Source organism: Flectobacillus roseus (genome assembly GCF_030056595.1).
GTDB lineage: Bacteria > Bacteroidota > Bacteroidia > Cytophagales > Spirosomataceae > Flectobacillus > Flectobacillus roseus.
Genome location: NZ_JASHIF010000002.1, coordinates 922,741 through 980,411, shown reverse-complemented (window position 1 = coordinate 980,411; position 57,671 = coordinate 922,741). Strand labels below are relative to the sequence as shown.

Annotated in this window: 58 protein-coding genes and 1 pseudogene (1 of these 59 running past the window's edge); 22 read left to right on the top strand and 37 right to left on the bottom strand. The window is 36.6% G+C overall.

Annotated elements, in window-relative coordinates; genetic code table 11:
- Positions 1-61 precede the first annotated feature (61 nt).
- From QM524_RS04215 to QM524_RS04205, 3 genes are all read right to left on the bottom strand, one after another.
- Positions 62-286: a transposase gene (locus QM524_RS04215; RefSeq protein WP_283343631.1), complete on the bottom strand. Its 225-nt coding sequence runs from the start codon at positions 284-286 to the stop codon at positions 62-64.
- 165 nt (positions 287-451) lie between these two features.
- Positions 452-691 carry a hypothetical protein gene (locus tag QM524_RS04210; protein ID WP_283343630.1) on the bottom strand — a complete coding sequence of 80 codons (240 nt, stop codon included), beginning with the start codon at positions 689-691 and terminating at the stop codon, positions 452-454.
- 232 nt (positions 692-923) lie between these two features.
- Positions 924-1,538, bottom strand: a complete 615-nt coding sequence (locus QM524_RS04205) for a deoxynucleoside kinase (protein WP_095166056.1) — start codon at positions 1,536-1,538, stop codon at positions 924-926.
- A gap of 214 nt (positions 1,539-1,752) precedes the next feature.
- On the opposite strand from QM524_RS04205, the gene trhO reads away from it, so the two are divergent.
- Entirely contained in the window at positions 1,753-2,745 is a 993-nt protein-coding gene (gene trhO / locus QM524_RS04200) for an oxygen-dependent tRNA uridine(34) hydroxylase TrhO (RefSeq protein ID WP_283343629.1), read from the top strand.
- Positions 2,746-2,846: 101 nt separating this feature from the next.
- On the top strand, positions 2,847-3,713 hold the full coding sequence (locus tag QM524_RS04195; protein WP_283343628.1) for a nucleoside phosphorylase: 867 nt from the start codon (positions 2,847-2,849) through the stop codon (positions 3,711-3,713).
- A 134-nt stretch (positions 3,714-3,847) separates the two neighbouring features.
- On the opposite strand, the gene QM524_RS04190 is transcribed toward QM524_RS04195, so the two are convergent.
- From QM524_RS04190 to QM524_RS04170, 5 genes are all read right to left on the bottom strand, one after another.
- Positions 3,848-4,165 (bottom strand): hypothetical protein, encoded by a 318-nt coding sequence (locus tag QM524_RS04190; protein ID WP_283343627.1) that lies wholly within the window; start codon positions 4,163-4,165, stop codon positions 3,848-3,850.
- A gap of 77 nt (positions 4,166-4,242) precedes the next feature.
- On the bottom strand, positions 4,243-5,154 hold the full coding sequence (locus QM524_RS04185; RefSeq protein WP_283343626.1) for a hypothetical protein: 912 nt from the start codon (positions 5,152-5,154) through the stop codon (positions 4,243-4,245).
- A gap of 100 nt (positions 5,155-5,254) precedes the next feature.
- On the bottom strand, positions 5,255-5,578 hold the full coding sequence (locus tag QM524_RS04180) for a DUF3106 domain-containing protein (RefSeq protein WP_283343625.1): 324 nt from the start codon (positions 5,576-5,578) through the stop codon (positions 5,255-5,257).
- Between the two features lie 107 nt (positions 5,579-5,685).
- Entirely contained in the window at positions 5,686-6,180 is a 495-nt protein-coding gene (locus tag QM524_RS04175; protein WP_283343624.1) for a GNAT family N-acetyltransferase, read from the bottom strand.
- Positions 6,164-6,736 (bottom strand): 1-acyl-sn-glycerol-3-phosphate acyltransferase, encoded by a 573-nt coding sequence (locus QM524_RS04170; protein ID WP_283343623.1) that lies wholly within the window; start codon positions 6,734-6,736, stop codon positions 6,164-6,166. Before QM524_RS04170 ends, QM524_RS04175 begins: the two co-directional genes overlap by 17 nt.
- A 232-nt stretch (positions 6,737-6,968) precedes the next feature.
- Here QM524_RS04170 and surE point away from each other — a divergent pair, with 232 nt between their 5' ends.
- Positions 6,969-7,745: a 5'/3'-nucleotidase SurE gene (surE, locus tag QM524_RS04165; RefSeq protein ID WP_283343642.1), complete on the top strand. Its 777-nt coding sequence runs from the start codon at positions 6,969-6,971 to the stop codon at positions 7,743-7,745.
- A gap of 169 nt (positions 7,746-7,914) precedes the next feature.
- Positions 7,915-9,456, top strand: coding sequence for a GH3 family domain-containing protein (locus QM524_RS04160; RefSeq protein WP_283343622.1), 1,542 nt, complete (start codon positions 7,915-7,917; stop codon positions 9,454-9,456).
- 91 nt (positions 9,457-9,547) lie between these two features.
- Here the strand turns inward: QM524_RS04160 and QM524_RS04155 are convergent, their stop codons facing one another.
- The 5 genes from QM524_RS04155 to QM524_RS04135 all read right to left on the bottom strand — a co-directional run bounded on the left by QM524_RS04155 (position 9,548) and on the right by QM524_RS04135 (position 13,142).
- On the bottom strand, positions 9,548-10,114 hold the full coding sequence (locus QM524_RS04155; protein WP_283343621.1) for a DinB family protein: 567 nt from the start codon (positions 10,112-10,114) through the stop codon (positions 9,548-9,550).
- A gap of 70 nt (positions 10,115-10,184) precedes the next feature.
- Complete coding sequence (locus QM524_RS04150) at positions 10,185-10,778, bottom strand: Crp/Fnr family transcriptional regulator (protein ID WP_283343620.1); 594 nt, start codon at positions 10,776-10,778, stop codon at positions 10,185-10,187.
- Positions 10,771-11,910: a glycerate kinase gene (locus QM524_RS04145; protein WP_283343619.1), complete on the bottom strand. Its 1,140-nt coding sequence runs from the start codon at positions 11,908-11,910 to the stop codon at positions 10,771-10,773. Before QM524_RS04145 ends, QM524_RS04150 begins: the two co-directional genes overlap by 8 nt.
- A 2-nt stretch (positions 11,911-11,912) precedes the next feature.
- On the bottom strand, positions 11,913-12,527 hold the full coding sequence (locus QM524_RS04140) for a LysE family translocator (RefSeq protein ID WP_095166037.1): 615 nt from the start codon (positions 12,525-12,527) through the stop codon (positions 11,913-11,915).
- A gap of 66 nt (positions 12,528-12,593) precedes the next feature.
- Positions 12,594-13,142, bottom strand: coding sequence for an NUDIX domain-containing protein (locus tag QM524_RS04135; RefSeq protein ID WP_283343618.1), 549 nt, complete (start codon positions 13,140-13,142; stop codon positions 12,594-12,596).
- 237 nt (positions 13,143-13,379) lie between these two features.
- Here QM524_RS04135 and QM524_RS04130 point away from each other — a divergent pair, with 237 nt between their 5' ends.
- Positions 13,380-14,363 (top strand): cation diffusion facilitator family transporter, encoded by a 984-nt coding sequence (locus QM524_RS04130; RefSeq protein WP_166577764.1) that lies wholly within the window; start codon positions 13,380-13,382, stop codon positions 14,361-14,363.
- On the top strand, positions 14,314-15,180 hold the full coding sequence (locus QM524_RS04125) for an alpha/beta fold hydrolase (RefSeq protein ID WP_283343617.1): 867 nt from the start codon (positions 14,314-14,316) through the stop codon (positions 15,178-15,180). Before QM524_RS04130 ends, QM524_RS04125 begins: the two co-directional genes overlap by 50 nt.
- A gap of 32 nt (positions 15,181-15,212) precedes the next feature.
- Here the strand turns inward: QM524_RS04125 and QM524_RS04120 are convergent, their stop codons facing one another.
- The 5 genes from QM524_RS04120 to QM524_RS04100 all read right to left on the bottom strand — a co-directional run bounded on the left by QM524_RS04120 (position 15,213) and on the right by QM524_RS04100 (position 19,327).
- Positions 15,213-16,133 carry an SPFH domain-containing protein gene (locus tag QM524_RS04120; protein WP_095166100.1) on the bottom strand — a complete coding sequence of 307 codons (921 nt, stop codon included), beginning with the start codon at positions 16,131-16,133 and terminating at the stop codon, positions 15,213-15,215.
- A 99-nt stretch (positions 16,134-16,232) separates the two neighbouring features.
- Positions 16,233-16,934 carry an SDR family NAD(P)-dependent oxidoreductase gene (locus tag QM524_RS04115; protein WP_283343616.1) on the bottom strand — a complete coding sequence of 234 codons (702 nt, stop codon included), beginning with the start codon at positions 16,932-16,934 and terminating at the stop codon, positions 16,233-16,235.
- 270 nt (positions 16,935-17,204) lie between these two features.
- Positions 17,205-17,906, bottom strand: a complete 702-nt coding sequence (folE, locus tag QM524_RS04110) for a GTP cyclohydrolase I FolE (protein ID WP_095166025.1) — start codon at positions 17,904-17,906, stop codon at positions 17,205-17,207.
- A complete protein-coding gene (locus QM524_RS04105; RefSeq protein WP_095166024.1) occupies positions 17,866-18,285 on the bottom strand; it encodes a 6-pyruvoyl trahydropterin synthase family protein in 420 nt (139 codons plus the stop codon). Before QM524_RS04105 ends, folE begins: the two co-directional genes overlap by 41 nt.
- A gap of 391 nt (positions 18,286-18,676) precedes the next feature.
- The gene (locus QM524_RS04100; protein ID WP_283343615.1) at positions 18,677-19,327 is read right to left on the bottom strand and encodes a uracil-DNA glycosylase family protein; all 651 of its coding nucleotides are present in this window, start codon (positions 19,325-19,327) and stop codon (positions 18,677-18,679) included.
- 503 nt (positions 19,328-19,830) lie between these two features.
- Here QM524_RS04100 and QM524_RS04095 point away from each other — a divergent pair.
- The 5 genes and pseudogenes from QM524_RS04095 to QM524_RS04075 all read left to right on the top strand — a co-directional run bounded on the left by QM524_RS04095 (position 19,831) and on the right by QM524_RS04075 (position 24,090).
- On the top strand, positions 19,831-20,691 hold the full coding sequence (locus tag QM524_RS04095; RefSeq protein ID WP_283343614.1) for a sugar phosphate nucleotidyltransferase: 861 nt from the start codon (positions 19,831-19,833) through the stop codon (positions 20,689-20,691).
- 145 nt (positions 20,692-20,836) lie between these two features.
- Positions 20,837-22,885 carry a (E)-4-hydroxy-3-methylbut-2-enyl-diphosphate synthase gene (ispG, locus tag QM524_RS04090; RefSeq protein ID WP_283343613.1) on the top strand — a complete coding sequence of 683 codons (2,049 nt, stop codon included), beginning with the start codon at positions 20,837-20,839 and terminating at the stop codon, positions 22,883-22,885.
- A 79-nt stretch (positions 22,886-22,964) separates the two neighbouring features.
- Complete coding sequence (locus tag QM524_RS04085; protein WP_095166017.1) at positions 22,965-23,153, top strand: DUF6728 family protein; 189 nt, start codon at positions 22,965-22,967, stop codon at positions 23,151-23,153.
- Positions 23,154-23,208: 55 nt separating this feature from the next.
- Positions 23,209-23,517 (top strand): annotated as a pseudogene (locus QM524_RS04080) (MmcQ/YjbR family DNA-binding protein); the annotation flags it as partial.
- A 24-nt stretch (positions 23,518-23,541) separates the two neighbouring features.
- Positions 23,542-24,090: a tetratricopeptide repeat protein gene (locus QM524_RS04075; protein ID WP_283343612.1), complete on the top strand. Its 549-nt coding sequence runs from the start codon at positions 23,542-23,544 to the stop codon at positions 24,088-24,090.
- Positions 24,091-24,144: 54 nt separating this feature from the next.
- Here QM524_RS04075 and QM524_RS04070 read toward each other — a convergent pair whose 3' ends face one another.
- The 3 genes from QM524_RS04070 to QM524_RS04060 all read right to left on the bottom strand — a co-directional run bounded on the left by QM524_RS04070 (position 24,145) and on the right by QM524_RS04060 (position 26,499).
- Positions 24,145-25,176, bottom strand: coding sequence for a thioredoxin domain-containing protein (locus tag QM524_RS04070; protein WP_283343611.1), 1,032 nt, complete (start codon positions 25,174-25,176; stop codon positions 24,145-24,147).
- Between the two features lie 105 nt (positions 25,177-25,281).
- Positions 25,282-25,635, bottom strand: a complete 354-nt coding sequence (gene gldC / locus QM524_RS04065) for a gliding motility protein GldC (RefSeq protein ID WP_095166009.1) — start codon at positions 25,633-25,635, stop codon at positions 25,282-25,284.
- 135 nt (positions 25,636-25,770) lie between these two features.
- Complete coding sequence (locus tag QM524_RS04060; RefSeq protein WP_283343610.1) at positions 25,771-26,499, bottom strand: DUF4197 domain-containing protein; 729 nt, start codon at positions 26,497-26,499, stop codon at positions 25,771-25,773.
- 278 nt (positions 26,500-26,777) lie between these two features.
- Here QM524_RS04060 and QM524_RS04055 point away from each other — a divergent pair, with 278 nt between their 5' ends.
- Together QM524_RS04055 and QM524_RS04050 are read left to right on the top strand one after the other, a co-directional pair.
- Positions 26,778-28,016 (top strand): competence/damage-inducible protein A, encoded by a 1,239-nt coding sequence (locus QM524_RS04055; protein WP_283343609.1) that lies wholly within the window; start codon positions 26,778-26,780, stop codon positions 28,014-28,016.
- Positions 28,017-28,117: 101 nt separating this feature from the next.
- The gene (locus QM524_RS04050; RefSeq protein ID WP_283343608.1) at positions 28,118-29,419 is read left to right on the top strand and encodes a dihydrolipoamide acetyltransferase family protein; all 1,302 of its coding nucleotides are present in this window, start codon (positions 28,118-28,120) and stop codon (positions 29,417-29,419) included.
- A gap of 25 nt (positions 29,420-29,444) precedes the next feature.
- Here QM524_RS04050 and QM524_RS04045 read toward each other — a convergent pair whose 3' ends face one another.
- The 7 genes from QM524_RS04045 to QM524_RS04015 form a co-directional block, all read right to left on the bottom strand.
- On the bottom strand, positions 29,445-30,125 hold the full coding sequence (locus QM524_RS04045; protein ID WP_283343607.1) for an ATP-binding cassette domain-containing protein: 681 nt from the start codon (positions 30,123-30,125) through the stop codon (positions 29,445-29,447).
- Positions 30,118-30,711, bottom strand: a complete 594-nt coding sequence (locus tag QM524_RS04040; RefSeq protein WP_283343606.1) for a hypothetical protein — start codon at positions 30,709-30,711, stop codon at positions 30,118-30,120. Before QM524_RS04040 ends, QM524_RS04045 begins: the two co-directional genes overlap by 8 nt.
- 470 nt (positions 30,712-31,181) lie before the next feature.
- Positions 31,182-31,943, bottom strand: coding sequence for an acyl-CoA desaturase (locus tag QM524_RS04035; RefSeq protein WP_095165994.1), 762 nt, complete (start codon positions 31,941-31,943; stop codon positions 31,182-31,184).
- Between the two features lie 181 nt (positions 31,944-32,124).
- Entirely contained in the window at positions 32,125-32,796 is a 672-nt protein-coding gene (locus tag QM524_RS04030) for a DUF4159 domain-containing protein (RefSeq protein WP_283343641.1), read from the bottom strand.
- 43 nt (positions 32,797-32,839) lie between these two features.
- The gene (locus tag QM524_RS04025; protein ID WP_283343605.1) at positions 32,840-33,541 is read right to left on the bottom strand and encodes a 16S rRNA (uracil(1498)-N(3))-methyltransferase; all 702 of its coding nucleotides are present in this window, start codon (positions 33,539-33,541) and stop codon (positions 32,840-32,842) included.
- A gap of 111 nt (positions 33,542-33,652) precedes the next feature.
- Positions 33,653-34,216 (bottom strand): hypothetical protein, encoded by a 564-nt coding sequence (locus QM524_RS04020; protein ID WP_095165987.1) that lies wholly within the window; start codon positions 34,214-34,216, stop codon positions 33,653-33,655.
- A gap of 82 nt (positions 34,217-34,298) precedes the next feature.
- Positions 34,299-36,503, bottom strand: a complete 2,205-nt coding sequence (locus QM524_RS04015) for a glutamine synthetase III family protein (RefSeq protein ID WP_095165985.1) — start codon at positions 36,501-36,503, stop codon at positions 34,299-34,301.
- 573 nt (positions 36,504-37,076) lie between these two features.
- On the opposite strand from QM524_RS04015, the gene QM524_RS04010 reads away from it, so the two are divergent.
- The 3 genes from QM524_RS04010 (at position 37,077) to mtaB (ending at position 41,426) form a co-directional block, all read left to right on the top strand.
- Positions 37,077-38,090, top strand: coding sequence for a glutamine synthetase beta-grasp domain-containing protein (locus QM524_RS04010; RefSeq protein ID WP_166577780.1), 1,014 nt, complete (start codon positions 37,077-37,079; stop codon positions 38,088-38,090).
- A gap of 110 nt (positions 38,091-38,200) precedes the next feature.
- Positions 38,201-40,036, top strand: coding sequence for an LTA synthase family protein (locus tag QM524_RS04005; RefSeq protein WP_283343604.1), 1,836 nt, complete (start codon positions 38,201-38,203; stop codon positions 40,034-40,036).
- 34 nt (positions 40,037-40,070) lie between these two features.
- Entirely contained in the window at positions 40,071-41,426 is a 1,356-nt protein-coding gene (gene mtaB / locus QM524_RS04000) for a tRNA (N(6)-L-threonylcarbamoyladenosine(37)-C(2))-methylthiotransferase MtaB (protein WP_283343603.1), read from the top strand.
- Positions 41,427-41,468: 42 nt separating this feature from the next.
- Here mtaB and QM524_RS03995 read toward each other — a convergent pair whose 3' ends face one another.
- Positions 41,469-42,647: a hypothetical protein gene (locus QM524_RS03995; protein ID WP_283343602.1), complete on the bottom strand. Its 1,179-nt coding sequence runs from the start codon at positions 42,645-42,647 to the stop codon at positions 41,469-41,471.
- 235 nt (positions 42,648-42,882) lie between these two features.
- Positions 42,883-43,476 (bottom strand): 3'-5' exonuclease, encoded by a 594-nt coding sequence (locus QM524_RS03990; RefSeq protein WP_166577782.1) that lies wholly within the window; start codon positions 43,474-43,476, stop codon positions 42,883-42,885.
- A 383-nt stretch (positions 43,477-43,859) separates the two neighbouring features.
- Here QM524_RS03990 and QM524_RS03985 point away from each other — a divergent pair, with 383 nt between their 5' ends.
- From QM524_RS03985 to QM524_RS03975, 3 genes are all read left to right on the top strand, one after another.
- Entirely contained in the window at positions 43,860-44,603 is a 744-nt protein-coding gene (locus QM524_RS03985; RefSeq protein ID WP_283343601.1) for a DUF2971 domain-containing protein, read from the top strand.
- Positions 44,604-44,819: 216 nt separating this feature from the next.
- Positions 44,820-45,233 carry a HEPN domain-containing protein gene (locus tag QM524_RS03980; RefSeq protein WP_283343600.1) on the top strand — a complete coding sequence of 138 codons (414 nt, stop codon included), beginning with the start codon at positions 44,820-44,822 and terminating at the stop codon, positions 45,231-45,233.
- Positions 45,212-45,619, top strand: coding sequence for a hypothetical protein (locus QM524_RS03975; protein WP_283343599.1), 408 nt, complete (start codon positions 45,212-45,214; stop codon positions 45,617-45,619). Before QM524_RS03980 ends, QM524_RS03975 begins: the two co-directional genes overlap by 22 nt.
- A 161-nt stretch (positions 45,620-45,780) precedes the next feature.
- Here QM524_RS03975 and QM524_RS03970 read toward each other — a convergent pair whose 3' ends face one another.
- The 3 genes from QM524_RS03970 to QM524_RS03960 all read right to left on the bottom strand — a co-directional run bounded on the left by QM524_RS03970 (position 45,781) and on the right by QM524_RS03960 (position 49,044).
- On the bottom strand, positions 45,781-47,118 hold the full coding sequence (locus QM524_RS03970; protein WP_283343598.1) for an ammonium transporter: 1,338 nt from the start codon (positions 47,116-47,118) through the stop codon (positions 45,781-45,783).
- A 129-nt stretch (positions 47,119-47,247) separates the two neighbouring features.
- On the bottom strand, positions 47,248-48,354 hold the full coding sequence (locus QM524_RS03965; RefSeq protein ID WP_283343597.1) for a porin: 1,107 nt from the start codon (positions 48,352-48,354) through the stop codon (positions 47,248-47,250).
- A gap of 342 nt (positions 48,355-48,696) precedes the next feature.
- Positions 48,697-49,044, bottom strand: coding sequence for a 4Fe-4S dicluster domain-containing protein (locus QM524_RS03960; RefSeq protein ID WP_095165955.1), 348 nt, complete (start codon positions 49,042-49,044; stop codon positions 48,697-48,699).
- A 220-nt stretch (positions 49,045-49,264) separates the two neighbouring features.
- Here QM524_RS03960 and QM524_RS03955 point away from each other — a divergent pair, with 220 nt between their 5' ends.
- The gene (locus QM524_RS03955; protein ID WP_283343596.1) at positions 49,265-50,281 is read left to right on the top strand and encodes an aldehyde dehydrogenase family protein; all 1,017 of its coding nucleotides are present in this window, start codon (positions 49,265-49,267) and stop codon (positions 50,279-50,281) included.
- A 176-nt stretch (positions 50,282-50,457) separates the two neighbouring features.
- Here the strand turns inward: QM524_RS03955 and QM524_RS03950 are convergent, their stop codons facing one another.
- The 3 genes from QM524_RS03950 to trpS form a co-directional block, all read right to left on the bottom strand.
- The gene (locus tag QM524_RS03950; protein WP_283343595.1) at positions 50,458-50,892 is read right to left on the bottom strand and encodes a DUF2147 domain-containing protein; all 435 of its coding nucleotides are present in this window, start codon (positions 50,890-50,892) and stop codon (positions 50,458-50,460) included.
- A gap of 35 nt (positions 50,893-50,927) precedes the next feature.
- Complete coding sequence (locus tag QM524_RS03945) at positions 50,928-51,485, bottom strand: phosphatase PAP2 family protein (protein WP_283343594.1); 558 nt, start codon at positions 51,483-51,485, stop codon at positions 50,928-50,930.
- A gap of 299 nt (positions 51,486-51,784) precedes the next feature.
- The gene (trpS, locus tag QM524_RS03940) at positions 51,785-52,759 is read right to left on the bottom strand and encodes a tryptophan--tRNA ligase (RefSeq protein ID WP_283343593.1); all 975 of its coding nucleotides are present in this window, start codon (positions 52,757-52,759) and stop codon (positions 51,785-51,787) included.
- 164 nt (positions 52,760-52,923) lie between these two features.
- Here trpS and QM524_RS03935 point away from each other — a divergent pair, with 164 nt between their 5' ends.
- On the top strand, positions 52,924-53,610 hold the full coding sequence (locus QM524_RS03935) for a DUF2461 domain-containing protein (protein ID WP_205749592.1): 687 nt from the start codon (positions 52,924-52,926) through the stop codon (positions 53,608-53,610).
- 66 nt (positions 53,611-53,676) lie between these two features.
- Positions 53,677-57,249 (top strand): DNA polymerase III subunit alpha, encoded by a 3,573-nt coding sequence (gene dnaE, locus QM524_RS03930; protein ID WP_283343592.1) that lies wholly within the window; start codon positions 53,677-53,679, stop codon positions 57,247-57,249.
- A 268-nt stretch (positions 57,250-57,517) separates the two neighbouring features.
- Here dnaE and hmpA read toward each other — a convergent pair whose 3' ends face one another.
- Positions 57,518-57,671: the end of an NO-inducible flavohemoprotein gene (gene hmpA / locus QM524_RS03925; protein ID WP_283343591.1), read on the bottom strand. It continues 1,034 nt past the right edge of the window; 154 of the gene's 1,188 nt are visible here — the last part of the coding sequence; its start codon lies beyond the right edge, outside the window; the stop codon is at positions 57,518-57,520.

Genomic DNA, 57,671 nt, shown 5'->3' with positions numbered 1-57,671 from the left:
TTTATGGCGAAAGTACAAAAAAACCTCTCAAATTTGAGAGGCTAAATCAACATCCATTTTGTTACTTTACTTTATTCTTTTTGACGTCTGCTTTTTGGTAATTTTCTTTTAATCTTCTAAACTTCTCTTTTTGGTCTTCTATCTTGGTATAGTATTCTATATGTTGTTGTTTCCAACTGAAAATGGTAGATATTGGAATACCTTTTTCACGTGCAATGGCATTCATACTTTTGCCTGAGAGCATTTCGTTTAGAATTTCAAAAATTAGCTCGCTTGAATACTTCATTCTCATCTTTCTTTAGTGGATTGTAATTGACAAACAAATATCTTTGGTTAGTAAATTATAACTCATAACCCAAAAGATTTTTATATGACGATTCAGACAGAATACAAGTATCACGACGCCAAAATAGAAAAAGGTACCCACAAGTGAGTACCTTTTTCTATTTTATTATTTTTTTAATTCCCCTTCAGTCTTGGCTTTATAATACATCTCTTTAAGGCGTTTGAATTTTGCCTTAGTTTGCTCCTCACTGCCTTGTGGTTCCTCCGCAATCTGTTGTTTTAAGACATTGATATATGATGATGAATTACGAAGTTTCTCGGCCAACTCAGTAAAATTATATTGATCATACGCTGAGCTTGACTCATTTTCATCTTGTTCGGGTTCGTAAAAATTTTCTATCGACATTAGTTTAGGCTTAACGATTATTGTCTTAATTATTTAAAGGTATTTTATGCGCTTGAATGCTTGACTTTCTATTAGCCGAATTATTAAAATCAGCAATATATTTAAAAAGTGATTGAAAAATCATTTAATCTGGAATACATTGCTGAAATATAATATATTTCAAAAGTAAAAGCAATAAGAAATGTCAAATGTCACTTCTTATGTTTTGGTAATCCTTTATACTGGATCAATCTTACTTTTGATACAAAAGTGCTTTGTCAACTTCTTTTATGACTTGTTCAAAATGCTCCGTATTATTTACATAATCCAAATCGTTGACATCTATTACTAAGAGCTTTCCTTCAGTATACCCATTGACAAACTCCTCATAATGATTGTTCAAATCAGCAAGATATTGATGAGAGATGTTTGCCTCAAAATCACGACCGCGTTTTTCTATTTGGCGAACCAGTTTAGGCAAATCAGCTTTCAGATAAATTGTCAAATCTGGAGCTTTTACAGTTTGCATCATCAAATCAAAAATCCCGCGATACGTTGCATAATCATTTTCGCTCATAATACCTGTTTTGTATAGGTTCATAGCAAAAATAAAAGCATCTTCATATATGGTACGATCCTGAATAATACGACGATTTGAACGCTGGATTTGCATTACTTGCTCGTAACGACTTTTCAAAAAATACATTTGTAAATGAAATGCCCAACGAGGCATATCTGAATAAAATTCTGCTAAATAAGGATTACCCTCAACCGCTTCGAAAAGCACTTCCCAACCAAAATGATCTGCTAATTTGCTGGCTAAAGTGGTTTTTCCCGCGCCAATATTTCCTGTAACTGCTATATGCATAAAATGAAGATGATGATGAGATATGAATTTGCTTGAGAAGTCTATTTCGCTCAAGACAAATAACATTTTTCTTTAAAACGTTGCAAAGGTCTATTTTTTTACCTCAAAATCCAAACCTAAGACCTCTGGCAAGATTCAATCATTTTGTGACATTCACATAACTTAATTATCTTTGTAACTTAAATCAATTTTTAATCTGTAACTCATGTTGAAGATGAAGCCATACAGAGTGCTTTTATATTACAATTATACTCCAATTCCCAATCCTGAGGAATATAGAGAAATTCATCACTTATATTGTATCGAAAACAACCTTCTAGGTCGTATCATTGTAGCGGCTGAAGGGCTGAACGGAACAGTTTCTGGTTTAGCAGAAGATTGTGAAAAGTATATGCAATGGTTGCAAAACGATCCAATTTTTGCAGGAAGTGACTTTGATTTCAAAGTAGAAGAACACGATACTCATGCTTTTGCAAAATTGCATGTACGTGTCAAAGAAGAAATCGTTAATTCTGATTTGCCAGTTAATCCTCGTGTGCGCACAGGAAAACACCTCGAGCCAGCTGATTTTAAAGAGTTATTGAAAAATGACCCAGATGTTGTCTTGGTAGATATGCGCTCTAATTACGAACATTCGGTAGGGAAATTTAAAGGTGCTATCACCTTCGACATGGAAACCTTGCGCGAGTTGCCAGACCATGTTCATGAAATTGAGCATTTGAAAGATAAGAAAATCATTACTTACTGTACTGGTGGCATCAAATGCGAAAAGGCCTCCGCTTATTTGATTGAAAAAGGGTTTGAAAATGTGTACCAGTTACATGGTGGTATTATCAAATATGGTTTGGAAGAAGGTGGAGAAGATTTTGAAGGCAAATGCTATGTATTTGACAACCGTGTTACTACTTCAGTAAATACAGTGAATCCAGAGGTTATTTCAAAATGCCATATTTGCGAAACAATTAGCGACCATATGGTAAACTGTGCCAATCCAGAATGTAATGAGCATGTACCTATTTGTCCAAGTTGTTTAGAAAAAATGGAAGGTGCTTGTTCTGACGAATGTAAAAATCATCCGCGCAAACGTCCATATAATCCTTCTGGTTATTACAGCAAACAGTCTGACAACTATTCACCAGAATTTGGATTCAAAAGTCGTCAAAAAACAAACGTAGATTATTCAAGCTTCCAACTTAGTGCAGAATAATTAACATTTGATACAAAATAAAAAACCTCTCATTTCGGTGGGAGGTTTTTTATTTTTAACTTAGGAAATACGAAAAATCAACAATCTTAAAAAAATAACCTATGAACTCGATTTCTGAAACAGACTTAATCATCAATCCTGATGGAAGCATTTATCATTTGAACTTACGCCCAGAAGATATTGCCAATACCATTATTACGGTAGGCGACCCCGACCGCGTAGAGGTAGTATCTAAATATTTTGACAAAATAGACAAAAAGGTCTCGAAACGTGAGTTTGTTACACATACAGGATATATCGGAAACACCCGACTGTCTGTTATTTCGAGTGGAATTGGTACCGACAACGTCGAAATTTTGATGAATGAACTAGATGCTCTTGTCAATGTTGACTTACCCACCCGAACTATCAAACAAGAACATACTAGCCTCAATATCGTACGGATAGGCACCTCAGGAAGTCTCCAAGAAAGTATTCCAGTGGATAGCTACGTTGTATCAAAAAGAGGAATTGGGTTTGATGCTTTGGGTCATTTTTATCCAACTCCGACCTCCTCCTTTTCAGAGGCAATTCAATCACAATTGAACTTGGATTTTCTGTCGTACACTTCGTTTGGTTCAGAGAAACTTTATGATTTGCTATTTGATGATAAGAATCCATTGTATTTTGAAGGCAACACAGTGACATGTCCAGGGTTTTATGCACCGCAAGGTAGGATTTTGAGATATACTCCTAAACAAGAGAATTTACTTCAAAAATTTAATCAATTTTCCTTTCAAGGGAGTGTGTTGACAAATTTGGAGATGGAAACTGCTGGATATTATTTATTTGGAGAATTATTGGGACACGAGGTACTGTCCATGAGTGCAATTGTGGCCTCAAGAATGACTCATCAATTTTCGAAAAATCCAGAAAAACATACCGAAAGTTTGATTCAACAGGTACTTGAGAAAATCACTGGGCTATAAACTTTTAGTGAATTGAGATTGAGTGAATGAGTGATTAATTGTAGAGACACCATGTTTGCGTCTAAAGAAGTAAAATACCTATTAAAATAATCACTCATGCACTCAATCGCTAAAATCGGAATGAGTCGTGCTTTCTAATTTCCAGCTTTTTTAGCTTTCCATTCTTCTTTGAGGGCTTTTCGTTCTTCTGGACTTAAGCTTCTCCATTTTTCTAAAAGCTCTTTTCTCTTACCTTTCAATGCTGCTTTTTCTTCAGGGGATAAAGAATCCATCATTGCTTTACGGGCAGCAGCTTTTTCTTCTAATTTGGCTTTCTGCTCGGGTGTCAAATTGGCAAGTCTTGCCTCCACTCTTTCTCTTTTTCTCTGTTTAGTACTTTCTTGACTTGTTTGGCCATTGGCAGATATTACTCCTGTCAGCAATATCATACTTAAAAACACGATTTTTTTCATGAGTAACTAAAGTAAAAGGTTTATTTTTCCTCTTTGACTTTGCTCTCAGGCAAAAGGTTTAATGGAATGAAAAGCTTCTAGTATTTGATACTGTAATACAATCCCATCGAGACAAAAAACTTCAGACCCGTACTAACAGTTTCACCCGGATAAAGCTTGAAGGGCTTTAACAAATGAGGGACAATATCGAGTCTATACCTTTTGTAATTTCCTGTAAATCTACAAGAAAAGTCTAAAGCCATTAGCCCAAAGATAGTTGAATTGAGATTTTTCAATAAAACCTTTTTACCCTGTTTGTTGACCACATAATACACATTCGAAGTACCAGTTGAATCAGTATTCATACTAACGGAGCTATCCCAATACTGTGAGTAGGTAACTGCTTGAGTTCCTAAACTTGACAAAACCTTCGGAGTAATAGATAGCTTAAGACCACTTGAAGATTTGTGATACAATAAACCATAACTCAAGCCGAGTCGTAGTCTACTTGTATTGTCGCTTCCCCATAGCAAGGTGTAATCGAGCGTAGAATAAAACTTATCTAACGAATAACCTACAGATAAACCACTCCAGTTGGCTAAGGGATTGGAAAAACCTATTTCTGGTTTGGTTTCTATCATCCTGCCTTGTTCGAGTCCTATTGATAGATTCTCTCCAAAGTCTCTTGAGTAACCAATAGAGGTATAAAGCATTTGAACCATGGGGTCACTCTTACTGTAAGCAAAAGCGCCTGCATCAAAACTCAATCCAGATTTATGAGTATAAGAAATCCCAAGTGTTGAATTCCATTGCTTAACTCCCAAATCTCTACCCGAAAAATAGGTTCTGTTTTGATATTGAAGAAATACCGATAGTTCAGATTGTGGTTGGTTGTATAATAAACTATCTATGACTTTATCCATTTCTTCATCCGTCATGGATACTTGTGCGTACGATGAGAAAGATAGTGCTGAAATACAGAAAAATATTACGTAAAAAAGTGGTTTCATAAATGAGTGATTAAGAAAAAAGGGTAAAAACCCAAACAGTTTCCAATAATGATTGGGATACTGCATTGGTTTTTACCCTAAATTAGCGTACAATGTTTAATCAACCTCCCTTTTTACCGTGCATTTTCCCTTCTCCTTTTGCAGCTTTTCTCTCTTCTGGGGTCATGGCTTTACGTTTTTCTCTTTCTTCTTTCATTTTTTCTTTGGCAGCTTCCTTCTGTTCAGGCGTCATATTGGCCCATTGCGCTTGTCTTTCAGCCATTTTTGCTTCAAACTTAGCTTTCTCTTCGGGAGTCATATTAGCTGTTTTAGCTTCGATTTTAGCTTTTTTCTTGTCCTCGCCTTTTGAGCCTTTAGGTTCTTGAGCATTTGCAGTAATTGCTACCAATGCACACATAATTGTTGAAAAGAGATATTTCTTCATGAGAAAATATGTTAGTAGTTATTAAATGGAAATAGAATTTTAATGGATACAAAATTAGAAAAAAAACGAAAACAAAATTTAATTTATTACATTTTGTATTAAAAAAATTATACATCCAGCTGCATCACATAATCATTCATCCAGTAATCATTACCGATATTAATATCCTCTTCTTTAATGATTTTAAAACCCTGTTTCTCATAAAAACCAATCGCTTTATTATTCCGATTTACATTCAAATAAACATATTTTAATCCTTGTTGCTCGGCATATTTGGCTACTTCCTGAATCAATAATTTTCCAATGCCTTTACCTTGGGCAGCTGGGAGCATATAGAGTTTATGAAGTTTCATCACCCCATCATCTTTCGGTTCGAAACCAGCAAATCCGAGTGGGGTATCACCTTCATAGGCAACAATAAAAGTGTTTTTTTCAAACTGACGAGTCAACGACTCTGAAGAATACATCATATCCAACATAAAAAGCGTCTGCTCTTCTGTAAGAATATCCCCGTAGGTTGGTCGCCAAGTTTGTTCGGCAATAGATTGTATCAGAGGAATATCCTCAATCGTGGCAATTTTTAAATTAATCGAGTTTTGCATCCTTTAAAGAAAAGTATTCGGGGTGTTTAGGAGTAATATTTTTATAAAATGATTGAATTTTTGGTAAATCCTCCTCATAGTTGCCAGAAGGCTGAAATACGCCTAAAAAGCCTGCTTCTTTTTTCCCAAAATCTAAAAAACCAAGCACAATAGGCACACCAGCATTCTTGGCAATATGATAAAAACCAGATTTCCATTCGCTTGTGTATGAGCGCGTTCCTTCAGCAGGAACAAGTAACTGCATTTCAGGAGCATTTACTAACAAATCTGTCATCATCTGCACTAAATTATTTTTTTGGGAGCGATTCACAGGGATTCCTCCCAAGCCACGAATGATAATACCCAAAGGGAATTTAAAAAGTGAGTCCTTTGCCAAATAGCGAATCTTGCATCCCATGGCATAAAGAGTGGCCATAGCGTACGGATAATCCCAATTTGAAGTATGTGGCACGGCAATAATTACCGCTTTGGGATATTTATTGATTCCTAAGGGAGTCTTATCTACAATCTTCCAGCCACTTAGCTGTAAAATCAGTTTACCAATAATTTTCAACATGGTATAATTGAGGTCAAAACTAATTTTAATCTCTAAAAGCCTATTATCTTTGAGCCAAAATATATGAACTGACCAAGAATGAGCTTCTGAGGAGATAAAAATTTGAGGTTGTTTTCGTTCATTGTCATTCAAATGTAATCAATTTTCCTGTGGGAGAAAACGTTATTCGTGATTAGGAGATCGAAATCACCAATAAGTGCAAACTAAAACAATCCCTAAAATCAACTTTGCAATGCAAAAGCCATTAATTCTTATTTCAAACGACGACTCAATCGCCTCCAAAGGTATCAAAACACTCGCAGCTATCATGTCACAATTGGGCGAAGTTGTCGTGGTTGCGCCAGACTCTCATCAATCAGGTATGGGACATGCTATAACCCTTGACCGTCCATTGCGCGTGAGCGAAGTGCATAATTTTTTACCAGGTGTAAAAGCATATCAGTGTAGCGGTACTCCAGCGGATTGTGTAAAATTTGGAAAACATTATGTTCTTAAAGGTCGTAAAATTGATTTGGTGGTAAGTGGTATAAATCATGGTTCCAACTCATCAATTGCGGTAATATATAGTGGAACGATGTCAGCCGCGATCGAAGCAGCAATTGAGGGTATTCCTGCAATTGGTTTTTCTTTATGTGAATTTGGCGCAGACATTGAATTTGGTCATGGCGAGCCTTACATCAAGCAAATTGCTCAAACTATTTTAGATAACGGTCTTCCTCACGGCGTAGCATTGAATGTAAATATTCCAGCAAAAAAAGAAGAAGCGATCAAAGGAATCAAAATATGTCGTCAAACAGATGCACTTTTCCGCGAATCATTCGAAGAAAGAAAAGATCCATACGGAAGAGCTTATTATTGGATGGATGGTTATCTACAAAATGATGATAAAGGTGGAAATACTGATGAGGACGCATTAAAAGAAAATTATATTGCCATTGTACCAGTGAAATTCGATTTGACTGATTATAAAGCAATTGACGTTTTAAAATCCCTTAAATTGGGAGAGTAAATGCTAAAACTCAGTTAAGAATTTAACATTTACATTATTTTAACCTCAAAATTTAACAATAACTTTGAAAATCATTTTTCATCATTCAGAGATTAAGTAGCAAGGTTGCTCTATCATTCAGCATCAAAATCGTTAGGTTCTTTTTCTCTTTCAAAATTTTAATCATCATATGGCAATAGTCGGTAATCTACTTAAGAAAGGAATTGGTTTAACAACTGTGATTCAGCGTAAAAAAACGAATCATGCTAAACTACAGAAAAAGACACTGATTAAATTGTTGAATAAAGCCCGTTTTACGCAATTTGGTGACAAATATAATTTTGAAGATATCATGAATGCGGCTTTGTTCTCAGACGACAAAGAGTACTATACCAAATTCAAAAATCAAGTACCTGTTTATGATTACAATAAAATGTATAGTGAATGGTGGTACAAAGCGCATGCAGGCGAGAAAAATGTAGCTTGGCCGGGGCGAGTAAAATATTTTGCCTTGAGTTCGGGTACTTCTGAAGCTGCCTCTAAGCATATTCCTGTGACCAAGGATATGGTAAAGGCTATTCACAGAACATCTATTCGTCAGATTTTGTCGTTGGGTTCCTATAAAAACTTACCTCCTCAGCTATACGAAAAGGGCTATTTGATGCTTGGTGGTAGTACTGAACTTCAACAGATGGGCTCGCATTATGAAGGTGATTTAAGTGGTATTACAGCTGGAAAAATTCCTTTTTGGTTCGAAAGATTTTATAAGCCTGGCAAAAAAATAGCCGCCACACGTGACTGGAGTGAGAAACTTGATAAAATTACCAAGCAAGCTAAAAACTGGGATATTGGCTTTATCGTTGGCGTTCCTGCGTGGATTCAGCTATTGATGGAAAAAATCATCAAGGAATATGGTGTCAACAATATCCATGATATTTGGCCGAACCTAGAGATATTCTGTCATGGTGGTGTGAGTTTCGAGCCTTACAAACAAGGTTTTGAAAAACTACTTGGTCGTCCGATTACCTACATAGAAACCTATCTGGCTTCAGAAGGCTTTCTGGCATATCAAACGCACCCGAACAGCGATATGCGTTTGGTGCTTAATAATGGTATTTTCTTCGAATTTGTACCTTTCAACGAGAACAACTTTGATGCTGATGGCACCATGGTAGATCGTCCTGAAACCTTGATGATTGATGAGGTAGAAGAAGGTAAAGAATATGCTTTGCTCATTTCAACAGTATCTGGAACTTGGAGATATTTGATTGGCGATACCATCAAGTTTACTAATAAGAAAAATGCAGAAATTGTCATTACGGGTCGTACCAAGCACTTTTTAAGTCTTTGTGGCGAACACCTCTCTGTAGACAACATGAATAAAGCCATTGAATTGGCATCCAAACATTTCAATATTGATATCCGTGAGTTTACTGTAGTAGGGAAAAAAGTTGAAACTACTTTTGCGCACCATTGGTATGTTGGTACTGATGACAAAATAGAGTCAGAAGAACTAGCACAGTTTATTGACAAAACACTTTGTGAAATCAACGATGACTATCCTGTAGAAAGAAAGCATGCACTTCGTGAAATGAAAGTTCGTGTTCTGCCTGCCAAAACTTTCTATGATTTTATGGCGTCCAAAGGAAAAACAGGTGGTCAAAATAAATTCCCAAGGGTGATTAAGAAAAAAGCGCAAATTGAAGATTGGGAAAATTTCTTATCGAAATAAATATAAAAGTTGAGTGAATTCTTTCATTCCTCTTTAAGCATGAAAAAAGGCGATCAAAATTAGATTTTCGGTCGCCTTTTTAGATGAATTGCTATTTTCCCTTAATATTCCGCTCTGCTTGAAGGATATGTCTCTCTTGATGGATTATTAAAAAATAAAGTGCATCAGCTAATCTTAATGTCAAAAATTTCGCAATTGAGATAGGAATCGTAATCTGATTGAGTTGATAATTTCTGGCAACCTTAAGGATTTCCAGTAAATTCTTTTGATGTGATATAAAAGTATCTAGCACTTCAAAAGCTGGAAGCTTAGAAGAAGGGATATAGCCTTTCATTGCCTTAAACTTGCTTTTTCCTGTATCTGGATGCATACTTTTAATCGCCAATTTTCCCAACCAAGTAGATTTTATCGGGTGGTTTTGGGAAAATTGCCCCTGAGACAAAATTCTTTCTCGAAAATTTGGCAAATAATAATCACTGTAGGCATTTAGATGTGACAAACATTGCGCAACACTCCAACCTCCTGTCTCACTAGGCTGTAATAGCGTTTTTGCATCTATGGACTGTCGCCATTTGATGACCTTATTCAATTGTTTTTCAGCGAGTTCTGTTAAAAAATGAAGTAAATCTTCCTTTGTATCAAAATACGTTAATGCCATAATTAAAAATATTGATTTCGGAACAAAGGTAAAAGCGTCAACCTTGAATAATCTTGGTATTTTCTAAGATTTACAATTTTACAGAATTTAGCAGCTTACTGAAATTGGTAGCGTCGATACCGATATAATTGGCCAAATATTTATGGGGTACAAGTTGGAGAATATGCGGGCTTCGAATTAGCAAAATTCGAAATTTTTCGTCTGCTGAATAACATTGTATTTCGACTAATCTTTCGAGCAACCCACTGAAAGCGAATAGTAGACCTTCAAATAATAATTGATTAATGGCAGGATAGATTTTGCCTAAATCCCGCACTTCCTTGATATTGGCACGAAGTAAAGTAGATTTTGTCAGAGTCTCGTACGTGTATTTGGTCTTTCGACCTGTCAGCATGGAATCCAAAACACCTCCAAAGTTACCTTGATAGGTAAAAAGAAAAGTAGCTTCATGTCCTATATCATCCTGAAAAACAATACGTTGAACACCCTCTAACACAAAATACAAATATTTTTCGGTAGAACCAGCCTCAGTCAAAACCGATTTTCGAGTATAACTTATTGGCTTGAATAGGGCATAAAATTGATCTAGCTCTTCAGAATTAAGAATCCCAAAAGCATTTACGGTTCTTTCGAACGAACGATATGATTCCTCTGGATTATCCATGATGAATCGTTTTAAGCACTTTTCCGATTACTTTTCCTTTTTGAAAAAGCAATTCTCTACAATTTTGCAAGGAAATTTCGAGAGATTGTGGTCCCGTCTGAATTGCACTTACATACACCACTTCTGGAATTTCTAGTAACTTATCAAGCTCTTGAATTTGTCCAGCTATTCCAAAAATAGGTTTCTGGTATGTTTTGGCATATTTCAAAACCTCAGAAAGTACTTTACCTTGAAAGGATTGGCTATCGATACGCCCCTCACCTGTGATAACAATATCAGCTTCTTCCACGGCCGTTGACAAACCAATCGTTTCGAAAACCCATTGTGCAGCCGAAATGATTTTTCCGCCCAAAAAACAAATACCTCCTGCCCCTATTCCTCCACCTGCGCCAGCACCAGCTATCTCTTGCGTGTCAATGGAAAAGGTATCTTTAAATATCCTATGAATTTGCTCAAGACCATGATTCAATTGTTCGACTTCTTCCGAATTTGCCCCTTTTTGTGGAGCATAAACAAAGGCTGCACCATTCTTTCCAAATAGTGGATTGGTCACGTCTGTCGCAATATAAAATTCGGTGGTGTAAATTCGTGTATCTATATCTTGTGTAAGGATGGAAGCGATTTTCCCTACATTTTCCCCTGAGGCTTCTAAAGTCTTTCCCTTTTCATCCAAAAATTGGTATCCTAATGTCTTAGCCATACCCATGCCCGCATCGTTGGTAGCACTTCCTCCAACCGTCAAAAAGATCTTTTTTGCTCCTCTATCCAAAGCATGCTTGATAAGTACGCCCGTCCCGAAGGTGGAAGTCTTCATCACATTTCTTTCCTCTGGTCGAAGCAATTCTAATCCCGAAGCCTTTGCCATTTCGATAATGGCTGTTTCTTGTTGAGCTATCCAAAGATAACTTGCCTCGATAGAACGATGAAGGGCATCGAAAGTAGGTACAAACTCATACTTTCCATCCAATGCCAATTGCAAGGCTTCGAGCGTACCTTCTCCCCCATCAGCCAGTGGTTTTTGCATTATATGAGCTTCTGGAAATGTATAAAAAATTCCTTCAGAAATAGACTCACAGACTTTCTTGGCAGAAAGAGCATCTTTAAATGAATCACATGCAATGAGGATTTTCATGTTTAAATCATAAACTGTTTATACAAAATAGCCATTGCCGAACCTATAAAAACCAAACCAGCTACCTGATTGATACGCGTAATTATTTTAGGGGTAAGTATTCTTTTCATCTTATTCGCGTAATAAGAAATAAGCGATTCAGCCAGCATAGTGGCCAGCAAACTCAAACAAAAGAAAACTATAATTTGCCCTAAATCGAAATGCTGCGCCCCCTTTAGGTAGGTAGATGTACCAAAAACTGCGATATAATTAGAAGGATTAAGTAGGTTAAGGAAAAGTCCGGAGGTAAAATAATACAGTACTGTACCAAATTTGGTTTTGGGGTATACCAGTTGTGGTTGTTGCTTAAAAATACTAATTAAACCCAACCCCATCAATAAGACCGCTCCACCAACAGACAAATACATATCAAAATTGTCGATTTGTGGTAAGAATGCTGTGCCAAACACTGCCAAAAACATCAATATCGCATCTGCGGCAGTCACACCCAATGCTATCAACATACCACTTTTGTAGCCATTATCAATACTCGTTTGTATCAATCTAAAAAAGGCTGGTCCAAATGTAAAACACAGAATAAAGCCATACAAAAAACCAAAAAATGCTGCTGTTATCATACAAAATATCTTAAATTTGATTGGAAAAATGTTAATCTACAGTCCCAATCAAAATGTTCTTTCTTATTAAATTCCTTTCAACCTAGCTACTTTCAACAAGGCTGCGATACTCAACGAGTCTGTGATTTCTGAATTCATCACCATTTCGATGGCTTTTGACAAGCTTACTTTTTGTATCCTCAAAATTTCGGTATCGTCTGGTTCTGATTCACCAAAAGTTAAATTTTCGGCTAAATACATATAACCGACCTCGTCAGTCACCGAATTTGAGGTATGAATTCGTCCCAACTCTGTCCAGCTTTCGGCAGAGATACCCGTTTCTTCTTTCAATTCTCGTTTAGCTGAATCAAGACTCTCTACGTCTAAGGCTCCTCCGCCCATCGGAATTTCCCAAGAATACTCTTCTAAAGGATATCGATATTGTCCTACTAGCCAAGTATTTAACTCGCTATCAACAGGAACAATTGCAATTGCTTTGTTTTTAAAATGAGCTACCCCATAAATACCCGGTTCGCCATTAGGTTTAATTACTTCCTCGTGTCTTATGCTTACCCAAGGATTATCGTATACTTGGGTAGAAGAGGTTTTGGTCCAAGGATTTTTTTCTTTTGTCATACCACAAAGGTAGAGCATCAAGCTGAGATACAAAACAGGAAATATTACGTTTTATATGAACTATTCCGAAATTGATTCGGTTTTTATAATCATTCCCTATAATTTTCGTTCGACAAATTGAAGGCTATCAGGAATTATGGAGTGGTATTTTTTTTCAAAATGGTAAAGTATAAATAAAACTTTCCAAATTAGTAATCAGCTCCCTTTCAGTACCTTTGTGCAAATTCTAATAATACCATGACCCCTAAATATCGGATTATCCTAGCTTCGTTTGTAGTTAGTACTTTATTGATGATTGTCAAATTTGTGGCCTATTACATGACCTATTCAAGTGCTATTTTAACAGATGCTCTCGAATCAATTATCAATGTAGTCGCTAGTGGATTTGCGTTCTACGCTATTTATCTCGCTTCGCAGCCCAAAGACCTAAACCACCCATATGGTCATGGTAAAATTGAATTTTTTTCTGCTGGTTTGGAAGGCGTCTTAATTGTACTTGCAAGTATCTTTATTATATTTCATGCGGTTCAAAACTTCTTTAATCCTCAACCTCTTTCAGATCTTCCTTTGGGTTTAGGAATTATCATTTCTGGGGTTATTATCAACTGGTTTCTAGGATATTATATCGAAAAAGAAGGGATAAAATATCAGTCACCTACTTTAATTGCTGATGGAAAGCACCTCAAATTAGACGCACAAAGCGGTATTATTTTGATTGCAGCCGTGGCATTGGTGGTATTCACTGAATCTGCTTGGGTAGACGGTGTAGCATCTGTAATTTTTGCAGTGTACATGGGTTGGAGTGGCATAAAAATCATGCGAAAATCTATCGGGGGATTAATGGACGAAACTGACCAAGAAACGCTTGAGAAGGTAGTGCAAATATTGAAAAACAATAAAAAATCCGAGTGGATAGATATTCATAATTTGCGTATCCAACACTACGGAGCCGATCTGCACATCGACTGTCATATTACATTGCCTCGTTATTATAATCTCGAAGTGGTACATGCCAATGTTCACGAATTTGAAGATATCTTAGGCGCTGAATTTCAAGGCAATGTAGAAATATTCATACACGCCGATCCATGTCTCGACGATTGCTGTTATTATTGTAAAGTACAGGATTGTCCTATTAGAAAATTCCCTGTTTCCAAAACTATTGAATGGAATGAAGTCAATTTATCGCTTAATCAAAAACACTTCATTGAAAGCATATAGTCTTATTGCTCTGGCCTTTGTATGTTGTGTTTTAGGTCTAAGTGCATGTCTTCAAGGTTTTACAATGAGCGCCAGTCAAGTAGATGAATACTACGCTGCCTTACCGCCCAAGCCCGATTTCAGTTATGCAGAATACGAGCATAAGAAAATTTATTTTGCTCAATCAACCAATGTTCGTCATAAATTACTGTTCCTCATACATGGCGCACCCGGTGCATGGTTTGGCTATAAAGATTATCTAAATGACTCTTTGTTGTTGCAGAAGTTTAAAATCGTTGCTGCCGACCGATTCGGGTATAACCGATCTGACAGAAAGTTAGCGACCATTGATGAACAGGCAAAAGCATTTTATGAATTGCTAAAAAAATATCCTGACTACGAAATAACGGTGGTGGGACGTTCGTATGGCGCTGCAATTGCTGCCAAACTAGCAATGGATTATCCAGCTTTAGTCAAAAAACTATTTCTGATTTCTCCTGCTTGTGCGCCAAAACTAGAAAAATACTGGTGGTTCTCTAAGCCCGTAAATACTGGATTAGTAAAGTTCTTTTTGCCGTCGTATGTAAATAGAGCGAGTGAAGAGAAATTTTCTCATCAAAAAGACTTAGCAAATTTAGAAAAGGATTGGCGTAAAATTCACTGCCCAGTGGTGATTTTACAAGGAGGACGAGATTGGATTATTGATACGCGAAATGGAGCTTATTTGGACTCTATGATAACTGAAGCACCAAAACAGTTTATCTTTTTACCCGAAAACGGTCATTTGTTGACTGAAGAAAGGAAAGATTTGATAAAAGATTTGTTATTAAAACCGTAGACCTTAATTAGTAAGGTCTACGATTTTGGAGACTATTTCACTTCTTTCAATTGTTGTAAAGCTGAAAGCTGTTTCATCGTTTTTTCCATTCCTTCAGTTGAACCGTCTAAGAAAATAACATTTCCTTTTCCTTGTTCAGCGAAATGCTTAATGGCTTCAGTCCACATTGAGAATAAAATGAGTGAAGCATCTAATTGGTTATCTTTCATTACTTTAGCAGACTCTGCCATCCCTTTAGCTACTTCCTCACGGAACAACGCAACCCCTTGTCCACGCAATTGTGCTGCCACTTTTTCGGCTTCAGCTGCAATACGAATGGCATTTCCTTCTGCCTCAGCGGCTTTTGTTTTGGTAATTAACAAAGCCTGACCTTCATTTTCAGCAGCAGCTTTTAAGTTATTTGAAGCCACAATTTGTGCCATCGAGCGCATAATTGCTTCATCAAAAGCAATGTCATTCAGTTGTAAGTCAATCAAATGATATCCCCAAGTCTCGAGGGTATTATCGATGTGCTCCTTTACCTGAATCACAATTTCGCTTCTCAGACCAAGCACCTCAGCTTGGCGCTTAGTTGCCACCAATGCACGAATAGTACCTTCAATCGTACGAATCAAAGCTTGCATAAATGAGCGCTCGTCCATAAACTTAAAGGCTACATTTTTGATAGTTTCCTCCTCTTGGTTCATTACAGCATAAACCAACATGGCTTTGAAGTTCACATTGGCTTGATCGGCAGTAATAGCTTGAAATTCGAGTTCGATCGAACGACTTTGAATAGAGATTTTCTTGAAAATTGCTTCAATAAACGGAATTTTAAAGTTTAGCCCTGGTGTCATGATTCGCTGGTATTTACCAAAAATAGTCACCACTGCAACAGTTCCCTGATTGACCACCGCAAACGAAAGTGCCAAAAGAGGAAAGGCAATCACTAATAAAACAAGTAAAAACGACATAGTTGTAAAGTTATAGGTTAAAAAAAACAGCATACTCGGACGAATATGCTGTTTCAATTTTACAGAAAAAATACCAAAGTCGATAATAATATTTCAAATTTATGCGCCTTTTATGCTTCCCATACCTCCATCGACCCCGATTATTTGACCAGTAGTCCATGACGAAAGTTCACTTAATAAAAAGGTAGAGATACGTGCTATGTCATCTGCGGTACCAACACGTCCAAGCGGATGACGTTTGTTTGAAGCTTCTTTTTTCTCTTCAGTTGATAGTAAGTTTTTGGCTAAAGGTGTATCTGTCAACGATGGAGCCACACAGTTGACACGAATTTTCAAAGGAGATAGCTCTGCAGCTAACGATTTTGTTAATCCTTCCACAGCTCCTTTCGATGCCGCTACCGAGGCATGAAAACCCATTCCAATTTTGGCTGCCACTGTACTAAACAATACGATTGAAGCGCCATCTGCTTTCTTGAGTTTTGGCAATACCGCTTGAATCACAGCAACTGCACCAACCACATTTATTTGAAAGTCATTTTTAAAATCGTCTGTAGACAACCTGTTTATAGGTTTCAAATTAATCGTACCGGGGCAATATACCAATCCATCCAATGATTCAGGCAATTGACTAAATACCGAAGCATCCGGAGCACTTGCATCCCAAGTCAAATGAATAACTCCTTCAACTTTTGGGGTATTTCTAGAGGCAGAAAAAACTTGGTGTCCTTCTCTCTGCAATTGCGAAGCGATTGCCTCACCTATTCCTGAACTAGCACCAATCACTAAATAATTCTTTGTCATATTTTGTGGAGTATTTTTGTAAATATCTTAAACAAAAAAAGGCATTTAAAGTATAAACTTCAAATGCCTTTTTTTGTTTTAATTTCAATTAATAAGCGCGTTTCTTATTAAGTACTAACGCAAAATAAGATCTATTTTATGTGATTTAGACACGAGGCAATCGGCAAAAAAACATATCTATAGTTACTAAAAACATTTTAACACTCTTTGCCTTGTGCCTGTTGCCTGTTCCCTAAAACAAATAACTTCAATCAAATTTTGCACGGATACTTATATTCCTATGTACTTCAAAAACTCCTGACGTACGCTTTCTTCCTGAAATTTACCGCCATAATAACTAGTTACAGTCGATGAAGTATCATCTTTTACGCCACGAGAGGCAACGCAAAGGTGTTTTGCATCTATCATAACAGCGACATTTTCAGTTCCTAAAATCTCCTGTAAATCTTTGGCAATTTGCACTGTCAAACGCTCTTGTACTTGTGGGCGCTTAGCATAATGCTGAACAATACGGTTAAGCTTAGACAAGCCAACTACTTTACCTTCAGCAATATAAGCCACATGAGCCTTACCAAAAATTGGCACAAAATGATGCTCACAGTTTGAGTAGAAGGAAATATTTTTTTCCACCAACATTTCATTGTATTGATATTTGTTCTCAAACAATGCAATAGAAGGTTTATTTTTAGGGTCTAAACCACTGAATATCTCCTTAACATACATTTTAGCTACACGTTTTGGCGTACCTTTCAATGAATCATCCGTCAAATCTAGTCCTAAAGTTTCCATGATTTGTCTGAAATGATATTCGATTTGAGCTATCTTTTCATCGTCGCTCAACTCAAAGGCATCAGCACGCATAGGTGTATCCACAGAAGTCGAAATATGATCATCGCCAATTTCTTCATCTGTTAGCAATAATTTTCCATTATTATCCAACAGGGTATTCAACAAAGTTTCGTTCTGTCTCATATAATCTGATTTTAATATCCAAGTTTGGGTTTAGTTTGTTTCTGAGAATGTCATAAATAACAATAGCAATATTCTCTGCAGATGGATTAAGATCTTTAAACTCCTCAGTATCAAGGTTTAAGTTTCGATGATCAAATCGATCCAAGATTTCAACCTTTATAATATCGCTCAACACCTTCATATCAATCACATAGCCAGTTTCAGGATCTAATTCTCCAATCACTTGTACAATCAATTCGTAATTATGACCATGAAAGGTTGGATTATTACATTTACCGTAAACTCGCTCGTTCTTCTCATCCGTCCAATTAGGATTATGAAGGCGATGTGCGGCATTAAAGTGTTCTTTGCGGAACACCGCCACTCGCTTTGTACTCATTGTAATTTTGCTAATTTAAAAGTGAATTTAGAGACAAATGGACATATCGGGCAGGACACATCCCGAGCTTTCGCTCTCTTTGAAACAAACTATATTTTATCGGGGATTTAGTCATCAAGTTTAAAAGTCGTCTGAAAGGTTGTCAGCAACACTCTTAAACTAAATCGGCGAGTAGTTCTTTCATTAAGTCAAACTTTATGTTTGAAGAAAAGGTTTCGATTTTGTTTAAAATATTTTAAAAAACATTAAACAAAAAGATTTTAATCCTGAAACATAAAATGGTTTTGTTTGACCCTATAAATACCAAACACATAAATGATTGAGATTGTTCAGTAAGATACAATTCTGTGTTTGATTATACAAATATATAAAGATTTACTAATATAATAGATTACTGAGATGGTTGCGACAAGAACCATTCAAGTGCCTTCTGCCAGTCTTCACACTTATTTCCGTTATAGTATTTTGTATTGCTAGCAGAAGGATTGGGAATAAAGCAAATTGGATTCCCATTAAATTCAGAATATTTTAAAGCAATACTTCCAAACTGCTTTACCTTTTCAGGTTTATTTTTCAAAGCATAAAATGGATCTATTCCTAATGCAATGATACACTTAGGTTTAATTATTTCCCTCACTAACTCTCTAATGAAATCTGGACTTTTTAATTCTTTAGGTATTTGACCAGAATTACCTGTATTAATAAAGGTAATATTGGATCCAACGCAGTTTTCAAGTTTATCCTTCAAAAGGCTATTTTTTGGATAACCAAAAATTCTTCTTAATGTAACAAACCATTGATGCGTTCCATCTATATATCCGCTCTCCCCTTTTGGAGCACACAACCATTTTTGATTTCTTGTACAATTTCCTCCTGGATTTATTCCAACTATCATGACTTCTGGATTTTCGCGATATTCCGTTTGAAATACATAATAATCTTGACGCTCATTTTCTGCAAACTGTTCTAGATATAAGTCATAGCGCTGTATAACTTTATTCCAGAAAGCGTTAATTTTTGTCTCAAAATTTGTGTTTTGCATAATATTTGAAATCTAAAGTTTATATGAAGGTAGAAACTGTTTAAACTTTTCTAAAATTGCTGGAGTCAGCAATGAATTCATATTGTTTGGGTGCATCGAGTTCATAAATTCTTGATTTAACTATTACTTTTTGTTTTAACACGAGAATGCCTATTTAAAAAGTAAGACGCAGAACTAAACAAAATAATCCATTTTGAGAAAAATTTAAGGAGATTCAATTGGAATGTTATTAAAACTCAAGTTAAATATGATTTCTTGAAGAATAGATAAATTAGGATTAATATTTTAATATACAAAAATACAAACTCCTGTTTATGAATTAGTTTACTTTTAAGTCAAAACTTACACGGAAACCGAAATTTGGGGATATTAGAGTTTTTTAATTAGTTTAGTTAAAAAATCAAAACTATTCCTAAATTTGCGGTAATATATTACCTCGCTTTTGAGGCTTAAGCAACACTATTTTTAAAAATATATTGCTACTTTCATCGAGCATTATTTATATGGCAAAACTATTAATCATGGCAGGCGGGATGTCTTCTCGCATGAAAAAAACAGACGGCAATTCAAATTTGGATGAAAAGCTAATCGAACAAGCAAATACGCTTCCGAAAGGAATGATTGGCGTGGGAAAAGACGGTCGTCCGTTTATGGATTATCTTTTATACAATGCTCATCGTGCTGGATACAATGAAGTTTTGATTTTGAAAAATCCTAAAGATACTGTTACACAACCTTATTATGACCAATTGGTGGCAGATGGAAAAGCTTGGGGATTTACTTTTAAATTCGCTACTCAGCAAATTGCCCCAGATCGTGAAAAACCAGCGGGTACTGCTGATGCAATTCAGCAAGCATTAGAGCAAACACCCGAATGGAAAGGCGAACGCTTCACTGTTTGTAATTCAGATAATCTTTATTCTGTTTCTGTACTTACACTATTGAAAGATGCGGAAATCCCGAATGCGGTAGTTTCTTACAACGCCGATGCCTTAGGTGTGGAGCCAGAACGTGTGAAAGCTTTTGCTATTATCAAAACTAACGAAGATGGTAGTTTGGTAGAAATCTTGGAGAAGCCAAACGATGAACAAATTGCTGAAGCAAAGCGTGTTGCTGGTCAAATTGGGGTAAATATGAATGTATTTCACTTCAAATATGATGATATTTTGAAATATGTACAGTCTGAGCCTTTCAACCCGATTCGTAACGAACGTGAGTTGCCAAGTGCAGTTACTCGAATGGCAAAAGAAAACCCAGGTTTAGTAACCACTGTTCCTGTAGCCGAAAATGTGCCTGACTTGACGTCTAAAGGTGACATTTCCTTGGTTCAAAAATATTTAGTTGATGAATTTGGTGATTTCTAAAATATTCAGCCTGAATTCATAACCTTCCTACCCCGACTGTTGTTATAGAAACAGTCGGGGTATTTTATTGTCAATCTACCAATAAGCCCTAAATTTGTGCAGTCAATAGTATTGGCAAAAACTCAAATTTATATTTTAGCTCGTTATGTCGAATAACTCTCAAATAGTAAACCTTATCGAAAAAGGAACCAAATATTGTACTTCTCTTACCGAATATAAACGTCGCGAAACAATCTCTGTGAACATTGGGGATTTGTGGATGGGCTCGCAATATCCAATTCGTATTCAATCTATGACTACTATCGACACCATGGATACCATCGGTTCGGTTGAGCAGACACTCAGAATGGTAGAGTCTGGTTGTGAATTGGTACGTATTACAGCACCTTCTGTAAAGGAAGCGCAAAACTTAGAGAATATTCGCAAAGAACTTCGTAATCGTGGTTGCAATGTTCCATTGGTCGCAGATATACACTTTACACCTAATGCAGCTGAATTAGCAGCGAGATTAGTGGAAAAGGTACGTATCAATCCAGGAAACTATGCTGACAAGAAGCGTTTTGAAACCATTGATTATACCGAATCTTCTTACCAAGCAGAACTCGAACGTATCAGAGATAAGTTTGTTCCCTTGATTAAAATCTGCAAAGAGTACGGAACTGCCATGCGTATTGGCACCAATCATGGTTCTTTGAGTGATAGAATTTTGAGTAGATATGGTGATACTCCACTCGGAATGGTTGAGTCCGCCTTAGAATTCTTGAGGATATGTGAAGACGAGAACTACTTCAATATTGTTCTTTCCATGAAAGCTTCGAATACACAAGTAATGGTAGAAGCTTATCGCTTGCTTTGCAAAAAGTTGAATGAAGAAGGGCTAAAACCTTACCCACTACATTTGGGTGTAACTGAGGCTGGAGAGGGTGAAGATGGTCGTATCAAGTCGGCTGTAGGAATCGGAACTTTGTTGGAAGATGGTCTTGGAGATACCGTTCGTGTTTCGTTGACGGAAGACCCAGAATTTGAAGCACCTGTTGCCAAAAGTCTTATCGACAGATACACTAATCGTGCTGAAACTACTACTTTGATACCTGCTTGGAAACCCGCAGACGCACAACTTTCTGAGGCTTTTGACTCTCCTATCAACCCATTCCAACACTTCCGAAGAGCAACGACTGAGGTATCCGTATTCGGTGGACATAATGTTCCAAGAGTAATTGCAGACTACTCGCATGTAGGTATCAATGAACATGATGATTTGAAACCAATTGGGCATTTTTACTTACCAGCTACGGATAAATGGGCAATGAATGACTTGGGGGCTGATTTTGTTTATACTGGACAGCGTCCTGCTACATTTATGTTGCCGATGGGGCTAAAAGAGATAGTTGACCACAAAATTTGGCTAGAAAAAAATTGTCCAGAAAATTTATTCCCCATGATTTCTCTTGAGGCAATATCGGGCGAAATCAAAACACATAACTCACTGAATTTCATTACTATTAACATAGACAATCTCAAGCCAGAGTTGATTCAGAGCTTGTCTTCTCTGAGAGATGCTGTTTTGGTGATTTCTACAAATAATACGCACGGAATGCCTGCATTGAGACGTTTCTTCTTTGAACTCATTAGTCAAGGCATTAAACTTCCTGTAGTTATTTGGCGCCAATACGAAACTATGTCTACTAGTGATTTCCAACTATTCTCTGCTACTGATTTGGGCGGGTTGTTAGTAGATGGTTTAGGGGATGGAACGATACTCTCTGTTCCTCAAGACACCCCAGCTTCAGCGTTTAAAAGTTTGGCCAAAATCTACAATGCAACAGCATTTGGGATTTTGCAAGCTGCCAGAACTCGTATGAGTAAAACTGAGTATATCTCATGTCCTTCTTGTGGTCGAACCTTGTTTGATTTGCAAGAAACTACTGCTATGATTCGCAAAAGAACTGACCATTTAAAAGGTGTAAAAATTGGAATTATGGGTTGCATTGTAAATGGACCTGGTGAGATGGCAGATGCAGATTATGGTTATGTAGGTATCGGAAAAGATAAAATCGCTTTGTATCGCGGACAGCAGGTTGTTAAAAAATCTGTGCATGCAGACCGAGCAGTAGACGAACTTATCGAGCTAATTAAGGAAGACGGCGTGTGGTTTGAGCCTGTTCAAAATCCTGAATTAGCGGATATTCTTTAATGTTAAAATCCCATTCTTTATATAAGCCATAAAGAATCACACTCAAATAAATATTGTTTCACAATAGATTTCAAAAGCCATGAGTCGTCTCAAAGATCAATTCAAATTAGGTGAAGCCTTTGGTTATTTTCTAAGAGTTTTCTCAAAACCAGATCCTTCAAAACCAACAAGTTTCAACTTGCGTACGATGCACTTCATCAACAAAATTTCGATTTTGATGTTTTTGGTTTGTTTAGTCGTTATGATTTATCGCGCTTTTATTCGCTAGTGATAATTTTATGGATATCGAACAGTTCAGGGAATATTGTTGATCAAAAAAAGGCGTTACAGAAGAACTTCCTTTCGGACCAGAGACCTTGGTGTATAAAGTCATGGGAAAAATATTTGCCCTTACAGGATTGGATAGTGAGGTTTTTACAGTAAACCTAAAATGTGAGCCTGAAAAAGCAATTTCTCTTCGGGAGGAATTTTCTTTTATTATTCCTGGGTACCACATGAACAAAAAACATTGGAATACCGTTAATTTTGAAAGAACTCCTACGAAGATGGCGACTGAACTCATAGACCACTCTTATGAAATTGTAGCGTCGGGTTTAACCAAAAAACTTCAAGCAGAGTTAGCACAATTATAAACCAATAGCAATTGTTCGTGTACTATGGAATGGTTAGTCCTCTTTTTCTTTTTGCCTTATGTTCTAACATTGATGTTTTTCAATTGGATAGAAGAGAAGTTTATTACCATCAAAAATAAAGAAAAGCTTGAAGATGGTGAACATCTTATTCAGCACAGAAAATACAAAGAGGCGCTTTCTTTTTTTTCTGAAAAACTAAAGCGCTTTCCAAAATCAGCCAAAGCGCATTATTTTCGCTCAATCTGTAATTTACAGTTGGGAAACTTATACTCGGCCTTGTACGATATCGAACAATCGTTGAGTTTTGATAATACGGTTGGAGAGTCTTATGTTACCAAAGGAAAGATTCTTTACAAGCTGGAAGATTATGATGGCGCTTTTTTGGAGTTTGACAAAGCCGATTGGCATTTTAGAAGTGAAAATCCGATTGCCCTTCGATGGCGAGGTATTGCGAGATACCAATTGGGTCAACGGAAAAACGCTATTGAAGATTTTCAACAAGCCGTACAATTGGGAGATGAAGATTCGGCCTATATTTTGAGAACCAGCTTTGAATACATAGACAAAATCTAAAAAAAGGTGAATGATATAGAGTCATTCACCTTTTTTATTTTAGTATCTTACAGATTAACGCCCTTTTGCAGCCCAGATAGTAGCCTTTGCTAAGGCAGCTTTATCTGAAGTTCTAGATTTCACAAAATTGCTTAGATAAGTATAGCTTGCTTTATCTGTTTTCGCATCTATAATAGATTCTAGTATTTTAATCGCCTCCGCAGATTTGCCTTCTCTAAACAATGCAGTGGCCTCCTCGCGGAAGATACGCACGCCTATAGCTTTTTGAGTTACACCTAGTTTAGCCAAATTTGCTTTTACTTGGGCGATTTTAGCAGATGAATACTTATTTCCTCTACTCGAATAGAGCGAGTACATAATGATATTCTCCGCTGTTTGCTTGACTAAATTTTTATCAAACTTGGCATTAAATTCTGCAAGGTGGTTAATCATGTACACAAAAAGTGGATTCTCATCATCCATAATGGCTTTTTGAAGTACTGCAAAATTTACATTACTTGTGTACTGAGACGTTGGAATAGATTTGGCATAGGTTTTCAAAACAGTAATATTCATCAGTGTATCTTTCAAGATACGAGCCATGTATCCATAGTCAATTAAGAAATTGGTAGTTCTGTTGCCACTCTGATAAATAGCTTTGTAGGCAGTTGCCCGTTTTTGTGGGTTCATTGCAATCATTGCCGAAGAAATAAGTGCTTCAGGTGAGTTGGTATTTTCTCCCATAATAGCAATGTGCATTAATTTTACATCCTTATCAAAAAACAACAAAGTTGGCGTTGATGGAATCCAAATATTTTGTTTTTGTAAAAAACCAGCTGCCTCTGGAGAAGTCATATCCAATTTATAGGAGATATAGTTTTTATTGTAAATATCTCCAACTTGTTGATTCTCGAATGTAGGTTTAAATGCCATACAAACATGGCAAGTGGGAGCATAAGCTTCCAAAAAAACCGCTTTATTTTGGACTTTTGCCAAGTCAAATACGGTTCTTAAATTTCCACCAGAAATAAAACTAACGCCTCTTTGGGCGATTGATGAAAGACTCAGTAGCAACAAAACAGCGATACTTGGAAAAACTCTTTTCATAGTGCAAGTATTAGGGATATAGTTGAAAACAACGACTGTATTTACCATAAAAAAGCTGATTATGCTGGAGGTTTCCAACATAATCAGCTTTCTAATCTTGGAGAATTAAGCTTGTTGCTGTTGAGCTGCTTTCATTTCCTCCTTCAAAGTTTGACTCAAATCTTTACATAGTGCGTCGATTTTGATAGCCATGGCTTCATCGCCCGTAGCACGGATAGCGGCTTCTGCGATACTTCCCATCATCTCGATATAGAAACGTTTCATTTCAAGTACATCCATATCTTTAGTCCATAAAGGCAAAGCAAGTGTTCCTTTGTGGTAGTGATCCCAAACACCAATAAAGATAGATTTTGTTTCCTCAATTCCTTCGTTAGGGTTTTCGGTAGCAGTCCACTGAATTTGTTCTGGAATACTTTGGTCGTCTAATGTTACTTGAAAATTGATTTCTGATTTTTTCATGATAAATTCTTCACTTGCTCACATTTTAGGCAAGTCTGTATATTGGAAAATTAAAGCTTTCAGATGAAACAGCGTTTTCCGCCGAAAAGTTTGTTTTGTGCAAACAAAAGCTTACAACGAATTTAGCACAAAAAACTAGTTCGAACCAAATACTTTTTTGAGAAGGTCTGTCACACGGGCAGCAGGATTCTCACGAATCTTTTGTTCCTCCTGAGCCACCAATACAAATAAACCATCAATTGCTTTTTGTGTAGCGTATCCTTTCAAATCTGGATTTAGCTTTTGAGCGGTAAATGGAATCTTGTTATAGGTATTCGCGATATCACCGTACAATTTGGTTGCTCCTGTCGAGTTGATCGACTCCTCCATAATCGGAGCAAATGCTTTAGCCAGTGCATCCGACGATGTTCTTTTTAGATATTGCGTTGCAGCATCTTTGTCTCCTTTCAAAATACTCAAAGCATCTTGAATTGTCATTTTACTAATAGCATCCACAAATATTGGCACCGCTTGACCAGCCGCTTTTTCTGCACCTCTATTCAAAGTTGTAATAAACTTATCACATTCACTTCCTAAGCCAATTTGACGAAGCTTCGCCTCCACTTTTTGCGCCTCTGGTGGAAACAATAATTTAATGGTTTGATTACCCAAAAATCCATCAAGCGCACCCGCTTGAGCTGAAGAGTTTTTAATACCAACCGTCAATGCTTCTTTTAAGCCTTTGCCTATTTCATCTGAAGTAAGTCCACCTTTACTTGCATTTGCCAATACATCATTCGCTTGTTTTAAAATATTTCCTAGGTTTTGAGATTGACAACTAGTTACTGTACCCATTAGGCAAATGGCGATAAGAATTCTTTTCATAAATAAGATGTTGTTTAAACTAAGAGAACCAAATAGGTCTCGATTACTTTCATTTTCAGACTTTAAGAGTGAATAGAAGTAACAAAATCTTAGATTTTAACCATGATACTTGTAAAATCTTTTGTTTTGTACCTTTGAAATAAACGACAAAAGCGGCGAAAATGTGTAATTTTGAACAAAAATAATGAATTCTTAGCAGGGCTTATCCGAATCAGAGTGGTTTGTTCTCTACAAAAATGAATAAATCAGTTCCAAAAGCATCTTGAACCTTTTAAGCAATGATTAAAGCAGAGATTATTACAATTGGGGATGAAATCCTGTATGGTCAGATTACAGACACTAATACACAATGGATTAGTGCAGAATTGGATAAAATTGGTATCAAAACCGTTCGAAAATCTTCGGTTGGTGACACGGAAGAGGCAATTCTTACTATTTTCTCTGAGGCTTCGAGTCGCGCGGATGTAGTATTAGTTACGGGAGGTTTGGGACCAACAAAAGATGATATTACCAAAAAAACGTTTTGTAAGTTTTTCGGTACTGAATTAGCAGTCCACGAACTAGCTCTAATTGACCTTAAGGCTTTTTTCCAAAAAAGAGGCAGAGAAGTTACAGGACTCAACTTAGGACAAGCCGAATTACCACTAAATGCCACCTATATTCAAAACAAACTAGGTACTGCACCTGGAATGTGGTTTGAACATAATGGGATTATCTATATTTCGATGCCAGGAGTTCCTTACGAAATGAAGGGATTGATGTCGGATGCAATATTACCAAGACTTCAAGGACACTTTAAAACTCCAACCATCTTTCATCAAATTATTAGAACAGTTGGGATAGGTGAATCTATTTTAGCAGAGATAATTGCTGACTGGGAGGATGCTTTACCAGAAAACATAAAACTTGCTTATTTGCCATCGATGGGAAGCGTCAAATTGCGCTTGACAGGTTTTGGCGAAAATGAGGAAGATATAAAGAAACAAGTTGCTTCCGAAGTTCAAAAACTTATTCCTATCGTTGAGGAGTTTATTTATGCTCTCGAAGATATCGAATTGGAAGTTGCCGTAGGACGACTTTTAAAAGAGAAAGGCTTCACCGTTTCGACAGCCGAAAGCTGTACTGGAGGATATCTGGCCCATCAATTCACCAAAGTGGCTGGCTCGTCAAGTTATTATTGGGGCAGTATTATTTCCTATGATAATTCGGTCAAAATTAATCAACTTGGTGTAAAACCAGAAACATTAGACCAATTTGGAGCCGTTTCGGAAGAAACTATTATTCAAATGGCAGAAAATGTGCGCCAAAGACTAGGAACAGATTTTGGATTAGCGACTAGTGGTATCGCAGGACCAGATGGAGGATTACCAGACAAACCCGTTGGTACCATTTGGATTGCTGTGGCTACAAAAGACAATACATTTACTCAAAAGCTACAATTAGGAGGCTTTAGAGAACAAAATATTCATTTAACTTCTATCAACATACTTAATTTATTGAGAAAAGTTTTGAAATAACTGAACAGTTTCGGATTTTCGGCCGAAAATGAGGTTTGAGTACACTCAGTGAACCGAAATTTAGACTTTACAGCCAAAAACAAAACAAAAAACTTACAATTATGGCTCAAATTGAAATTATTATGCCCAAAATGGGTGAGAGTATTATGGAGGCAACCGTGCTATCGTGGCTGAAGAAAGTTGGCGAGCGCATTGAGGCTGATGAATACTTATTGGAGGTGGCAACAGATAAAATTGATACCGAAGTCCCTTCATCGCATAGCGGGATTGTAAAACAGTACTTGGTACAGGAAGGTGATATAGCCGTAATTGGAAAGCCGATCTGTATTATTGAAACTGATGGCGAAGCCAGCTCTGAGCCAGTTTCAGAAACTATCGAAAAGGAAATTGAAGAGATTCAATCGCTTACAGGAATTAATTTAGACCCTACTAATCAGGCAATTACAGAGACGGTTCCTTCAGATACAACTAACCGTTTTTATTCTCCATTGGTCATGAGTATTGCCAATGAGGAAGGTATCTCAGCACAAGAATTATCTCAAATTGCAGGAACAGGTTCAGAAGGTCGTGTTACCAAACATGATATTTTGGCATACCTCCAAAATCGTAAAAATCCTGTAAATACGGCACCAAAAGCCGCTCCAACTCCTGTGGTTGAGGCAGTTAAAACCGCTCCAATTACGTTCTCTGGTCAGGACGAAATCGTGCAAATGGATCGTATGCGTAGAATGATTGCCGACCGTATGGTTGACTCAAAACGTATTGCTCCGCACGTAACTTCTTTCGTTGAAACAGATATGACCACGGTATCTTTGTGGAGAGAAGGTATCAAAAATAGCTTTAAAAAGGAATATGGTGAAAATATTACCTATACCCCTCTATTAATTGAAGCGGTGGTGAAAGCCATCAAAGATTTTCCAAAAATCAATGCTTCGGTGGACGGTGATAAAATTATTTACCGTAAAAATATCAATATTGGTATGGCGGTGGCTCTACCAAATGGCAACCTAATTGTACCTGTTATTCATAATGCGGATTCTTACAATTTGATTGGTTTAACTAAAAAAGTCAACGATATTACCCAACGTGCTCGTGAAAACAAGCTCAGACCTGCTGACCTTGAAGGTGGCACATATACTATCTCAAATATTGGCACTTTTGGTAATATCATGGGAACTCCAATCATCATGCAACCACAAGTAGCGATTATTGCTTTTGGGGCTATTCAGAAAAAACCATCTGTCATAGAAACACCTCAAGGTGATTTAATTGGTATTCGTCAGAAGATGTTTATCTCTCACTCTTACGATCACCGTGTGGTAGACGGCTCACTTGGAGGACAATTTGTGAAACGAGTTTCTGATTATCTAGAAGGATTCGATCTAAAACGCAATCTTATCTAACAATCATCTAAAAGGTATCTAATCCTCAAAGAAGGTGATGCAAAGTATCAAGCTTTGTCCAGTCTTCTTTGAGGATTTTTTCTATATTGTCAAAGGCTACACGCTCAAAAATATGCTCCACCCTTCCTCTTTTTAACCACAATATTTTATCACAAATTCCTGTAAGGGTTTCTAGGATATGCGAGGTTAGAATAATGATTTTCCCTTTTTCTTTTAATTTAACAATAATTTCTTTTAGCAAAAAACTGGATTCTAAATCGAGTCCATTAAAAGGTTCATCCAAAATCATTATGGGTCTATCAAGTAACAATATGCTCAGTAATGCCAGCTTTTTTTTCATCCCAGTAGAAAATCCTTCTATTTCTTGAGTCAAAGGTATATCCAGCATTTCTGCCCAAGATTGAAAGTCTACCATTTGTCCATCCTTCACAAAAATGTGAAGATATTCTTGTGCAGTTAAGTGCGGATAGAAATAATTATGCGTTTCGAGCATCGCAATTGATTGCTGACCCAATACTTCATTTTGAAAATGAATTGTCCCATGCTCTGAAGGCAAAAAACCTGCTATTAGATTCAATAAAGTAGACTTCCCTGCACCATTTAACCCTAGGATACCAAGTATTTCTCCGCCCTTTATTTCAAAGGAAACATTTTCTAAAACAGGCTTTTCTCCATATGAAAAACTAAGATGATTGACGTTAAACATAAAAGTAGGTTTGAAGGTTTTTAATAGCTTTTGGATAGAAAACAGCAAAAAGTATGATGGAAATAGGGAAAAAATAGGGCAGCAACATTCCCAACAAAATCATTCCAACATACACTTTTCCAGATGTGACAGATTCATTCGGGATATAGGATTTGTATTTATTTAAAATCAATACGATAAAATTGAGAAAATAAAAGAACAGTAAAATCAAATACGCCAACCAGTGTTCAGGAAAACGGAATATATACCATAATACAATTGGTGCGACAAACTTGCCAAAAAGAAGAGACTGAGTAAGTATTTTTTCCTTTAAAAATCGTCGAGCGCTGCTATGCTCTAGTTTTAACACCAAAAAGCTCTCGCAATGATTGTAACAACCTGCCAAACTAATAGTTACCACCCCTAGTCCAATAAATCCTGCCCAATGCCATACCCCAATTGCGATTGTCAACAGATAGAGGCTATATATCCCCCATCCGTTTCGTCGAAAGTGAGCACGCCATTCAAACTGAGCTGGAGGAATCCATGAGTGATTTAATTGAAAGCCTTGCCAATTGATTGCTAAATTAAGCTGTAATCTTGCCATAAGTGCAATTATCCCAATGGTTAAACTCCCATATAGCCAATTTTGACTCCAGAGTACATTCCACACAACAAAAGGAATTGAGAACATTTCGTATTCGAAAAGAAATACAAGCCATGTTTTTTCCAAGAAAATTTGTTGCAATAATCGTTTATCTTTTCGGTTTTGGTGAAAAGGAAAATATGAAAAAGGAAGAAATAGAATCCAATAGGGACTTATTTTAGAAATACCAATCAGTTGCATGAACAAGCCTGACAAAAGACAAACGGCTAGAAAAGTATATATCCAACCTGTTTTTTGAAGAATTGAAATTAATTGTCTATATCTGAGAAAGCAGATCTTTTGTATCACCGCAACACCATTTTTAAATGAATCTAATTTATTACTCCTTATGAGTCGCAAAATTGAGGTATAATTACAAAAAAAGGCTACCCATTTGATTGGATAGCCTAAAAATTTATTCTTTTTCAAAATTAGAATTGCGCATCTGCTGGTTTCACATTCGGACGAATGATTCTCAACCATGTCAAAACTTTAATCACTGGATAAGTTGGGTCGATTTCGTACCATTTTGCACCAAAGTTCATGTTGTTAGGCAATTTGTGGTGGTTATTTTGGAACAATTCACCCATCATCAAGAAATCAAAAATCAATGAATTTCTTGATTTATCGTGGTTATCAAAATTTTGGTATCCATACTTATGACCAGACCAGTTTACGATAGCACCGTGGATAGGTCCCATCAAAAAGTGGATTGGTAATAAAAAGAAGAATGCCCAGTGCATATCGAAGTACACGAATGCAACGATATAAAACACCGAATAAGCAACTCCCCAACCAACGCGTGACATCCAGCTATCGCCTAATTTCTCAATAAAATTTGAGTAAGGATAGTTGTGATCAAAACGTTCTTCAATCTTAGTCTTGCTATTCAAAAGTGCATTGTAAATGTCTTTTGTTTTCCACATCATTGTGAACACGTTACTCGAAAAATGAGGTGAGTGTGGATCCTTCTCGGTATCGCTGAACGCATGGTGCATTCGGTGCAAAATCGCATAAGCACGAGGGCTCAAATAAGAAGAACCTTGAGAAACGTAAGTCAAAAAATAAAAGAAACGCTCCCAGAACTTGTTCATCAAAAACATTTTGTGCGCCGAGTAACGGTGCAAGAAAAATGTTTGGCTAAACAATGACAAATACCAGTGAATGATGAATGCGGGTAATACCAATTGCATGTGTAAAAGTTGTTTAAATGTTACAACAAATATACTCTTTGTTGTTCTAAATTGTTTTAATCATTAATTATTCTGACAAATGTCATTTTTCTTTCAAATTTAGTCGGGTTTAATCGTATGGTTTTCAGGAAAAGTACAAATTTTATCCTATTAACCTCCTCCATTTACAGGTTATGTTTTCCTAAAAAGAGGTCAAGGCAAACGATAAAAGATTTGCACCCATCTGTAATGCTTTTTGTCGTACTGGCTCGGGGTCATTGTACACAGATTGATCTTCCCAGCCATTGCCTAAATCACATTCATAACTATAAAAACATACTAATCTTCCTTCGTAAACCAGCCCAAATCCTTGAGGAGCTTTACCATCGTGTTCATGAACTTTTGGCAAACCATTCGTGAATTTAAACTTTTGGGAATAAATCGGGTGATTGTAGGGCAGTTCCACAAAACTTAGCTCTGGAAATACCTTTTTCATCTCTCTACGAACGAATTTATCGAGTCCATAATTGTCATCAATATGTAAAAAACCTCCACTCAACAGATACTTTCTAAGGTTTCTTGCTTCTGATTCTGAGAATACCACGTTTCCATGTCCAGTCATGTGGACAAAGGGATAGGTAAATAATTCTGGACTGCCTGGCTCCACAATATCTTCCTCAGGAAAAATATTCATTCTCAAATTACTATTGCAATACTTAATAAGATTTCCAAGCGATGTTTTGTTACAATACCAATCGCCACCACCACCGTATTTCATTTTAGCAATCTTAAAAGATGCTTGAGCATACGCAGGTTTAAATCCTAGGAAAAGTACAATTCCGAGTACAATGCAAGCAAGGTGTCTAAATCGCATCATATTGTCTAAATATCGTAGTTAAATGTACGGATTGTATATATTATTGATTCAATAAATTCGCTGTGTGACAAGCCACTAAGCCTGCTGTTTCAGTTCTCAAACGACTTTCACCAAGACTTACAGGTTTAAATCCATTACTTAAAGCCTGTTCGATTTCTTCTGGAGAAAAGTCCCCTTCTGGACCAATCAGCACGCAAATGCTTTGTTTTTGCATAGGAATATCTTTCAACAATGTTCTCTCTCCCTCTTCCAAATGCGCGATAACATGAAAGTTAGCTTCTGGAACATTCGCCAAAAAGCTTTTCCATGTCTGTATTTCATTAATTTTGGGTAAATACGCTTTTAAGGACTGCTTCATGGCGCCAATAGCCACTTTTTCAATTCTTGGTATTTTGATTTCCTTCCTTTCAGAATAACGGGTTTGAATAAAAGATATTTCATCTATGCCTATTTCGACACATTTCTCGACCATCCATTCAATCCTATCTAAATTTTTGGTTGGTGCAATCACCAAATGAAAACGATACGCTTGCTTTCCAAACGCCTGCTTTGTATCCAGTATGCGAAATTCACATTTTTTATCATGTGCCTTGCTTATTTCACAACGATATAATCCCCCTACTCCATCTATTACATGAATTTCATCTCGTTCCTTGAGACGCAACACTTTTATCGCATGACGAGACTCCTCTTCACTGAGTTGTTGTAATTTTTGAATTTCGGGTTGGTAAAATAAATTCATTAAACTTCTGTGTTAAACTTTAGATCTTGCGTATTCTATTGACTCCAAACAAATAAGGTCGCAAAAACTTGTTTTTTAGCTTTGCGACCTTGCCTTTTGACCCTGCAAATTTTATTCGTCGTGATCAGTTTTGAAAGAATAAAGCGTTGGATCAAGTCTGATGCTTCCAGTCAAGAAATCGTCTACAAACTTAGTTACAACTTCTTCTGAGATTTCATCTACATTCAAACATACGTCGATACCGATACCATATTCAAAATCCTCATCGATTTCGATATGTTCTGACAACTTGATTTCCTCATTCTCTTCCATCTCGTCGATTACTTCAGCAATGAAGATATCCACTTCCTCATCAAGCGCCTCATTAGGTTTGTATTTAGCCGAGCGTTGATCCATAGGCACGTATTTAGGAAATGCCTTTACTGCCTTTTTCTCAGCAGCTTCAAATACGACGCTACTATAATGCAAGCGCAACGTGTAAAGCACAGCATCATAAATTACTTCTTGGCCTTTGTATTCACCTACAAATTGAACATGTACAAACTCTTCAACATTGTCTGGTTCGTCATTTAGCTCATCTTCGAAGTACACAAATTTTTGACCAGCTTCTTGGCATTCTTGCTTTAATTGAGCGATTTCGGCTGGGTCAAACCCTAAATTTTTTGGTTGTGCCATAATTTTAACTTTAATAGATTTTCTTAATGTTTTGTCAAATATAAGAAAAATGCCCTCTATTTGTGAATAGAGGGCATTAAAATTATCGAATTAACAATAACTCACGGTATTTTGGTAAAGGCCATTCATCATCATCAACAATTAATTCAAGTTTGTCAACGCAATAACGGATGTCTTCAAAATAATTTTTGATTTTGTCACTGTACATTTTAGCACGTTCAAAAGCATCTTCTAAGTTGTTTGCTTCTTTACGAGCTTCAGTCATTTCATCTACCAACGTAGTAATTTTTGACGTGTACTGCGAAATCTTCTTAATCATCTCTACCGTAGGAGCATAATACTGCGGATCGATACCAATTTCTTTTTGTCCACGAACATTGTCTACCAATTGAGTTTGGTATTTCAACGAAGTAGACACTACGTGGTTGATAGCCAAATCGCCCATTACACGTGACTCGATTTGAACTTTCTTCATGTAGTTTTCCAATTCGATTTCAAAACGTGCGTGCATTTCTGTCTCACTGAAGATGCTGTATTTGGTAAACAACTCGATAGCAGAAGGCTCAATATATTTTGCCAATGCTTCTGGAGTAGTTTTCAAATTAGACAAGCCACGACTTGCTGCTTCTTCTACCCATTCGTCAGAATAACCATTACCTTCGAACAAAATACGCTTAGTTTCCTTCACATACTTTTTCAATACCTCTACGATAGCCAATTCCTTCTTAATACCTTTTTCGAGAATCACATCAACTTCTTCTCTAAATTTGATTAATTGGTTAGCCATAATGGTATTCAAAATTGTCATTGGCGATGCAGAGTTCGCAGAAGAACCAACCGCACGGAATTCGAATTTGTTACCAGTAAAGGCAAATGGAGAAGTACGGTTGCGGTCAGTATTATCCAACAACAATGCAGGAATTTTGTTGATACCCAAACGTAGGTACACGTTATCTCCTTTTTCTAACTTAATATCGTTCAAGTCAGAAAGATTTTCTAAATCATTCAATACACGACTCATTTCGGTACCAATGAAAATAGAGATAATTGCTGGAGGAGCTTCGTTTGCACCCAAACGGTGTTCGTTACCAGAAGTAGCAATTGAGGCTCTCAACAAGTCTGCATGGTCGTGTACCGCTTTGATGGTATTCACAAAGAACGTCAAGAAACGAAGGTTTTCTTTTGGTTTAGTTGAAGGACCCAACAAGTTAACACCTGTATCTGTTCCTAAAGACCAGTTATTGTGTTTACCAGAACCGTTGATCCCCGCAAATGGTTTTTCGTGGAATAACACTCTCAACTTGTGTTTAGCAGCCACTTTATTCATCAAGTCCATCAACAAAGCATTGTGGTCACAAGCCAAGTTAACTTCTTCGAATGTTGGAGCTACTTCAAATTGAGCTGGCGCAACTTCATTGTGACGAGTACGTACTGGCATACCCAACTTCAAAGCCTCCAATTCAAAGTCTACCATAAAGGCGTTGATTCTTGAAGGAATCGAACCAAAATAGTGATCTTCTAATTGCTGACCTTTTGCAGGTGAGTGACCAAATACTGTACGACCTGCCATCATCAAGTCTGGACGAGCATTATACAATGCTTCATCTACCAAGAAATACTCCTGTTCAGCACCTAAAGTAACTGTTACTTTTGATACATCACGGCTGAAGTATTCATTCATTACTTTGGTGGCGGCCTTGTCGATTAACTCAATTGATTTCAACAAAGGAGTTTTGTAGTCAAGTGCTTCACCAGTATAAGAAACAAATACAGAAGGAATACAAAGCGTGGCAGTTCCAGCTGTGTTTTCCATAATGAAAGCAGGAGAAGATGGATCCCAAGCAGTATAGCCACGAGCTTCGAAAGTAGAACGGATACCTCCATTCGGGAATGAAGATGCATCTGGCTCTTGTTGAACCAAAGCACTACCTTTAAATTTTTCAATTGCTTTACCTGTATGAGTCACATCAAAAAATGCGTCATGTTTCTCAGCGGTAGTACCCGTCAATGGTTGGAACCAGTGAGTATAGTGTGTGGCACCTTTTGAAAGTGCCCAAGATTTCATCGCTGCTGCTACCTCATCGGCCGCCTCACGGTCTATCTTCTTCCCATCTTGGATAGCATTGGTAATTTTGAGATATGCTTCTGGACTAAGGAGCGAGCGCATCACTTCGTCATTAAAAGTATTACTGCCATAAAAGTCAGTTACTTTTTCAGTAGGCACTTTAACAGGGACAGTCTGGCGTGACTGAGCCAATTCAAGAGCTTTAAATCTTGCTATTGCCATAATTTGAAAATATGAATTTTGGTTGACAAAATTGTTTGCAATCCAAAAATAGACAATAGATTCATAAAAACAATCAGGATTTTTTCAGAAACCCGTATAAATACCCTAATCTGATTTTAGTATTTCTCCCAAATCTAGTCTATTCTACGTACAGTATATATACACTAATTGCATTTTTACCTTAAAACAAGTTTAAAAAACATCTACTATTTCGAAAAAAAACGAAAAAATCAGTAATTAAGGCTTAAGTACAAACTATCAAATGATTTCAAAATAAAATCTTTTAAGAAAAAATTGTATTTTTCTAATAAATATAGAAAATATTTTGCATTTTTCTTTTATCGCAAAATTATATCTTGTACTTTTGAATATCACAAAATATAATTCGCATTACGAGGAATATTAGCATTTATACAGATAGTATTTTTTACTTAAAACTGACGAATGCAAACAAACAAGTTAAATTTTAAATCTTTTTTTAAATTTTTTTTGTATTTTTCTCATAAACTAGTTTATATTTGTACCAAGAATTACGAAATAATTAACCAATCAATAAAAATCAGTTAAATTATCATGGCAAAAGCAAAACTTGAGTATATCTGGTTAGATGGATACAAACCAACTCAGAGTCTACGTAGCAAAACTAAAATTGAAAACAATTTTAGCGGAAAATTAGAAGACTGCGATATGTGGTCATTCGACGGTTCATCAACAGAGCAAGCTCCAGGTGGTTCTTCTGACTGTTTATTGAAACCAGTATTTATTTGCAATGACCCAGCTCGTAGAGATGCGTACTTGGTAATGTGCGAAGTTTTGAACGCTGACGGTACTCCACACGAATCTAACGGTCGTGCTACTATCGAAGATGATGATAACGATTTCTGGTTTGGTTTTGAGCAAGAATATTTCTTGTGGAACTTAGAAACTGACAAACCTCTTGGCTTCCCAGCTAACGGTTATCCTGCTCCACAAGGACCATACTATTGTTCAGTAGGTGCTAAAAATGCTTACGGTCGTGATATCGTTGAAGAGCACTTAGACATCTGTTTGGACGCTGGTTTGAATGTTGAAGGTATCAACGCTGAGGTTGCTGCTGGACAATGGGAATTCCAAATCTTTGCTAAAGGTGCAAAAGAGGCTGGTGACCAAATCTGGGTTGCTCGTTATTTGTTGGAAAGATTAGGTGAGAAATACAACGTAGCTATCAACTGGCACTGTAAGCCACTAGGCGCAACAGACTGGAACGGTTCAGGTATGCACGCTAACTTCTCTAATACTGTATTACGTACTTGCGGAAGCAAAGAAACTTACGAAGTTATTTGCGAATCATTCCGTCCTTACGTTGCAGAACACATCGCTGTATATGGTGCTGACAACCACTTGCGTTTGACAGGTAAGCACGAAACTCAGTCGATCGACCAATTCTCTTTTGGTGTATCTGACCGTGGTGCTTCTATCCGTATCCCAATCGCTGCAGTTGAAAAAGGTTGGAAAGGCTGGTTGGAAGACCGTCGTCCAAACTCTGCTGCTGATCCATACAAAGTTGCAGCTCGTATCATCAAAACTGTTAAAACTGCTAACGTTTAATCAGCATAATGATATATCTGAAGCCCACCCTAAAGGTGGGCTTTTTTATTTGTGCCCACTTCCAAAATATTTATAAAATGAACGTACCTTTGCTGAAAAATATATAGGCCGTGTTAGAAAGATTGTATTTTTTAGTGAGATATTACCTGTATTGGATTATCTACTTTATCATCAGCAAAGAGGTTTTCGTTCTTTATCATTTCAATAAATTCCATGGACTCGATACTTGGACTCAAGTCAAAATCTTTTGGGTTGGGCTTCGTTTGGATGCTTCATTTGCTGCTTACCTAAGTATTTTACCATTTACTTTATTGGCATTTTCAATAAACCCAAAAATTCAAAAGTCAATTTTTAGCTTTGTAAAATACTTCACCTATCTCTGTATAATCATTTGCACGCTGATAGTAACCATAGATTTGGAACTCTATCGAGCCTGGGGATTCAGGATAGATGCAACGCCATTAATGTATTTGAGCAGTCCTGACGAAATGATGGCTTCCGCAGGAGCTTCACCCATTGGACTATTAATATTTATCTGGGTAGTCATAAGTATCATTTCAATTCTTGCCTTTCATTTCCTTTTTCAAAAGGTAAGATTTGAAAAACTTCCTTGGCTCAACTTTCCAATTGTGCTTTTTTTTGCGGCTGTGCTCATTATTCCTATTCGTGGAGGTTTACAATTGGCCCCTATCAATCAGAGCGCAGTATATTTCTCAAACAAACTATTTGCAAACCATGCTGCCATTAATCCACTTTGGAATTTTGCAGATTCTTGGTTTAATAAAACAGCTGACAAGGGTAATCCTTATCAATATCTACCTACCAGAGAGGCCGAATCAGAAGTATCAAGAACCTTACAGAATAGCTCACCAACGACTGAATATGTTACAGATACAACGATAACGAAACCCAATGTTTTAATCATCACTTGGGAGAGTCTTACCGCAAAAGTGTTTGATAAAACAGGTGGAATAAAAGGTGTTTTGCCCGAATTAGGTAAAATTGCTGACGAAGGTATCCTTTTCAGGAACTGTTTTGCCAGTGGTGACCGTTCAGATAAAGGATTGATTGCCATTTTGAGCGCATTTCCTGCTCAACCAACGGCTAGTGTAATGACTATGCCAAAGAAGACGGCTCATTTGCCTATTCTGAGTCAAGATTTCAAAAAACAGGGATACCGTACAGCATGGTATTATGGTGGAGAGCCCGAATTTGCCAATATAAAATCGTACATGTTGGCGGGTGAATTCGACCAATTAATTACCAAAGAAAACTTTGACCCAAAGGATATGAACTCCAAATGGGGTGCTCACGACCATGTGGTTTTCAATCGACTGTTAAACGATTTGAATGGGCAAAAAGAGCCTTTCTTTGTTAATTATTTTACCCTGAGTAGTCATGAACCCTTTGAAGTACCTATGGAAACGGTTTTTAAAGGTGATGATATGAAAGATAAGTTTATCAATGCTCATCATTATACGGATAGAAGTCTAGGAAAATTTATCGCTGAAGCGAAAAAACAAGATTGGTGGAAAAATACCATCGTCATCATTGTCGCAGATCATGGACACCCACTACCCAAGGACGATAAAAAAATTGACAATTTTCATATTCCAATGGTTTGGACTGGTGGAGCATTGAAGGTAAAAGGAAAAGTAATCGATGCCATTTGTTCTCAAAATGATTTGGTGGCTACGCTCCTAGCACAGCTTCGCATGCGCAATCCAGCCTATCAATGGTCAAAAAATATATTTCAACAAAATTATCAACCGTCGGCATATTATGTATTCAATGATGGTTTCGGGTGGGTCGCTCCAAAAGGATATTTTGCCTTTGACAATCAAGGTAAAAACCTTATCGAAACCACAGGAAAAGTCGATTCAAACCTTGTAAAACAAGGAAAAGCATATCTTCAGTTATCATTTCAAGCATTTTTGAATTTATAGCTGTAACTTTGCCAAATAGATTTCAAAAAGATTTATGCAAAATACTGAGAATCACACGGATAAAAAGAAAGTAGCCTTTTATACCTTGGGCTGTAAATTGAACTATTCGGAGACATCAACGATTTCCCGAATGTTTGAATCGAAAGGGTATGAAAAAGTAGAGTTCAATCAGAAACCCGATATATTTATCATCAATACATGTTCGGTAACCGAAAATGCCGATAAGAAATGTAAGAAAATTGTCAAGGAAGCCAACAAAATCAACCCTGATGGCTACGTGACAATTATTGGTTGTTACGCTCAATTGAAGCCACAAGAAATTGCTGATATTGAGGGAGTTGATGCCGTTTTGGGTGCGGCAGAAAAGTTTCAATTGATTGACTTGTTGGATGGTTTTGTAAAAGAGCCAAGTGGACAAAAAGCCAAAGTTTACAATCAAAATATCGAAGAGGCCATTGATTATCATACCTCTTATTCTTTGAATGACCGTACACGTACCTTCTTGAAAGTACAGGATGGTTGTGATTACCCTTGTGCATATTGTACCATTCCTTTGGCACGTGGAGCCAGTCGTTCAGACAGTATTGCCAATGTGGTAAAGGCAGCACAAGAAATTGCAGCAAGTGGCGTAAAAGAAATCGTATTGACAGGTGTGAATATTGGGGATTTTGGTTTACGTAACGGCACAAGAGAAGAAACTTTCTTCGATTTGGTCAAAGCACTTGACGAGGTAGAGGGAATCAATCGCTTTAGAATCTCGTCTATCGAACCAAACTTGTTGACAGATGAAATTATCGCATTCGTAGCGCAGTCAAAACGCTTTGTACCGCACTTCCATATCCCATTACAATCGGGTTCTAACAAAGTTTTGGGCTTAATGCGTCGTCGTTACAAAAGAGAATTGTATGTAGATAGAGTTCAAAAAATCAAAGAACTCATGCCCGATTGTTGTATTGGCGTTGATGTCATTGTAGGTCATCCAGGTGAAACAGAAGAAGAGTTTTTGGAAACTTATAATTTCCTAAATGAACTTCCTATCAGTTATTTGCACGTATTCACTTATTCAGAACGTGAAAATACCACTGCATTGACGATAAAACCCGTAGTGCCACAAAGCAAACGCGCAGAACGCTCGAAAATGTTACATATATTATCAGACAAAAAACGTCGATATTTCTATGAACAACAATTAGGAAAAAACTTTGAAGTGTTATTTGAAGAAGATGTGGAAGACGGACAAATGCAAGGCTTTACCGAGAATTATGTTCGAGTGACAGCCAAGTACGACCCGCTCTTAATCAATGAAACTAAGCAAGTTGCCTTGGTAAGCATTAATGAAAAAATGCTAGTGGAGGTTCAAGAAGCCGAAGTATTATTCGAAAGTCATTAAAACAAAAAAGGCTGTTCAGAGTTGAGCAGCCTTTTTTATTCTTTAAATCTTTTTAAGTAAAGAATTCAAAATATCTTTTAACATGTCCATTTCAGGCTGTTGAGTTGATGAAGGCTGAGAAGTTTCAACACTCAGCTTTGTTTCGTTAATAAAATTTGACAAAACAAGTTTTCTTTCTTCAGGGTTTGATTCAGCACATTTCATAGCTATATAAAACTTTCTAATTTCGATTTCTTTACTTTCATCTTTTAGCATTTCATTTAAATGAAATTGATACAAGTTTCTAAAATACCGAAGGATTGCAACGAAAAAACTTATTAGTAAAACTCCGATTATTGAACGTTTAATCAACTCGCTTAGTTGAGACTTTTCGGCTTCAAATTTATTGTTGATTTTCTCAACAATGTTAAGTATTGCCTTTTTGCTTGAGTTAATCGTTTCATTATCAAGGGTGATATTTTTATAATAAAGCTGAATTCCTTTATCTATTTTTGCAAGAAATTTCCTAGTCTCCAAATCATCTTTGTCCCTGTCTAAAATTCTATGCAGACTTGATTTAACATCATTTAGGTTATTGGTCTCCAAAAACTTCTCTTCAATTATATCAATCTCATGAAAAGTAAACTTCACTCTATTCGAATTATTATCATTCAAGAAATTCAAGATATTATCTTTTTGTTTTTCTCTATTTTCAGAAAAGCTCTTCATTTCCTCGAAAATATCATAACGATTCAGTATTCTAAATCTCTCCTCCACATCACTAACCTTTGCAATACTATCTGTCATTACAATCGAATTTGCAATTTGATTTAGATCTTCTATTTCTCTATATATCCCAATAGAGGAATCTATCATTAATACATATCCAAAAACAAGTGAGACAATTATAAAAAATAAGGTTAAACTAATAGTAGCACGTAGAAAAAAATTAGCAGATTTTCGACTTCTTTCAGCTTTCTTAACTAGAATCTCTAGCATAAAAGGAATGTAATCAAACCCATATTTCTCATCATCTTTACCTCTTGGTAAAACTTGAGATAATGCAGTATAATAACCAGCAGAGTCAAAGACCTCCTTTAGAATTCTAATATGAAATTTTTTCTTAGTCTCTTCTGCCTCAGTTTGGGAGTTTGTTTTTTTCGAAAAAGATATCCAAACAGAGTATAAAAATACCACCAGGACAGTCCCAAGAAGTGAATAAATTAAAAGGTCTTTTATCATAAATTTAAATAAAAATAAAACTATTAATTTTATTTAAAAGTAAGAAAATCTTAGACAAACACAAAACAAAAAAGGCTGTTCAGAGTTGAGCAGCCTTTTCTTATAACAAAACAAAACCACAAGAAACCAAACTTGTGGTCTGCAAAGATAATTAATATTCTTAGAATAATACTAACAATCGGCGAATTTTCTCCAAATTGTTCAATTACTCATTTTATCCTTTATATTCAGTAGATTATGAAGGGTTTCCGTCTTTAGGGAATTTTCTTTTCTTGAAAAATCTAGGGCGTGATGGCGCATAGGAAGCCATAATCTCATACACATCATTTGTACCTATTTCCTCAGCCATTCTCAACAACAACAAAGCACTCACCTCCGCATCCTCCATCGCATTATGGTGGTTAAAACGGTGATTGAGTTTGTTCGTAGCTAGTGTATTCAAGCCATAGCCCGGCTCCTCCTTCCATATTTTTTTTGACAACTCCAAAGAACACAACGAAGCATATCGAATCGGAGGAATACCATATAGTTCCAAAACGGTACTCAGCACCCCAAAATCAAACTTTCCATTATGAGCCACTAAGGTAGTATTTTCGAGATAAGGCTTAATTTCTGGCCATACTTGATCAAAAGTTGGTTGTTCCTCCAACAATTCTGCTGATAATCCATGCACACGAAATTGATAGTACCCTACCTCAAAAGGTTCAGGACGAATCAACCATTCTTTTCTCTCAGTAATCACGCCATTTTCGACTTTGACTGCCCCCAAAGCACACGCACTACTTCTACTATTATTGGCAGTTTCAAAATCTATTGCTGTAAAATTCATACTAATAACATCTTCATCACATCGGCTCAAATGCTTCCATAAAGGCAAAATCTGTAAACCAAATTCACTGAATATAAAATAAGTTTCTGTTCTCTATAAATGCAAATATCGGAAAAAAGGAGCGAAAATGGTAGAAAATAGATAGGTGATTCTAGTAATAGGTATGATTGTCCGATTAGTTTTAAGAAGGCTAAACCCTGATAATAAGTTTTCCCAAACGAGAACTTCTTGAGATTGGTGAAGACTATGTTATTTTTTACTTTAGTGGGAGGAAATTTAACTACCCTCACAAAGCAATTACACTTTTTATGATTGAATATTAATTTCTACTTTTGATTAGTGAGTGAATTTAGAAAGTATTAAAACAAACAATAATAAAAGTTATGATTCTGTACAAGCATTTAAGTGTAAATGATAATACAACTAATTCTTTAGAAGAAAACTATATATGGTTTTCTAGCCGCGAAGTCTTTAATGACCCATATGATTGTAAGGTTAGATTAGCTCCTATTACAGATTCTGAGATACAACACTTCGTTGAGCTAAAGCCAACTTTAAAAAGCTTAGATTTTAAAGAACTAAGTAAAGCAATTGAAAATGGGAAAATAGAATTTATGGATAATTACACTAGTTGCATGGGGGTATCTTGCTTTACATCAAAAAAAGACAATATCCTTATGTGGTCACATTATTCAGAAAAACATAAAGGAATTAGTCTAGGATTCGAAACTGATGAGCTAAAATTAATGAGCAAATCATCTCATACAGGGAGTAAAGTACAGTTGATTCCAGAAGAAGTAAACTACAGCGAACATTATCCTGAAGTTAACATAAAATTCAATTCCAATAACAACCTTAATTCTGAGTCTTTCAAGTATATTTTTTTAACGAAGGCTAATGTCTGGTCGTATGAAAATGAATATCGATATATATCTTTCGAATTAGGAAAGCACACCTTTAATAAAAATGCTCTCAAAGAAGTTATCTTTGGTGTTAACGTAATCCCTGATAAGAAAACTGAAATTATAGATTTAATAAAAAGTTCAGGGTATAAGAATATCAAATTTTATGAATGCAAATTGAACTCTATCAGTTATTCCTTAGATACTGAATTACTAAATACCTAAATAGATATATCTATACCAACAAATCCATAACTGCACACTGAGCGTATCGCTTGGCGTGATATGATTCCTTACGAGCATAATCCTCGTAAGAGATATTTTTCTTATAATAAAAATATTGACCCTAAAGTCATTTTCAATACCTGGTTACTTTAAGAATAAATCCCGTCAAAAGAGCCTGAGTTTTCTTTTTAAAATTTCCACCTAGATTATTCACAAATGACAAGAGAAGAACTTCAAAATCTTTCAAAAAAGAGACTTAAAGAGTCTAAGTATCTAATTGATGGAGGGTTTTATGATGGAGGATATTATCTTTGCGGTTACTGTATTGAATGTGCTCTTAAGGCTGTAATTGCTAAAAGTATTCCCAAAAACACCTTTCCAGATAAAACATTTGCCATAAATGTCTACACGCATGATTTAACCCAATTACTAAGGTATAGTAATTTGAAAGCACAATTCGATCAAGATATTGCTGCAAACATGAATTTGAAGACTAATTGGAATATTGTTAAAGACTGGTCTGAAATTAAGAGATATGAGTTTAGTAGTAGAGTACAAGCGGAGGATTTATATAGAGAAGTTTCACATAGACAAAATGGTGTATTAAAATGGCTAAAGCAATATTGGTAGAAGAAAATATTAAAGTAGGCGAAAAAATTCTCGTAGAACTTGATAAAATAATTCCTGATATAATTGGTGCTTTTTGGTTTCTCTTTGAAGAAACTCAAGAATGGAAACTGATATTCGTCTCTCCTACTTTTGATACAAAAGGTCCTAGGTTTGCTTACAAGTTAATTTTGGATGTTCTTCAAAAAAATTCTATTAAAGAAAACTTGATTGCTTTTGAAGATATTTCTATTTTACCCGTGAGCAGTCCAATTTTTAGTCTATTCAAAACTGCCATAAAAACTGGAAAAGACATATCGAACATTAGATTTCGAAAAAATAGCATTAATGGTGTTATTATAGAAGATGCAATGTTGTATAGAGTTTTGTCGAACAAACAGGTTGCGTAAATCTTGATAACAAATTCCTTAAAAGCCTGCCATATCAGTAGGCTTTTTTAATAATCATTCCCCAAAAAACAAAATGCCCTCTGACATAGTCTGAGGGCATTTTTTCTGAAACAAAACCACAAGAACCATTACTTGTGGTCATGCTTGTATAGTTATTAATCCTAAACTTCTACTAAAGATTCGTCGTGTTGTGAGATATCCAAACCTACTCTTTCTTCTTCTTCTGTTACACGCAAAGGAATAATTTTGTCTGTAATGAACAACAATGCGTAAGATGCTAAGAAAGCGAAAGCTGAAACTACAACCAAAGCTACGATGTGTTTGATGAACAAAGAAGCGTCACCACCAATGAACAAACCTTCTTCAGCTACTGCTCCGTTGATTGCTTTTGAAGCAAACAAACCAGTCAACAACATACCCATCATACCACCTGTTCCATGACAAGGGAATACGTCTAGAGTATCATCCAATTTAGAGTTAGCTCTCCAGTGTGCTGCGATGTTAGAAACGATTGCTGAAACTGTACCGATAAAGATAGCTGCTGGAACTGATACAAAACCAGATGCTGGCGTGATAGCTACTAGACCAACTACTGCACCGATTGAGAAACCTAATGCTGATACTTTACGACCACGAGTTACATCAAATAATACCCATGACAAACCCGCTGAAGCCGCTGCTACGTGAGTTGTTGCGAAAGCTGAAACAGCCAAAGCACCTGCACCTACTGCTGAACCAGCGTTGAAACCGAACCAACCGAACCATAATAAACCTGTACCTAACAATACGTAAGGGATGTTTGCTGGAGGAAGGATGTTTGCTTCTACGTGTGATTTACGACGTTTCAAGTAAATAGCACCTGCTAATGCTGCCCAACCTGCTGACATGTGTACTACAGTACCACCTGCGAAGTCAAGAACACCATATTTGAACAACCAACCTTCTGGGTGCCATGTCCAGTGAGCTAATGGAGCATATACTACTACACAGAACAATACCATGAATAATACGAATGCACGGAAGTTGATACGTTCTGCCAAAGCACCTGAAATCAAAGCTGGAGTGATTACAGCAAACTTCATTTGGAAGAAGGCAAACAAAGCAAAAGGAATTGTTGGAGCTAATGACCAAGGCTTGCCATCAAATACACCTTTGAAGAAAGCATACTCAAATGGATTACCGATAAGACCATTGATTGAGCTACCAAATGCTAATGAGAAACCAAAAATTACCCAAATCAATGTAATTACGCCCATTGCAATGAATGATTGCAACATTGTTGAGATTACGTTTTTGTGGTTAACCATACCACCATAGAAGTAAGCCAAACCAGGTGTCATTAATAATACAAGACCTGCAGATACTAACATCCATGCGATGTCACCAGTGTCAAGACCTTCTGTTACAGCAGGACCTGGAGTTGGAACACCAAAAGCAGCAAAAAAAGCAATTACCAGGAGGATCAACATCGGGATCCAAGTTGGTTTTTGTTGTGTCATGATACTAAAAGTTTTAGGGTTTATGGATTTTGTTTTCAGAGAATGTCAACCGTTGCCAACTGACAATTATCTTTAAATTAAGTCAGGAATAAAGGGATAGATATTCCTGACTTAGTTGTAATATCTTAATTAGAATTTGTAAATCATTGCCCAAGTAAATGTTGACTGAGATTTAGTGTCTTTTCCGTCACCATCTACGAAGAAGTTTTTGTCGTAAGAATCAACTCTGAATTCAGGCTTCAATAACAAGTGTCCGTCTGCTACTGTAAATGTAGGAGTAATTGTGAATGAATTTACACTTACACCATTACCATTTGCATCGATCAAAGCAGTTACACCGTCTTTGTTAGAGAATGATTCATAACGAGCACCTAAGCTAAATGTACTTGAGAAGTCATATTTAGGATACAATGCTACACCACCCCAAGTTTTACCACCTTGCTCACCAGTTGCTGCGTTCAAACCAAATAAGAATTTATCAGTCACTTGGTAAGTGGTAGTCAAGTCTAACAAGTTATAAGTTCCTGTTGGAGTTACGCCTGTTACTGGATCTTTTGAGTTACGGTTGATTGTGATACCGTTAACATATACATTCCATCCTGCTGTTGGTTGTACAAATACTTGTGCAATCAAACCTGGTTTGTTGTTGTTGCTATACAATTGGTCAACACCACTTACGATACCGCCCATCAAAGCAAATTTATCAGAGAATGCATAAGCTGCTTTAACACCTACATGGTAGAAAGGTCCATTATTAAATAGGTTCGAAAGCGAGTAGTGATAGTTAGCTGGAGCATCGATTACTTCATAACCAATGTGAGTACCGAACTGACCAGCTGTTAAAGTAAATTTATCTGTAGCCTTCCAGTTGAAATAAGCTTGTTTGATAATCAATGAAGATGATCCGTCTTTTCCTAATGGACCAATGTTGTTACCATAGTTTCCTAAGTCAGCGTTCGGACCGAATGTCAAGTCTACAACAACATCAGATTTGCTAGTTGAGTATCCAATTTTAGTTTGAGCCAAACCTAAAGAGAAACCTGTTTTCTGATCAAATGCTCTAGCTGTACCAGAAGCACCTGTGTTCTTCATATCTCTTGGGTTATTGAAGTTTGACAAATAGTAAGAATCAATGTATCCAGAGAATGTAAACTTACCTTTATCTTCCTCCTTTTCTTGAGAAAATGCTGGAACCGCCAAAAACAAAGAAAATAATGCCGTTAAAGTCTTTTTCATAATATTATTTGGTTAATTGATTAATTATTAATGCTTGATTACAGTGCAAATATTATAGGTAAAAATCATTAATCCAAATTTTTTAGATAATTTTTAAACCTATTTTTTGCTATTTTTCAAAAAATAATCCAAAATCAATCTTTTTATAAACCAATATTATGACTTTTTACATAAAAAATAAACAATCAAGTTCATTTTTAAACTTATTTGGCAAAACACTCAATATGCCAAATATTATTCTTTGCACATTTTGATATTTTTTTGGATTTTTCCAATAAAAAAGCCCCAACTTCTTTCGAAATTGGGGCTTAGAGCCTTTCAGTACAATTGTACTATACCATGTTACTCAGCATGTAACCATGCTTTTTTAGCCAACAATGTTTCTTCGTCTTCCACATACTCTGGGTCTGGAACACAACAGTCAACTGGACAAACAGCTGCACATTGTGGTTCTTCGTGGAATCCCATACACTCAGTACATTTATCGGATACTATATAGTAAAACTCGTCAGAAACCGGAGCCATTGGTTCTTTACCGTTGATAACAGTACCGTCTTCCAATTCAACATCGACCAATTTTGTCCCACCTGACCAAGTCCACTCTACACCGCCCTCATAGATTGCAGTGTTTGGACATTCTGGTTCGCAGGCTCCACAGTTGATACACTCCTCAGTGATAATAATTGCCATAGCTTTTTAAATAATTGATTAAAACGTTATCGGTTTATGGCTATCGGTTAATCGGAAAAGATTATCGCGCTAAATTCAAAATTTATGATAATGGTTTTGATAACTGATAACTAGCCACAAATTTAATAACTAAACAGCGAATAGACTAGATAGTTTGAAGACTATTGTAAAAATTTTATTTCCTCTTTTTGATTACCTTTGTGAAAATTATCGAATGATTATGACATTAGAAGCAAGAATTGAGGCTTTTGTAGCGCTTGGACGCTTTTTGAAAGACGCAAAAAATCAATCAGAAATTGAACTTTGGGTAGAATTAGCTTACCATCAAAACAATTGGTTTACCCCTGAAAATACTCGCTCAGCGATCGAGGCTATCGCTAATTACTTCTTAGACGAGACTGCTATTCGTCGCTGGATTGGTAATTATCAAATACCAAATGAAAACCCAACTCCTAAAAGAGTGGGTTTAATCATGGCTGGAAATATTCCTGCGGTGGGTTTTCATGATTTGTTTTGTGTCCTTATTTCGGGAAATATCAGTGTTGTAAAACTTAGTTCGCAAGATACTGCCTTGATGAGAGGACTTATTTCAAAATTATTGGAGTTTGCTCCAGAACTTCCTATCGAATTTGCAGAACAAATGAAAAATGTGGATGCATTGATTGCTACTGGTTCTGACAACACTGCTCGATATTTTGAATATTACTTCCGTAACAAACCACATATTATTCGTAAAAACCGTAGTTCGTTAGGCATCATCAAGGGCGATGAAACTTCGGAGGAGTTTTTGGCCTTAGGACAAGATATTACCTCGTACTTTGGGCTGGGATGTCGCAATGTGTCTAAACTGTATGTTCCAAAAGGTTATGAGTTCATCAGTTTCTATGATGCAATTGAGCCATTAGGTGACATTTTCTTGAATCATAAATACAAAAATAATTACGATTACAATAAATCAATCTACTTGATTAATGGCGTAAAACATTTTGATAATGGATTCTTGGTAGCAACGCCAAGCGAAAATCTGGTTTCGCCTATTTCTGTCATCTTTTATGAAGAATATCAAAATGAGCAAGATTTGACAGCAAAATTAGCGGTTCATGAAGAAAAAATTCAATGTATCGTAGCCAAAGATAGCTGGTTTCCAAATTCAGTTTCATTCGGAGATTCACAATGTCCTAAACTGGATGACTATGCCGATGGCGTAGATACTATGAAGTTTTTGTTGGAAATGTAAGGATTTTGTTTGCATTGAGTGAGTTTTGATTGAGTGATTTAGTGATTATTAACATAAAAATGCGGTCGTAATTAGTTTTCGACCGCATTTTTTTTGTATGAACCTATTCTTGGATGCCAAGACAATGATGAAAAAAATCACTCATTCACTCAATCTCAATTCACTCAACACCGAGGTTATTCTCTCGTAAAAGTAACCGACTTACCAAAAATTGGTTTGCCAATATATCCTCTCACATCTAAGGTATTACTATTTTTGAGTGTTAAAACACAGTCATACGTTTTCCCACTTCTTGGGTCGTATATAGTCCCGTTTCTCCAAGTATTCTTTGATTCTGCAATAAAGTTTTTCAGTAAAACCAAACCCAACATGGGCTTGTTGCGCAATGACTCATCTTGATTTTTGGTATCCAAAACAGGTTTGCCATTAACCGAAGGTTGTTTAAGCCATGCGATCTTCCCATGATATTTTCCGTTTTCTTCATAGATTTGAATTTTGGAAAGCTTATCCGCCGTTAGCCACATTCCTTCAACAGAAGTACTTTCTGTTTTGTAAAAGTGAGAAAACAACAAAATAAAGCCGATTCCAAAGAGGTTAATGAGCATTTTCATAGACTATCAAATATTGAGTATTGTTAAAGAGTAAACTATTTTGAGCTCTGAATGTTCTGAAACACTTTAACTACGCCATAAGCTGCAATTGAGCCAATTAAAGCTCCACAAATTACATCGCCAGGGTAATGAACTCCAACATAGATACGGCTGTAACTTACAATTATTGCCCAAGGAAATAAAAATTTGACCCAATTTTGGCTTTTTCCGTAGATCAAATAGAAAAAAACAGCCAACGTAAAACTATTGGCGGCATGAGAGCTACAAAACCCATACTGTCCTCCACAACCTCCTACCAAATGTATCACACTGGTTAAACTAGGCTCATGACAAGGTCGTAATCTAGCGACCCAAGGTTTTAGCAAACCAGAACAAACTTGGTCTGAAATCAAAATACACAATAGTATAGCAACAAGTATCTTCCAGCCTGACTTACCTTCTTGTTTAATAATAAAATAAAGAAAAAATAAATACAAGGGTATCCATGTAAACTTATTGGTCATCAAACTCATAAAACCGTCCATGACAGGATGATGAATACCATTCAAGAAAAGAAAGGCTTGTGTATCTAAAGATTTGAGAGATTCCAACATAAAGTGAGGCTATTCTTAATCTGAAACAGATGGATGAGGAGAAAATTAACCGTGTCAAAATCGTGTGGGTATGAGTGGACTCTAAACTATTGCAGATTTGGGATTTGGGATTTCGGAAATAAAGTAAAATACCTTTATTTTTCACAAAATATAGAAGTCTACACTTCCGAAATCCAATATCAGATATCTGAAATAAATGGTTTTTATTATCCTTTGTAGAGTACTAATTGTGAATTTGAATATCAAGATATTAACCAACACACTCAAAACTCAACACTCACATGACACGGTTGGGTATTTTAAACAAATCGTAACACTTTACGAACACGCTCAATCGTTGCTTTGGCGATTTCTTCTGCTTTGGCTTCCCCGATTTTCAATTTTGCTTCTAGCTCGTCTAAGTTGTTCATATAATACTCAAACAAACGTCTTTCTTCGGCAAACTCACGAACTAATACCTCATGCAATGCTTGTTTGGCATGACCGTAGCCAAAGCCACCTGCCAAATATTTTTCACGCATTGAGGCAATTTCTTCTGCTGTTGCTACTAATTCATACAATTTGAAAACGTTACAAGTATCTGGATTTTTAGGTTCTTCTAAAGGAGTGGTATCTGTAACAATTTTCTTAACAACTTTTAGTAATTCCTTTTCAGGTAAAAACACATCGATGAAGTTGCCATACGATTTACTCATCTTTTGTCCATCAATCCCAGGAATCGTCATAACTGACTCATCAATTCTTGCCTCTGGAAGCACCAAAACCTCCTCTTCATATTGGCGGTTAAATGCTGACGCAATATCACGAGTCATTTCGAGGTGCTGGCGTTGGTCTTTGCCAACAGGTACCAAGTGAGCATCATATAAAACGATGTCTGCTGCTTGTAAAACTGGATAGGTAAACAAACCAGCGTTTACACTAGCTAATTTTTCAGATTTTTCTTTGAAGCTGTGCGCATTGGCCAACATAGGGAATGGCGTAAAGCAATTAAGATACCACATCAATTCGGTATGATAGCCAGCCAATCTTGATTGACGGTAGAAAAAGTTTTTCTCAGGGTCAAATCCGCAAGCCAACCATGCGGCTGCAATAGCATAAGTATTTTGACGAAGTGCATCACCATCTTTCAAACTTGTTAAAGTATGTAAGTCAGCAATGAACAAAAATGATTCATTATTTGGTTCTTTAGACAAGGCTACGGCTGGGCGAATCGCTCCCAAAATATTTCCCAAATGTGGACGCCCCGATGCTTGAATGCCTGTTAGTATTCTCATGCTAGAAGGATTAATTGGTTCTTTGTGATATTGAAGCCTTCGCAAGCTTCGAGTCCATTTTTGTACAAAATTCCACAAATTCCTCCAATCCGTCAAATCATGGTTTGAACATTTTGAGTAACTTCACAAATAAGAACTGATACAAATCTATAAAAAGTAAAAATATGGCCATTACTCAACAAACTTTTGAATACCTTAATCAACTCAAAATCAACAATAACCGAGAATGGTTTCACGCCAACAAGAAAGAATACGATGGAGTAAAAGCAAGTTTTGAAGAAACCATCCAAGAATTAATAAATACCATTGGAACGTTTGAAAACCTGTCTGGCGTAAAAATTAAGGACTGTAATTATCGAATTGCTCGTGATGTTCGTTTTTCGGCAAACAAAGCGCCTTACAAAACTTGGCTCTCGGCTAGTTTTTCGGAAGGTGGTCGTAAGTCAGGAAAAATGGATTACTATTTACATATAGAAGATGGAGGCTCCTTTTTGGGTGGCGGTATGTATTCACCAACAGCAGAGCAACTCGCGGCATTCCGTCAAGAAATAGATTTTAGTCCAGAAAGTCTAAAAGGTATTATCTTTGATCCTCTTTTTGTCAAAACCTTTGGAACGCCTGAAGGTGAGAAAGTAAAAACTTCTCCAAAAGGGTATGATAAAAACCATCCAGAAATTGAATTACTGAAATGGAAACAGATGTTTTTCTGGAAAAAATTTACCAACGAAGAGGTGCTTTCGCCCAACTTTGTGGAGCAAGTTACTGAAACCTGTAAAGTGTTAAAACCTTATTTGGATTACCTGAATGTCATTTTCTTCGACCACGAAGAGCCAGATATTCAGTTGTTGTAGGAAAGAAATTAATTCTGAAATAGGTTTTTCCAAACCATTTCTTTGCCAATATTACCCTTAGAAATTATGCAATTTAGTCACTTACACTGTCACACACAGTACTCCTTACTAGATGGAGCTTCAAAAATTTCTGGGCTTTTTGCAAAAGCCAAGGCTGATAATATGCCAGCTGTGGCTATTACCGACCACGGAAATATGTTTGGGGCGTTCCAATTTGTGGCAGAAGCAGGCAAACATGGAGACGTCAAACCTATCGTGGGTTGCGAGTTCTATGTTGTAGAAGACCGTCACAAAAAATCCTTTTCAAAAGACCAAAAAGACCGTCGTAATCACCAATTAATGCTGGCCAAAAACCGCAAAGGTTATGAAAACTTGGTCAAACTTTGTTCGTTGGGATACATCGAGGGTTTATATGGTAAATATCCTCGTATCGATAAAGAATTGATTCTACAATATCATGAAGGATTAATCGCGACTACCTGCTGCATCGGTGCTTCTGTTCCGCAAGCTATCTTAAAACATGGTGAAGAAGAAGCTGAGAAAGAATTCAAATGGTGGCTAGACCTCTTTGGTGAGGATTATTATATCGAGGTACAAAACCACGAAATTCCTGACCAATTAAAGGTAAATGAGGTTTTGCTGAAGTTTGCAAAAAAATACAATGTAAGAGTAATTGCGTCAAATGACTCTCACTATCTCGACCAAAAGGATGCCAACGCACACGATATTTTACTTTGTATCAACACAGGGGAAAAGCAATCAACCCCAACTTATAAGGATGTTGATGATGGTGAAAGTGTAAAAGGAAAACGTTTTGCCTTTTACAACGACCAATTCTATTTTAAGTCAACTCAAGAAATGACTGACCTTTGGAGCCATATTCCAGAGGCGATTGATAATACCAACGAAATCGTTGACAAGTGTGACCACTTGAAGCTGAAGCAAGATATTTTGCTTCCTAATTATCAGATTCCAGCAGGTTTTGTTTCTCAAGACGATTATCTCGAACACCTTACATGGGAAGGTGCTCGCAACCGATATGGTGAAAATTGGGAAGAACCGCACATCAAGGAACGTTTGGCGTTTGAGTTACACGTGGTAAGAACGATGGGATTTGCGGGTTACTTCTTGATTGTACAAGATTTTATCAACGCTGGTCGAGACTTGGGCGTATTTGTGGGTCCAGGTCGTGGTTCGGCGGCTGGTTCGGCGGTAGCCTACTGTATCGGTATTACCAATATTGACCCAATCAAATACAATCTCCTATTTGAGCGTTTCTTGAATCCTGACCGTAAATCAATGCCCGATATTGATACGGACTTCGATGATGAAGGTCGCCAAAAAGTAATTGATTATGTGGTAGATAAATATGGAAAACAACAAGTTGCCCATATTGTCACCTATGGTACGATGGCCGCCAAAATGTCCATCAAAGACGTAGCTCGTGTGATGGATTTGCCATTGAATGAATCCAACGAACTTGCAAAACTAGTCCCTGATAAACCCGGCACTAGTTTGAACCGAGTAATGAATGCCCCTCTAGTTGGTGAAAAATCACTTGCTGAAAAAGAACAATTACAGGCTGAAGATATCGAAAACGTCAAGAAACTTCGTGAAATTCGTCGAGAAGGTTCTTTACGTTCGAAAGTACTAGAAGAAGCTTTGGTATTGGAAGGTTCGGTTCGTGGGACGGGTATTCATGCTGCGGGTATTATCATTGCGCCAAAGGATTTAACTGAAATTTTGCCAGTTGCAACTTCAAAAGAAGTAAACTTATTAATTACGCAATTTGAAGGTAAAATCATTGAAGACGCTGGTGTAATCAAAATGGACTTTTTGGGTCTAAAAACCCTTTCAATCCTAAAAGAAGCCCTTCGTTTAATCAAGCAAAACTACGGTGTAGAAATTGATTTAGATACCATTCCGCTCGATGACGTAAAAACTTACGAATTATATCAACGAGGCGAAACAAACGCTACCTTCCAATTTGAATCTGGTGGTATGCAAAAGCACTTATTGGACTTAAAGCCCGATCAATTCTCGGATTTAATTGCCATGAATGCCTTGTACCGACCAGGTCCTATTGCCTATATTCCCAACTTTATTGCTCGTAAACATGGTCGTGAGGAAATCTCCTACGATTTGCCCGACATGGAGGAATACTTGGCAGATACTTATGGAATTACCGTTTATCAAGAGCAGGTGATGCTTTTATCTCAAAAACTAGCAGGTTTCTCAAAAGGAGACGCCGACGTTTTGAGAAAAGCTATGGGTAAAAAAGACCGCTACACACTTGATAAAATGAAAAGTAAGTTTGTGGACGGTGCTAAAGAAAAAGGGCATCCTGAAGACAAACTCAATAAAATCTGGACAGACTGGGAAGCTTTTGCACAATATGCCTTCAACAAATCTCACTCGACTTGTTATGCATTTGTAGCATACCAAACTGGTTATCTCAAAGCGCATTATCCTTCGGAGTATATGGCTGCAGTGATGTCTAACTCTTTAGGCAACATCGAAAAGATTACTTTCTTTATGGAAGAGTGTAAGCGAATGGGATTGCCTGTGTTGGGACCAGACATCAACGAATCTTACCGTTCTTTTGCCGTAAACAAAAAAGGAGAAATTCGATTTGGTTTGGGTGCCATCAAAGGAACTGGTGATGCGGCTGTAGAATCAATTATCGAGGAGCGTGACAAAAATGGCCCTTACAAGGATATTTATGACTTTGTGACTCGTGTAAATTTACGAACGGTAAACAAGAAAACGCTAGAAAGTTTGGCTTATGCAGGTGCATTTGATTGCTATCCAGAAATCCACCGAGCTATCTATTTTGAAGAAAGTGAAGGTAGTACCTTTATTGAAAAAATTATCCGTTATGCCAACAAATCCACTGAACTAGCTTCCTCAGCCCAAGCGTCTTTATTCGGAATGTTGGGTGATGGTGGCGGAGCAGATATTGCCAAACCAAAAATTCCGAGTATCGAAAAATGGTCTCAAATGGAGCGATTGAAGTTCGAAAAAGATGTCGTAGGGATTTACATTTCAGGTCACCCGCTCGATACCTATCGACTAGAGCTTGATAGTTTTTGTACCACCACTTTGGATAAAGTAATGGATCCTGCTTATCGTGGAAAAGAGGTTAGTGTAGGAGGAATTGTCACCAAAGTAGTGGAACGATATTCTAAAAATGGAAATCCATTTATGTTGTTCACATTGGAAGATTATAATGGCAGTTATGAGTTTGCCCTTTTTGGTGAGGATTTTGTGAACCTATCGAAATACGTTTCTCAAGATAGATTTTTGTATGTACGAGGTACCGTTCGCAACCGTTGGGGCAAGCCTGACGACTGGGAATATAAACCCATGAGTATGCAATTGCTTTCAGAAATTCGGGATAAGTACACCAAAGAACTCAGTATTACTTTAGGATTGCAGTCTGTAAATTCTATGATAGTAGAATCTTTGAATCAACTTTTCCTAAAACATCAAGGTACATGTAGTGTTTCTGTGAAAGTTGTCGATCCTGAAGACAAAGTGGAGGTTACTATGCTCTCAAGGAAGAATAAAATTTCTCCCAATAATGAATTCTTAGAAGAACTTCAGCAAATTAATGGCATTACTTTTAAGTTGAACTAGTTAGAGTGGCATAGTTAGAAAGGAACAAAGTGAATAATCACCGAGTGAGTGATTTGTGCTTTAGTAATTATGTTAAAGTTTGTTATTTAGGAGTAGAGAGGTAACACTTTACGATTAAAGCAGAAATAGCATAGCAATATCAAAAAAGCGGTTGAAAATTATTTTTCAACCGCTTTTTTGATGAAAAATCATAGAATCATCTCAGCTTTAAACTGTTTCTATTGTGTATGCACTTTCAACTTTTAAAGCCGCCTATTTGATTGTTTCTCTACAAATCCCCACTTGGACCAAAAAATTCATAATGTAATTGCCCCTCTGGAATTTCTAGTGATAAAAGCATCTGTTTTACCTGTTTAATAAATAGAACTGGCCCACAAAAATAATATTCTGCATCAAGCGATGAGATATTGGCTTTTAGAATT

Bases quoted from the DNA above. Each gene is read 5' to 3' on its own strand.
- QM524_RS04215 (WP_283343631.1), bottom strand. From the start codon at position 286: ATGAAGTATTCAAGCGAGCTAATTTTTGAAATTCTAAACGAAATGCTC.
- QM524_RS04210 (WP_283343630.1), bottom strand. From the start codon at position 691: ATGTCGATAGAAAATTTTTACGAACCCGAACAAGATGAAAATGAGTCA.
- QM524_RS04205 (WP_095166056.1), bottom strand. From the start codon at position 1,538: ATGCATATAGCAGTTACAGGAAATATTGGCGCGGGAAAAACCACTTTA.
- trhO (WP_283343629.1), top strand. From the start codon at position 1,753: ATGAAGCCATACAGAGTGCTTTTATATTACAATTATACTCCAATTCCC.
- QM524_RS04195 (WP_283343628.1), top strand. From the start codon at position 2,847: ATGAACTCGATTTCTGAAACAGACTTAATCATCAATCCTGATGGAAGC.
- QM524_RS04190 (WP_283343627.1), bottom strand. From the start codon at position 4,165: ATGAAAAAAATCGTGTTTTTAAGTATGATATTGCTGACAGGAGTAATA.
- QM524_RS04185 (WP_283343626.1), bottom strand. From the start codon at position 5,154: ATGAAACCACTTTTTTACGTAATATTTTTCTGTATTTCAGCACTATCT.
- QM524_RS04180 (WP_283343625.1), bottom strand. From the start codon at position 5,578: ATGAAGAAATATCTCTTTTCAACAATTATGTGTGCATTGGTAGCAATT.
- QM524_RS04175 (WP_283343624.1), bottom strand. From the start codon at position 6,180: ATGCAAAACTCGATTAATTTAAAAATTGCCACGATTGAGGATATTCCT.
- QM524_RS04170 (WP_283343623.1), bottom strand. From the start codon at position 6,736: ATGTTGAAAATTATTGGTAAACTGATTTTACAGCTAAGTGGCTGGAAG.
- surE (WP_283343642.1), top strand. From the start codon at position 6,969: ATGCAAAAGCCATTAATTCTTATTTCAAACGACGACTCAATCGCCTCC.
- QM524_RS04160 (WP_283343622.1), top strand. From the start codon at position 7,915: ATGGCAATAGTCGGTAATCTACTTAAGAAAGGAATTGGTTTAACAACT.
- QM524_RS04155 (WP_283343621.1), bottom strand. From the start codon at position 10,114: ATGGCATTAACGTATTTTGATACAAAGGAAGATTTACTTCATTTTTTA.
- QM524_RS04150 (WP_283343620.1), bottom strand. From the start codon at position 10,778: ATGGATAATCCAGAGGAATCATATCGTTCGTTCGAAAGAACCGTAAAT.
- QM524_RS04145 (WP_283343619.1), bottom strand. From the start codon at position 11,910: ATGAAAATCCTCATTGCATGTGATTCATTTAAAGATGCTCTTTCTGCC.
- QM524_RS04140 (WP_095166037.1), bottom strand. From the start codon at position 12,527: ATGATAACAGCAGCATTTTTTGGTTTTTTGTATGGCTTTATTCTGTGT.
- QM524_RS04135 (WP_283343618.1), bottom strand. From the start codon at position 13,142: ATGACAAAAGAAAAAAATCCTTGGACCAAAACCTCTTCTACCCAAGTA.
- QM524_RS04130 (WP_166577764.1), top strand. From the start codon at position 13,380: ATGACCCCTAAATATCGGATTATCCTAGCTTCGTTTGTAGTTAGTACT.
- QM524_RS04125 (WP_283343617.1), top strand. From the start codon at position 14,314: ATGAAGTCAATTTATCGCTTAATCAAAAACACTTCATTGAAAGCATAT.
- QM524_RS04120 (WP_095166100.1), bottom strand. From the start codon at position 16,133: ATGTCGTTTTTACTTGTTTTATTAGTGATTGCCTTTCCTCTTTTGGCA.
- QM524_RS04115 (WP_283343616.1), bottom strand. From the start codon at position 16,934: ATGACAAAGAATTATTTAGTGATTGGTGCTAGTTCAGGAATAGGTGAG.
- folE (WP_095166025.1), bottom strand. From the start codon at position 17,906: ATGAGACAGAACGAAACTTTGTTGAATACCCTGTTGGATAATAATGGA.
- QM524_RS04105 (WP_095166024.1), bottom strand. From the start codon at position 18,285: ATGAGTACAAAGCGAGTGGCGGTGTTCCGCAAAGAACACTTTAATGCC.
- QM524_RS04100 (WP_283343615.1), bottom strand. From the start codon at position 19,327: ATGCAAAACACAAATTTTGAGACAAAAATTAACGCTTTCTGGAATAAA.
- QM524_RS04095 (WP_283343614.1), top strand. From the start codon at position 19,831: ATGGCAAAACTATTAATCATGGCAGGCGGGATGTCTTCTCGCATGAAA.
- ispG (WP_283343613.1), top strand. From the start codon at position 20,837: ATGTCGAATAACTCTCAAATAGTAAACCTTATCGAAAAAGGAACCAAA.
- QM524_RS04085 (WP_095166017.1), top strand. From the start codon at position 22,965: ATGAGTCGTCTCAAAGATCAATTCAAATTAGGTGAAGCCTTTGGTTAT.
- QM524_RS04075 (WP_283343612.1), top strand. From the start codon at position 23,542: ATGGAATGGTTAGTCCTCTTTTTCTTTTTGCCTTATGTTCTAACATTG.
- QM524_RS04070 (WP_283343611.1), bottom strand. From the start codon at position 25,176: ATGAAAAGAGTTTTTCCAAGTATCGCTGTTTTGTTGCTACTGAGTCTT.
- gldC (WP_095166009.1), bottom strand. From the start codon at position 25,635: ATGAAAAAATCAGAAATCAATTTTCAAGTAACATTAGACGACCAAAGT.
- QM524_RS04060 (WP_283343610.1), bottom strand. From the start codon at position 26,499: ATGAAAAGAATTCTTATCGCCATTTGCCTAATGGGTACAGTAACTAGT.
- QM524_RS04055 (WP_283343609.1), top strand. From the start codon at position 26,778: ATGATTAAAGCAGAGATTATTACAATTGGGGATGAAATCCTGTATGGT.
- QM524_RS04050 (WP_283343608.1), top strand. From the start codon at position 28,118: ATGGCTCAAATTGAAATTATTATGCCCAAAATGGGTGAGAGTATTATG.
- QM524_RS04045 (WP_283343607.1), bottom strand. From the start codon at position 30,125: ATGTTTAACGTCAATCATCTTAGTTTTTCATATGGAGAAAAGCCTGTT.
- QM524_RS04040 (WP_283343606.1), bottom strand. From the start codon at position 30,711: ATGGCAAGATTACAGCTTAATTTAGCAATCAATTGGCAAGGCTTTCAA.
- QM524_RS04035 (WP_095165994.1), bottom strand. From the start codon at position 31,943: ATGCAATTGGTATTACCCGCATTCATCATTCACTGGTATTTGTCATTG.
- QM524_RS04030 (WP_283343641.1), bottom strand. From the start codon at position 32,796: ATGCGATTTAGACACCTTGCTTGCATTGTACTCGGAATTGTACTTTTC.
- QM524_RS04025 (WP_283343605.1), bottom strand. From the start codon at position 33,541: ATGAATTTATTTTACCAACCCGAAATTCAAAAATTACAACAACTCAGT.
- QM524_RS04020 (WP_095165987.1), bottom strand. From the start codon at position 34,216: ATGGCACAACCAAAAAATTTAGGGTTTGACCCAGCCGAAATCGCTCAA.
- QM524_RS04015 (WP_095165985.1), bottom strand. From the start codon at position 36,503: ATGGCAATAGCAAGATTTAAAGCTCTTGAATTGGCTCAGTCACGCCAG.
- QM524_RS04010 (WP_166577780.1), top strand. From the start codon at position 37,077: ATGGCAAAAGCAAAACTTGAGTATATCTGGTTAGATGGATACAAACCA.
- mtaB (WP_283343603.1), top strand. From the start codon at position 40,071: ATGCAAAATACTGAGAATCACACGGATAAAAAGAAAGTAGCCTTTTAT.
- QM524_RS03995 (WP_283343602.1), bottom strand. From the start codon at position 42,647: ATGATAAAAGACCTTTTAATTTATTCACTTCTTGGGACTGTCCTGGTG.
- QM524_RS03990 (WP_166577782.1), bottom strand. From the start codon at position 43,476: ATGAATTTTACAGCAATAGATTTTGAAACTGCCAATAATAGTAGAAGT.
- QM524_RS03985 (WP_283343601.1), top strand. From the start codon at position 43,860: ATGATTCTGTACAAGCATTTAAGTGTAAATGATAATACAACTAATTCT.
- QM524_RS03980 (WP_283343600.1), top strand. From the start codon at position 44,820: ATGACAAGAGAAGAACTTCAAAATCTTTCAAAAAAGAGACTTAAAGAG.
- QM524_RS03975 (WP_283343599.1), top strand. From the start codon at position 45,212: ATGGCTAAAGCAATATTGGTAGAAGAAAATATTAAAGTAGGCGAAAAA.
- QM524_RS03970 (WP_283343598.1), bottom strand. From the start codon at position 47,118: ATGACACAACAAAAACCAACTTGGATCCCGATGTTGATCCTCCTGGTA.
- QM524_RS03965 (WP_283343597.1), bottom strand. From the start codon at position 48,354: ATGAAAAAGACTTTAACGGCATTATTTTCTTTGTTTTTGGCGGTTCCA.
- QM524_RS03960 (WP_095165955.1), bottom strand. From the start codon at position 49,044: ATGGCAATTATTATCACTGAGGAGTGTATCAACTGTGGAGCCTGCGAA.
- QM524_RS03955 (WP_283343596.1), top strand. From the start codon at position 49,265: ATGACATTAGAAGCAAGAATTGAGGCTTTTGTAGCGCTTGGACGCTTT.
- QM524_RS03950 (WP_283343595.1), bottom strand. From the start codon at position 50,892: ATGAAAATGCTCATTAACCTCTTTGGAATCGGCTTTATTTTGTTGTTT.
- QM524_RS03945 (WP_283343594.1), bottom strand. From the start codon at position 51,485: ATGTTGGAATCTCTCAAATCTTTAGATACACAAGCCTTTCTTTTCTTG.
- trpS (WP_283343593.1), bottom strand. From the start codon at position 52,759: ATGAGAATACTAACAGGCATTCAAGCATCGGGGCGTCCACATTTGGGA.
- QM524_RS03935 (WP_205749592.1), top strand. From the start codon at position 52,924: ATGGCCATTACTCAACAAACTTTTGAATACCTTAATCAACTCAAAATC.
- dnaE (WP_283343592.1), top strand. From the start codon at position 53,677: ATGCAATTTAGTCACTTACACTGTCACACACAGTACTCCTTACTAGAT.